Raw genomic sequence first — 57,671 nt, forward strand, 5'->3', positions numbered from 1 at the left:
CCGCACCCTGCCGGGGCGTGAGGCTCTCAAACACACTGTGGCGGTTATCGACCTCATACGCCTGGGCCATCCCCACCTCCTGCCACAGCGGCCAGTTGACCGTGATCCCCTTCCTCCCCTGCTTCCTCATCCAGTCGGCGTACAGATCCAGATAGCTGTTCGCTGCTACATAGTCGCTCTGCCCGATTCCCCCGGTCACCGTGTTCATACTGGAGAACATCATGAAGAAATCCAGCTCATCCTCCCGTGTAAGCTGATCCAGCACCCACGTTCCGGCTACCTTGGCTGACAGGACCTCCCGGATTTGCCCGGCGGTCTTCCGGACCAGCAGCCCTTCTCCGGCCACTCCCGCTGCGTGAACGACGCCGCGGATGGCTCCCGATCCGCTGCGTATCCGCTCCAGCAGGCTGCGCATTGGCCCTTCCTCCGCGACATCTGCGGCATGGATCTGCACCTCGGCTCCATTTCGCTCCATCTCTTGAATCGCTGCGATTTGCCGGATGCGCTGCTCCCCGGCTCCTGCCGCGACGATCTTTGCCCAATCTTCACGCCCAGGCAGCTCCCGGCGGCCGATGAGGTGAAGCTTGACCCGGTTCGTCCGGCTCATCTGCTTCCCGATTTCCAGCCCCAGGCCCCCGGTCCCGCCGGTGATGACATACACCCCGCCCTCTTGGATGGGCGAATGCCCTTCATCCGGCTCAAGCACTGCCTCCCGCAGCCGCTCCACATAACGCTGCCCGTTCCGGTACGCTACCTGATAGGGCGCTTCCCGGAGGCTGAATTCGTTCACAATCCTGCCCGGAGGGGTGAGTCCGTCGACATCCACAAGGCGGATGTGCACCCGGGGAAATTCCTCCCGCGCCACCTTGCCCAGTCCAAGCAAGCATCCGTGATGCGGACGCAGGACCGCTTCCTCTCCCGTGACCTGATTCGCCCCGTCGCAGACGAGAACAAGCTTCAGGTCCCCGGAAGAAGGCTGCACAAAAAGGCTGTCCAGCAGGGAATACAAACTGTAAAATCCCCGCTCTCCAGCCTCATGCAGCTCCGCCTCCGTTGTAATCTCCCGTTCCGTGAGGCTCAGCAGATGAATAAGGGTTCCCACATTCCCGGCTTGCAGACGATCCCATAACCGCTGATAGTCTTCCCGGCTTTGCACTTCCCCGCCGGAAACTTCTATCACCTGTCCATACTGTGCACGAATCTGCTCCAGGAGCCGGTCTGCAATTTCTCCCTCTCCTGTGAAGACTGCGACCGTCTCCCGGGAAACGTTGCTGTCAGCATCGGGGGAGGGGGTACCGTCTTGCACCACCCAATCCTTTTCGTAATACATCCCTGCCGGTCCTTGGGCCTGCACTTGCTTGATCGTATAGCCCTCAATTTCGGCAAGCACCTCCCCCGCCGGATTCAGGATGTCAATATCAAAGGTTGCCGTCTGATGGCCCTGCCCCCGGTCCTGCCTTCTCACTACGCTGTAAATGTCGGCGGGAATCCGGCCATAGACCCGGATTTCCTGATAATAAAAAGGCAGATACAGCTGGTCATCGATGCTGCGGATGGCGATATTGACCGCATTGTCAAGCATTGCCGGATGATAATGGTACTGATCGGCCTCTTCCCGAAACGCATCGCCAAGTCCGACGGCAACCAGACATTCCTCTGCCCCCGCCCTCAGCTCTTTGATATTGTTCCATCTGGCTCCGGTGGTAATATAACCTCCGCTGGTTTCGACGCCCGTTATCTTCGGATAAGTGTGGAAGGCTTCCAGTAGCGCAGGGAGGTCGTACGGCTTGCGGTCCTGGGAAGGGCAGCATAATTTCCCCTCCGCGTGCCTGCGCCAGCTCCCGTCCGCGTGATCCTTGCTGGTGATAAAAAACTCATTCTCGCCGCTCCCTTTATTCAGGGTGATCTGCAGCTCCTCAGTCTCTCCTTCTTGCACAGAGAACGGCTGCAAAAAGGCCAGATCCTTGATGACGGACCGCCCGCCCTGCTGCCTCCCGATCTCCAGCAGCAGCTCGATGTACGCTGTACCGGGCAGCACATACTCGCTCCCTACTTTATGCTCATTCAGTACCCAAGCTTCCTTAACCGACATGCGGACTGCATAAGTGACTTGCTCCGGTGTTTCCCCGGCAATGTCTGCACGCAAAGGATGGACATTGCTGACCGAAGCGGAGCGCTTGGATTCAGCCTGCGCTTCCGGTTTGAGCCAGCAGCGCGTTTTCTGAAAAGGATAGACCGGCAGGCTCAGACGATTACAAGCTTTTCCCTTGTACATATCCGCCCAATCGATTGTCCCCCCGGAGACATACAGTTCCGCTATAGCACGATAGGAGTTCTCTTTCTCTGAGTGCTCCATTCCTTTCAACTGTTGGGCCGCGTGAAGCGTCAGTGCCTGTTTGTCCAGTTCCGTCAGCCGCTCCAGTTGGTTAAGCAGATCTTGGTACCCCGTGAAGATTACCGCTAAACGATGTTTGTAATGCCCGCGCCCCGTACTGGCGGTATAACAGAGATCTTCCAGATCAATCTGACAATCTCCATATAAATATTGGATATACTCTGCAACCATCTCCCCCAGCGCCCCGTCGTCTTTAGCGGACAGCGGGAGGAAGTACATCTTCTCTCCCTGTTGCTGCTTTTGCAGCGGCGGCGGCGCTTCCTCCAATACCATATGACAGTTGGTTCCGCTTAGTCCAAACGAGCTGATACCGGCAAGCCGCGGCATTCCCGGGGTTCTCCATTCCTGAAGCTGATCATTTACGTACACAGCCGATTCGCTGAAATTAATCGTTTGATTCGGTTTCAGGAAATGAAGAGACGGAAACAGCTTTTTGCTCTTAAGCGAATATATCACCTTTATAAGTCCGGCAATCCCTGCGGCATGGTCCAGATGGCCGATATTGGTTTTCATTGATCCAATGGCACAAAACTGTTTTTTCTTGGTATAACGGGAAAAGGCCCGGTCGATTCCTTCGATTTCGATAGGGTCGCCAAGTCTGGTCCCCGTGCCATGCGCCTCGATATACGAGAGGTCTTCCGGATTGATCCCGGCCTCTTCCCACGCCCGGCAGAGCACTTCTTCCTGCGCTTGGGAATTCGGGGCCGTGATGCCAATGGAATTGCCGTCCTGATTGATCGCGCTGCCTTTGATAACGGCATGGATATGATCCCTGTCCTGCAAAGCTTTTTTCAAAGGCTTCAACAGAACGGCTCCGGCTCCTTCACCTTTTCCGGTTCCATTGGAGCTGTCATCGAAGGTTTTGGTTTTCTCATCGGATGACTCAATGCCGATTTTCAAATGGGCATGGCTCTTCAACGGGAACAGCTGCAGCTTGATCCCTCCCGCCAATGCCAGATCGCAGGAGCCTTCGAGGAGTTGTCTGCACGCGAAGTGAATGGCAACAAGCGACGACGAGCAAGCTGTATCAAATACAACCGCCGGTCCCTTTAAATCCAGGTAGTGGGAAATCCGGCTGGCAATAACTGATTTAATATTCCCGGGAATGGCTACGCCCATAGCTTCCGGCATGAGCATCTGAATGCCTTTCTTATACTCCTCGCCAAAGTCCGAGCTGTAGCCGATAAACACGCCTGTTTTACTGCCCGTCAGTTGGGTTCCCCCATAACCGGATTCCTCAATGGCTTCCCAGGCCAGCTGTAAAAACAAGCGTTGGTTCGGGTCCATGAGGCTTGCTTCCCTGGGGGAAATATTAAAAAAGGCAAAATCAAATGCATCAATCCCGGATAGATATCCGGCTTTGTCATACTGCGCGCGATCCTTCTCTACCTGAAACAAGGGGAGAAACAGGTCGGCCTGTTCTTTCCTGCTGACAGGGAGCTCCTGAATGCAATCCACACCCAGGGTGAGAAGCTGTTCTACTTCTGCTGTGCTGCCAATATTGCTGAAGCGGGAAGCAACCCCGATGACCGCAATGTCTGTATCCGCCTCTTTTCCCTGATCCTGCCGGAGGTATTGAATCAGGTGCGCGGCAATGCTTTTATCCAGATGTCCGGAACCGACTTCTTGTAAGATATAGGAATAGATTTCGTCCTTTTTTTCCACGACCTCACCCTCCCAGTTTTTTCAGGATTTCCTCTACGGAGGTTTCGCCTTCACTGTATTCATCCAGAAGCTGCAGGATATCGCTGATTTCATCCTTTGTTTTTCCGGTTTTGGTTTTTGCGTCAGACGGTTCGGGCTCCTGTGTACTCCCCTGGATATGATCGGCCATGGCGCGGATCGTTTTGCACCGGAACAGATCAATGACCTTGATCCGCTTCATGTATTTCTGTTCGATTCTGGCTTGAAGCTGGACGATCAGATGCGAATTTCCGCCGATATCGAAGAAATTTTGATCCGTCCCGATGGTCTCCATTCCCAATAGCTCTTGCCACAGATGCAGCAAAAATTCCTCCGCATCATTCTCCGGCAAATGCATCTCCGCTGTTTCCGTAGCTTCCTTCAGAAGAGGCAGTGCCTGCAGTGCTTTTCTGTCGATTTTACCATTAGATGTAGCGGGCAGGGCTTCCAAACGGATAAACCGGGAAGGGATCATATACAAAGGCAAGGTTTGTTGTAAGGTATCTTGAATTTCCCGGACCGGGATGTCGCGTGCCGATGTATAGTAGCAGATCAGTTTGTTCGACTCCCCTTCGTTTACCGCTACAACAGCAACCGACTTTAACCCTTCCAGTCTGTAGAGGGTATGTTCAATTTCACCTGTTTCAATCCGGTAACCTCTTACCTTGACCATTCCATCTTTCCGGGCTATATATTCTAGCTGGCCATCCGTACCGTATTTCCCTATATCTCCGGTGTGGTATACGATCTGATCGGTAAATGGATGGGTGCGGTACACACCGCCTGTGGTCTCCCCGTCCCTAAAATAGCCCGGAGTGACACCGGCTCCACTGATGCAGATTTCACCGGAAATCCCTTGCCCGCACAAGTTCCCGTCCTTATCCAGAATGTAAATCCGGTTGTTGGAAATCGGTTTGCCGAGCGGCACTATCGTTTTGCCGGCCAAATCGCTTGCGTATTCATAACACGTTGCCCAGATCGTTGCTTCCGTAGGGCCGTACAAATTGTATAGTTTTGCATGGGGAAAGCTTCTCCGGATATCGCCTGCCAGCTTAGGGCTCCAAGCCTCGCCGCCGACGGCAACGGCAGCAAATTGCTGCAGGCACGCTAACTCCCGCTCATCCTGAGAAGAGAGTCCGAACAGAAATTGATTCATAAGTGCAGGTACCGAGTGCCAGAAATTAATCTTGTTGTGATGAATATAAGCTAACAATAGTGCGGGGTCTCTGAGCCTGTCTGACGATACAACATGCAGGGTTGCCCCGCTGGACAGACAACCAAAGATTTCGAAGACTGAAATATCAAAGCTGATCGAGGTAACCAGCATCATGTTGTGCTGCGGACCTAATTTGAATTGTTCCTGGCTCCACAAAAGATAGTTGATCACATTTTGCTGGCTGACCATGACCCCTTTGGGCGTTCCGGTAGAACCTGAAGTATAAATGATGTACATCAGTTCCGAAGCGGCCATGGACCGGATTTGGGCCACGGGTTGCTTGCGGATGTCAGAGTACTTATAGCAGGATAGATGCTCCGCTGTTCCCCCTGGGGTTGAATCGCCTGTAACATCGATGACTGCCTTCAGAACATCACCGGCTAATTCCAGCAGCCTGGGAATAGACGTACCGTCCGAGACCACGGTTCTAAGCCCGCTGTGTCTGATCATATACGCGATCCGCTCAGGCGGGAAATCCACATCAAGCGGAACATACGGACGGCCAGACTTAAGAATGCCAAGAAGCACAGCAATCATATGGATGCCGCGTCCCAGATAGACGCCAACCGGATCGGCCGGTTCCTGTTCAAGCTGCACCAGAAAAGCGGCCAGTTGATTGGACAGCTCGTCCAGCTCCCTGTAGCTAACCCGTTCTCCCTCAAAGACCACAGCCGTTTGGTCAGGGTTCTGCTCCACTTGTGCTTCAAATAAACGGCAGACCTGATCCGGCGGATTCATGGGAACCGGAAGGGGATGGAATGCATTCATAATCTCCGCTTTGTGACGGGCATCCAACAATTCATAACCGCTAAGCCGTCCTTCAGGGTCCGCGATGACCTGATTAATCAGGTGTGTTAAATAGCCAGCATAGTTTTGTATTGTCCGTTCCGTGAACAGTGAGGTCTTGTATTCCAGCCTGACTTCAATTTGTCCGCCATCCATTTTGCAAATACAGCTCAAATCGTAGAGGCTCATTCTGTCATTGTCCTGGGGAACATTATCATATAGCTGAAAAATGGTAGAAAACACAGGGGTTCTGCTTGGGTCTCTTTCCGGATTCAGCTTCTCTACCAGTGTATTGAACGGATATCTGCCGTTGGCATAGGCTTTTAGGCATTTCCGTTTGACCTCCTCCAATACCCCGCCAAAGCTGCTAAGCTCCCGGAAATCCACACGAATGCATACCATATTCATAAATAATCCGATGATATTCTCCCATTCCTGTTGTTCTCTTCCGGAAACCGGGAACCCGACGATTATGTCCTCTTCCTGGCTCAGTTTCTTCAAAAAAAGAAAATAGATAGCCAGAACGGTCATGTACAGGGTCGCTGAACGTTTTCTTGCGAGCAGCCGCAATTGCCCGGTTACCTCTTCTGAAACCGTGAATTTTATATAATTTCCGTCATAGGCGATGGATTGCGGGCGGTCATAATCGGTTGGCAGTTCAAGAACCGGGAGCGGCTGGGCCAGCTCTTTCATCCAGTATTTTTCCATGTTATAAAAATCCTCGGACCCGGTCCAGAGCTTCTCCTGCTCTACCCAATCCACAGGCTGCAAGGTAACCGGCGCTAATTGGATGGGGCGCTTGGACTGAATTTGGTCATACAGCTCCATCCATTCGCGGAAAAACACCCCCATGCTCCATCCATCCGAAATCATATGATGCATATTGATATATAAGAGATAATCGCTTTCCTCATACCGGTGCAGCTCCGCACGGAACAAAGTTTGCTCCAGCTCAAAAGCGGTTGTATTCAGTTCCTCCAGCCGTTTTGACGAGAGCTGTTTCTTGTGTGGTTCCTGTGAATAATCCCTAAAATGAATCACATGAACTCTGTCCGGCACAACAAACTGCTTCGGAACCCCGTTCACATTCCTGATTACGGTCCGCAGCGAAGAGTGGCGCCGGGTCAGGATGTCGAGCCCCTGCTGGAGGACCGCCAGATCAACCGCCACGCGGAGCTGCTTGATAACCGGCAAATGGTAGGCCGTCGTCTGGGGATCATAGTTCTGCAAAAACCAAATCCGGTGCTGTGCCCTGGAAAGATCATAACCGGCGTTTGGAGCCTCTGAGTTTGCCGCCTTTACGGGAGCCTCATTTCGTGAAGGCAGAGATTGCTCCAGGTAAACCGCAAGCTCGGAGACCGTTGGATATTCAAAAATTTCGGCAATACTCAGCTTCTGGTGCAGATGTGTATTCAGGAGATTAGCCATCTGCGTAGCCAGGATGGAATCTCCGCCCAGCTCATAGAAGTTCTTCGATATATCCATTTCCGTCAAACCAAATGTCTTCGCCCACAATTGCGCTACTGCTTGTTCCATTTCGCTTATCGCGGCCCCGCTTTTGCCTATAATTGCAATGTTGCCGGCCGCCGCTGCAACGGGACGGGGCTTGGCAAACCGATTGCCGGTCCTCCTGAGATCAGGCGATAGCTGTAATGGTAACTTTTGAATAACCGATTCATCCAGCTGATCCAAACGTATGTCTGCAATCATCACGCGGGGCTGCTCCAACTGGAGGGCCCGGCTGAACGCACGGACGGCTACAGCGGTTTTCAACGGTCTGAATATTCCGCTGCCCTCCAATGCGCCGTATTCCAGCGCCATGCCCGTCTCTTCCCAGGCAGTCCAGTTAAGGGTAAGCCCGCGGACCCCTTTTCTGCGCAGAAAGTGGGCAAACCCGTCAAGATAGCCGTTCCCCGCTGCGTAATCCCCTTGGCCGGGACTGCCTTCCAGGGTCGCTATTGAGGAGAACAGCACAAAAAAGTCCGGCTGCTCCTGCAGCAAGCTGTACAGCAGGTAAGTGCCCTCGATCTTGGGCGCTGTCACCCTGGTAAAATCAGACCAGTCTTTGGTAAACAGATAACCGCTGCCGGCGATTCCTGCCGCATGGATGATCCCTTTGACCGGTCCATACGCTTCTCTCAGCTGCATCAGGCAGTGTTCAAGTTCCTGCCCATCAGTGATATCGCACGGACATATCATGACCTGGCTGCCTGAGCGTTCGATCTCTTCCAGAATTTTAATTTTCCGGCTTGTTCCCGTCTCTGCTCCGCTTTGACTGATGTCCACCCATGTCTCACGGGGCGGCAGGCCGCTGCGGCTTAAGAGTCCCAGCTTCACCTTGTTCTTGGAAGACAGGTACCTGGCAAGCTCCAGCCCGATCCCGCCGGTTCCGCCGGTGATTACATATAAGCCGCCTTCCTGCAGTGCAAGCGGCTCTTCCGGCTCTTCTTCTGCATAGCGGGCAAGCTCCTCGACAAACCGCTCATTCCCGCGGTAGGCCACCTGATACGCCATGCGCTCCCCGAAGATTTCCTCCATTACCGCTTCCCATCCGGTCTCATCGCCCAGGTCGATACTGCGGCACTTCAGATTCGGATACTCCGTATTCACGACCTTCCCCAGATTGAAATAGGCCGCATAGCAGGGCTCAAGCTCTTTTTCGCCTCCGGTGACCTCATAGCCGTGCTTGCCGAGCAGCACCAAATCGATCTGCTCTTTGTATTTCGCCTGAACCAACGCTTTGACGATAAAAAACAGGCTTTGGACACTCTTTTTCTGGACCTCCTGCAAACTGGAGAGACTGTCTGCCCCGTAGTTTTCGTCAAGGGCATAACCATGAATCATCCGGCTTACGTTTCGGCCCTGCAAATCGGCAAACAACTGAACATAATCCGTTGCCTCATTGCCGACTGCATACCGGCTGTCGTTCTCTTTGCGATACGCCTCCCCTTGGACGACCTGAATCAGCTCAACGTCTTCTGCCTCCATGTGCCTGATGAATTCCCGGGTTGCTCTGCACTCGTTTCCGAACAGGAGTACAGTCCCCCCTCTTGTGCTTCCTCCGTCCGGCCGTGGAGACTTCACCCAATTTAACCCGTAGAAAAGGTCTTTTGAAATCAGCGCCGGAGAGACTTTCTTTAAGGTATAATTCTCCACTTCCACGAAAACGTTGCCTGCCTCATCGATCAGGCTGATATCGTAGGAGACCGTCTCCCGGTTATCTCCGTGAGTCTCCCTTTTCCGCACATAGCTGAAAAAGGAAGCCGGCATCCCCCCAAAGATGCGGATGGATTCATAATAGAAGGGAAACGCCGGCATATCAGCGGCTTCTTCCCTTTGCCGCAGCAGATGCCAGAAACTGAGCGCCGTGTCCATAAGTGCAGGATGAAGTGAACATTCTTCACGCGCTGAAGCATCATCCGTTGATCCGATATGGAGCACAGCAGAACTGTCGTTCTGGTAAAACCTGCGGATACACTTCCATCTTGGACCATACTGGATTCCCGCTGTAAAAATCGGTGTAAACACCTCAACGCTCTCCTCGTTCATCTCCTGAATCAGTGGTTCCAGCGCAAGCACAGTCTTCTTGTGCTCAGCCAGCGGATGAATTTCCCCTTGTGCATGAATGATCCAGTTCTCCGTATGCCCGCTTTCCTTCATACTGGCTATCGTAAAGGCAGCATGATCATGCTCCTCATGAATAATCGTATGAACAACCCTGGTCTCATCCGGCGGACAGATCAGCATATTCGGCAAGGTGACCTGCCTCAGCTCTACATTCTTTCCGGCAAAGAAATACCCGCTTGCGGCCTTGGCCATTTCGAGATAGGCCACTCCCGGCCATACCCCATTATCGTGAATGCGGTGCTCTTGCAGAAGCCAATGCTCTTTGCCGGACAGCTTCGCAGCGTATATCCGCATTCCCGCTGTCTTGACGGTACACTCGCCCGGAAGATGACCCGGAACACCCTGGAATGCTCCTTCATTTGGCTCCGGTGCCGGCCAGTGTCTTGTTTTGGCAAAAGGATAAACCGGGAGCCGGACCGTCTGCACGGCTTGTCCGGTCCATAGTGCTGTCCAGTTCACGCGCGTACCCTGGACATATGATTGAGCCAGCTCATCAAGAGAGCCGTCAGCAGCCTGTGCAGAATTCTCAGCGATATGTTGGACCAGCTGATGGGCTTTTTCGTAAGCAGCCCGCGTTTTGGCCTCCGACAGATCCTGCTGAGCCATATTATTTTTCGCCTTTTGCCGGATGGGGAAATACCCGTAATACCCAATGGATTCAGGGAGCTGGTCCACACCGTTCAACAGGATCGAAGCGATTTTCCGCCATAGCTCAGAGGCATTACTGGCGATAATAGCCAGCCGGTGGGCGAAATGCTCCCGGCCAAGCTGAGCCGTGTAGACGAGATTCTGAAAATCCGCGTGTTGATTGGTTTGCAGAAATTGAGAGTACCTTTGCAGTAACTCCAGCAAACCGGACTTCGTTTTGGCAGACACGGGAAAAATCCGCGGCACCTCCGGTTCCTCCCCCACCGCCTGCTGATCTTCCTGCTGCTGCCACTCCTCCAGAAGCACATGACAGTTCATGCCGCTAAAGCCAAAAGAACTGATGCCCGCGCGCCGCGGCCCTTGGGCTGCTTCCCAGGCAAGCGGCCTGTCCACCATATAGAATGGCGACTGGGAGAATGGAATATAGGGATTCGGCTCTTCAAAATGGATCGTGGGAACCAGCTGCTGGTGCTTCATTGACAGGATGACTTTGAGGAGGGAGGCCATCCCGGAAGCCCCTACGAGATGACCGATATTGGACTTTACAGAGCCAAGGCCGCAAAACTGTTTTTTAGCCGTATATTGATCAAAGGCCTGCTTCATCGCCTTCACTTCGATGGGGTCTCCAACCACCGTTCCTGTCCCGTGGGTTTCGATGTAAGAAATGGTTTCCGGATGTATTCCGGCCTTAGTCCATACATCAATCAGCAGCCGCTCCTGAGCCTCCGGATTGGGAGCTGTAATATAGTTGGAGGCTCCATCGCTGTTCACGCCGCTGCCTTTGACCACCGAATAAATCCGGTCCTTGTCTTTGAGCGCTTCCCGCAACGGTTTTATCATGATGGCAGACAGCCCTTCTCCCCAAGTCGTCCCCTGGGCATTCTTATCGAAGGGGCGCACCTTGCCGTCATTGTTTTCCACAATTTTGAACGAAGAGTTGGCCAGCGGCAGCAGGTTGAGACTGATTCCGCCGACAATGGCCATTTTACATTCTTTATGCCTAAGCGATTCACAGCCCTGGTGCAGGGCAACTAATCCGGAGGAGCATGCGGTATCAATGACCTGGTTGGGGCCGGTCAAATTAAAGAAAAAGGCAATCCTTCCCGAAATAAAACTGGGAAGATTGCCGGTCATGGCCAACTCGTTGGAGGAGTCGATGAATTGTTGATACAGTCCGGAAGAGTGGTGGTCCCTTCCAATGAACACTCCTGTTTGTGTCCCGTATATTTTTTCACCCATATAGCCGGCATCTTCAATCGCTTCAGCGGCAACTTCCAGCATCAAGCGCTGATGGGGGTCCATGAACTCGGCTTCCTTGGGGGACAGGCGAAAATATTCAGCATCGAATGAATCAACTTCTTCCAGATAGCTTCCTTTGCCGTATACGGGCGTCCCCATTATTTTTTGCAATAAAGGATCAACATCCTTACGTCTCTTCAGGGGAAAATCAGTGATGCCATTGATCCCGTTAAGCAGGTTGTCCCAGTATTGCTCAAGCGTATCGGCAAAAGGAAAGCGGCAGGCGAGGCCAATGATGGCGATATCATCGGTTGTACGGTTCTCCGCTGCCGCCGGGCTGCTGTTTAATTGGTGCAGAATTTTCAGCGCGAGCTTTTGGTCCAGACGGTTGGCCTTGACGCTCTCCAGAATTTCGGCATTCAACAGATCGATGTTACTCATCAATACGATTCCTCCGTTGTGATAAAAGCTCCACCAAATCTTCTACGGTTTGTTCATCGGAAGTAAGCTGGTTCATAATCGATTGCAGCTGCACGTCAAGGGAATCCCCGGAAGCGGGACTACGATCTGCCGCTGCGGATTCGGCAGGCTTTACTTGCTGCCGGTCGCGCTGCTGCATAATATAGCCGGAAAGCTCAGCCACCGAAGAATAAGTGAACAAATCCGGCAAGTCGAGGATGCCTGGAAACTCAATTTCCAACTTTCTGAGCAGTTGGGTTGCGATCAATGAGTCGCCGCCAATATCCAGAAAACTGCTGTAGATATTCACAGACGGCAAATGCATCGTTTCTGCCCAGATTCGCGATAGGGCTTGTTCGATTTCATTATAGTTGCCGTCGGCGCGCCCCGTGATGGTAAACGGGAAGGTATCATGGACAGCCGTTTTGGGGACACCCGGCCTGCGGATAAGTCCATCCTCTATCCTTAAGAAGGAGCCTTCTTGCACGGCCTCAAGCATATCCAGGTTAAGTGAACCGATCATCACCTGGCTGCAGTCCATGGCTATCGCTTGTCCCACAGCGGCTAACGCCTCATGCGTTTTCAATGGCTTGCAGATGCCGCTGCCCGTTACCGCACCGTAGTCCACAGCCATGCCAACCTCTTCCCAGGCTGCCCAGTTCAGCGTGGTTCCACGAACCCCTTGTCTGCGCAAATAGTGGGCAAACCCATCCAAATAGCCGTTCGCCACAATGTAGTCGCCCTGGCCCGGACTTCCTTCCAGTGTTGCAACCGAAGAGAACATCATGAAAAAGTCGAGAGGCTCCTCTATCAGGTTATGCAGCAGATAAGTACCTTCTATTTTTGGTTTTGTGACCCTGCTGAAATCCGGCCAGGATTTGGTGAACAAAAATCCGCTGCCGGCAATTCCAGCCGCGTGGATGACTCCCTTGACCGGACCGAAGGTTTCCCTCAGCTTTGCCAGACTGGCAGCAAGCTTCTGCTCATCTGTGACATCGCATGGACACACCATCACCCGGCTTCCCGAGCGTTCGATCTCTTTCAGAATCTCCATTCTCCGGCTTTGCTTTCCGTCAGTTTCGTTCAGCCCGCCACGGCTTAACAGGCCCAGGCAAATCTTGTTACGTGAGGACAAATACCTGGCGGTTTCGAGCCCGATCCCGCCTGTTCCGCCAGTGATCAGATACAAGCCGTCTTCTTGAAGCTCCGGCGGCTGCCCGGACTGTACCCATTCCCCTGTATAACGGCCAAACTCCTGAACATACCGTTCATTTCCCCTATAGGCGACCTGATAGACATCCTGCCCATCCTCTATTTCTTCCAGTATGGCTGTCCATTCTGTCTGCCCGTCCAGGTCAATACTGCGGCAGCTCACATTCGGGTACTCTGCCGCCACGGCCTTTCCGAGATTGAAGAAGGCGGTCTGGCAAGGTTCAAGCGCTTCCTCATGCCCGGTAATCTCAAAGCCATACTGCCCTAACAGCACCAGATCAATCTCCTGCTTGTATTTGGCTTGGACCAGCGACTTCACTGTATAGAACAGACTTTGGATGCTCTTCGCCTGAAATGCCTGAAGTGCTTGCAGATTGCCGGGTCCGGCGGCTTCACCTCCCGCATCCAGAGCGTAGCTATGAATGATTCTGCTGACGTTCCGGCCTTGCAGATCAGCGAACAAGCGTTGATAATCACCTTCCTCATTGCCTACCGTGTAGCTGGAGTCCTGTTCTTGCCTATACTTCCCACCGTGATGGACCCGAATCACCTCTGCACCTCTTGCCGCAAGCAGCCGGATCAATTCGCCGGCTCGTCCTCTTTCGTCTCCAAACAGCAGGACAGCGCCGTCCGTCATGTTTCTTCCCGCTGCCTGCCGGGGCTCCTTCACCCAATGGAGCTGATGGAACAGGTCCTTGGTGACCATTGCTGCGGACACTTTTTTTAAGGTGTAGTTCTCTACTTCCGCGAACACATTCCCTTGCTCATCGAACAGGCTGATGTCGTAGGAAATAGTCTCCTTGTTATCTCCCCCGGCTTCTCTTCTGCACAAATAGCTGTAAAAGGAATCTGGCATGCTGTCATAGAAAGTGAATTTCTTGAAGGAAAACGGCAGATACAAATCGCGTAAAATAAACATCGTGACCGCATTCAATCCAGTATCGAGCAGAGCCGGGTGATAACCGTATGCCGAAAAATCCTCTGCATAGCGTTCTCCCAATTTCACGTGAACCAGCACACGGTCATTGCTTTGGGACAATTGCTGGATGTTGTTCCAGCGTGGACCAAAAGCAGTGTCACCCGCAATACTGTCAAAATCCGGTTCAAATTGCTCCCACTCGTTATCTTCCAGGAGCTGTTGAATATCTACTCTGGCAGCCCCGGCGTGCTTGAAAGGTATAATTTTCCCTTCGGCATTCAGGCTCCACTCATTATTGCTCCCCGCATTGCCGGGGATGGCGCGGCTGGCGATTTGCAGCCGGAGCTGGCTGTCCTGCTGTTCTACCAGCGTATGGACTTGATGCCCTTCGCGCTCACCGACAATCAGGGGGTTAATAAAACGAAAATCCTGCAGGCCGAACGCAACGTTCCCAACATGGCTGCGGCCTATCTGACGGGCCCACTCAATCAGCCCCGTTGCCGGAACGATAGAGTACCCCATCATCCGATGTTCCCGCAGCAGCCATTGTTCTTCTACACGCAGTTCAACTTCATAAACCGATTGCTGATAGGTTTCCAATACTTTGCGGCCGGGTAAACCTTCGCTTGAAGAAGACAGGAGCGTGCGGCTTCGCGGCGAATGGTCTGCCTGCGGCCAAAAGCTTGTCCTTTGGAACGGATACACAGGAAGTGGAATCCGCCGGTACCCGCCGGGCTGGTACCAAACCTCCCAATCAATCTCGGCTCCTTGAACGTACAGGCGGCAAATGTCCGAAACCGCCTGAATATTCTGACCGGAATAGGCCGCAAGCGCCGCACGTGCCTGTTCATGCAATAGATTCAAGCCGGACTCAGTTGTCTCCCCGGTGCTTTTATCCTTCTTGCTTTCGGGAACGATTTTGAATTCACCGTAATAGATCCCGTCGCCTGACTGTCCCATTATGGGAGGCTCGTTGGCGAGGCGATGCAATTTTTCTTGTAACTCCTGTATATCCCGGACGATTAGAGCAAGCCGGTACGCATAATGCCCTCTTCCTGTCGCAGCGGTGTAACACAGGTCAGCCAACTGTACATCACCGGTGTGCTGAATATGATGGAGATAACGGGATACCCACTCAAGAAGAACCGTTTTCTCTTTAGCTGAAACCGTAAAAACATGATACGGACGGCTTGCCTGATCCTGTTTGTTGCTGACTGGCGCTTCCTCAAGCACGAGATGGAGATTCGTCCCGCTAAAGCCGAAAGAGCTGATGCCTGCCCGCAGCGGGATATCCTCCTGCACCCGCTTCCACTCTTGCAGCTTATTGACCATGTAGATTGGGGAGCCTACAAAGTCGATAAACGGATTGGGATCATCAAAGTGCAGGGTGCTGACGAGTTTCTGATGCTTGAGTGACAGAATGGCTTTCATCACCGAGGCAATTCCCGAAGCCGCCGCCAAATGGCCAATATTCGATTTCACAGAGCCGATGCCGCAGAACTGTTTTTTAGAGGTGTATTTTCGAAAAGCATTGCTGAGCGACTGGACCTCAATCGGGTCTCCAAGAACGGTACCGGTCCCATGCGCTTCGTAAAAACCGATGGTTTCAGGCGCAATCTCCGCATTTATCCAAGCTTGTGTGAATAGCTCTTCTTGTGCAAGCGCATTGGGTGCCGTAAGCCCGTTGGATCTGCCGTCGTTATTCACAGCGCTCCCTTTGATCACCGCATGGATAGGATCGCGGTCCTCAATCGCTTTATCCAGCGGCTTCAGCAGCAATGATCCGATTCCTTCTCCCCACAAGGTTCCATCTGCCTGTTTATCGAACGGCTTCAACAACTGCAGCTTGGATTCCACCAAACCAAACGCCGGATTTTTCATAGGAAAAAAAACCAGACAGACTCCGCCTGCAATCGCCATATCGCACTCGTTGTTCCGGATCGCCTGGCAGGCATCGTGTATGGCCAACAGTCCGGATGAACAAGCCGAATCCAAGACGATGCTCGGACCCTTCAGATCCAGGAAATAAGAGATGCGGCTGGACAAAATCCCCGTATACGACCCGGTTAGAGCAAGCTCATCCGTCTGATCCAGCAAGTGTGTGTACATGTTTCCCACCGTATGATCTCTTCCGATAAACACTCCCGTTCTGGAGGATACCATCCGGCTGCCGCCATACCCGGCATCTTCAATGCTCTCCATAACTGTGGTCAGCAGCAGCCTCTGGATGGGGTCCATCATTTCCGATTCTTTATTGGAAATTTTGAAGTACCCGGAATCGAACTGATCAATCTGCTCCAAATATCCCCCTTTTTCATACGTTATCTTCTGGAGCGGGTCTGGCACACCCTTCTGGATGAAACCTTCGACGCCCTTTTGTCTGCCCTCGGGGAAATCGCCGATGCAATCAACCTCATTCAACAGATTATTCCAGTATTCATCTAAATTGGAGGCCCCCGGAAAGCGCCCGGCCATCCCGATGACCGCGATATCCTTATGCTTTTTTACAGATGCCTGTTTGATTTCTTTTAAAATAACCTTGGACTTGTCGACGGATAACTGCTGATCTTTGATCTGTTGATAGATGTATTTTTTGGTTTCCTTCATTCGTCTTCTCCCAGCAATCGCTCAACCTCATCTATATCCAATTCGCCATTGGCTAAGCGATGTAATATCTGATCGAGGTCGTGATCCTCATCCTCCTGGCTAGGATTCGCTTTAGCGGAGGAGGAAGGTTGATCTTGTTCCATTCGGGAATATACATATTCAGCCATCTTGTTAATCGTGGGATACGTAAAAATATCCGAGATTCCCAGCATGCCTGGAAAAGCTTTTTCGAGTTCCTGCAGCAAATACACAGCAAAGATCGAATTGCCGCCAATAGAGGTAAAAGCATCGTCCAGCCCTATGGATTCTGATTCCAGCAGAGTCACCCACAACTGGCGAATCAGCTCTTTTATGGCCTGCGGCGAGCCGTTATAGGTCCTTCCTTCCGCTAGAGCGGCGGATGCTTGGGCAGGAGGGTTAGCTTGAACAACAAGCTGCGGCTTCACGTAATTCATCAGCAGGTTATTGCCCTCATAAAAGAAGCTGCTGCGGAAATTCTTCGCCGCATTTTCTTTGTTGATGGTTCCGATCACCACCTGTTTCTCGCCTGAAGCCAAGGCAGCGTCAAATGCGGACATCGCCACGCGAGTAGGCAGCAAATTGAAGATCAGCTCTTGCTTGAACGTTCCATAATCATAGGCCATGCCAATCTCTGCCCAAGGTGCCCAGTTGAGCGTGATGCCGTTTTGATTGGCGGGCAGAGTGTAAACAAAGCTATCCAGAAAACCGTTGGCCGCCACATAATCTCCTTGTCCGGGCGTGCCCTCCAGGGAGGACACGGAAGAATAGCAAACAAAAAATTCCAGAGGCTCGGTAATCAATTCCGCCAGATAGATGCTGCCTGCGATTTTGGACTCAACAACCTCACGGAAGCGCTGTTCTTCCCTATTGAACAGGAATTGATCTCCGGCTACTCCAGCGGCGTGCACTATGCCATTAATGCTGCCAAACCTGCTTCTTACATCCTGCAGCACATTTTCCAGATCGGTTCTGCGTGAAATGTCTGCTCTATAGAACGTATATGTACTGCCGTTCTCTTTGATCTGCTGCAGGATTTTGATCCGCCGTATGACCTCATGCTCTTCTCCTTTTTGGAGAATCTCCTCCCATTCCGCTTCACCCGGGAACCCGGAGCGGCTGACCAGCACCAGATTGACCGGTTTCTTATGCGCGAGATGAGCCGCGGTAGTCAGCCCCAGGCCGCCTGTCCCGCCCGTGATCAGATAACAGCCCGAGCTTGACAGAATCAGCTCTTGGGGCACCGGATTGGACAGCGGAAGCTCCATCATCCTTTGACCGTACCGTTCGCCTTTTCTATACGCGGTTACGTAATGGTCTGGCAGGTTGTCCAGCTCAGCCAGAAGCGCAGTGACCTCCGTTTCCGGGTCCAGATCAATGCAGCGGCAACGCAGGTTGGCGTATTCACTGCTGACCACCTTGCCGAGATGGTAGAAGGCGCTGTGCATCGGGTTCAGCCAAGGCTCGTTCAGTGTAACCTGATACGCCAAATCAGCCATAAGGACGAGTTCGATCTTCTCCCGGATGTTATGGGCAACCAAGCTTTTGGTGAGATAAAAAAGACTGAACAGCCCCTTGTTCATCTCCTGCTCTACATCGCTGCCTGGAAGAGAGGAGGCATGGTTCCAAGAGAAGCAGTGGAGAATCCGCTGCACACCTCTTGTCTGGATCTCCCCGCATAACCGGTCAAAATCTTGTTGGTTCCCGCTGATCCGGTAATGATGATCATCCTTTTTGTTGAAGCATTCACCCATAACTACCGAAATAAATGGCATGTCTCTCTCTTGCAAAGCAGCAAGAAGCCTATGTGAAAGCGGATCTTGTCCGGCAAAGACAAGCGTAAGCGGTATGTTGCCCTCAGCTTGCTCCAGTTCACGAAGCGGCTGCCGCTCCCACTGCAGCCGATGGAACAATCCTCCAGGCAATACCGGAGCGGAAGAGGATGACTCGATATGCACCCGTTTCAACGAGTACTCTTCAATTTCTGCAAAGACTTCCCCGGCTTCATCGAACAGCACGATATCGAATGAAGCCGTTTCTTGCAGCTCTGCTGTCTGGTTATTTTTCATCTGCAGCATGCTGTAAAATCTGTTCGGCATGTTGCCATAAAACCTGATCCTTTTATAAGTAAACGGCAAAAATAACCCGTCACGAATCTGGCTGATGGGAATATTAACCGCACAATCCAGCATGGACGGATGCATGGTATAGGCGTGAACCTCTGCCGCAAAAGGAGCAGGCAGTTCAAAATAGGCAACGATTCTGTCAGGCTCCACATAAATCTCTTTCATGCACTCCCAGTGCGGACCGGTCTGGACGGGAGCCTCTGCTCCGGGTTTATAGCCGGCAACGGATTGTCTTTTCGATTCCTGCAGAATATCCGGGAGGGCAACCCGCCGATTTGGCTTCTCCCCGTGCAGGATGCTCACTTTTCCTTTACAGTGAATCACCCATTCATCCGGCAGCTCCCCGGAGAGGGAGGTGATCATGACATCAATCCCTGACTTTTGCCTGGTCAGCACAATGTGGACACTCTTTTCTTCATGCTCCTTCATCTGCAGCGGCTGCAGGAACATGAAATTTTCCATCATCAGCCCGCCCTGTTCAGAAACAGTTTGCTTCAGGATTTGAGCGACGATCTCCAGATAAGCCGTTCCGGGCAGCACATAATAGTCCACAATTTTGTGTTCAGCCACAACCCAGTGGGTATCGCAGGAGAACCGGGCTTCATAAACTTCAACCCCGTTGCTGCGGACCAGACATTGATCGACAAGCGGTCCCGTCTTTGTCATATACGCTTTGGGTTCGATCCAGCAGCGGGTTTCCTGAAACGGATAGGCAGGCAAGCTGATTAACTGATAACGTCCGTGCGCATACAAGCTTTGCCAAGGAATAGCTTCCCCCTGTACATACAACTGTGCCAATTGCTGCAGAAGGGGTACACGATGCTGATCAGCTGCAGCCCTCATCTCTTGGACGATCCCCTGTACATCAGGACAGGAAACGGGGATATTGGCGTTAGCATGTTCATGCCCCGGCCGCACATAGACTTGTTCCATGGAGCTCTTCTCTATTCCCGCCTGCTTAAGCGACTGGAGCTTCTCAAGCAAATCCATCCGGTTTCTGAACACGATTGCCGCCTTATGCGCATAATGGTCCCGGCCGGTATTCGCCGTATAGCACAAGTTGTCCAGATCAATTGCCTCTGACTGATTGATGAATTGGTGATACTCAGAGACGAGCCTGCGCAGCACATCACTGTTCTTGGCCGATAACGCCATTATGTTCCAGCGGTCTGCGCTGCGCTTCCCTGCACGCTCAAGCGCCGCTGGCTCTTTGTACTGCTCCAGGATCATATGGCAATTGGTTCCACTTAATCCGAAGGAATTGATCCCGCATCTTCGGGGATGGTCGCCGCTCTCCCAGGAACGCACCGCATCATTCACGTAAACCGGGGAATCATGGAAACTGATATTCGGGTTCGGGGACTGGAAATGTATCGTCGGCGGCAATGTCTCATGCTGCAATGCCAGAATACATTTCAGCAAGCCGGAAATCCCTGCCGCATGGTCCAAATGCCCGATATTCGTTTTAATGGAGCCAATCGCGCAAAACTGTTTTTTTCTCGTGTATCTGTCAAAAGCCCTTGTAATTCCGTCAATCTCAACAGGGTCGCCCAAGCGGGTTGCCGTCCCATGGGCCTCAATCAAAGAAATGGTCTCCGGATGAACATCCGCATCCTTCCATGCCCGGATAATCAGCTCCTCCTGTGCTTTGGAGTTAGGCGCGGTAATGCCAATCGATTGTCCATCCTGATTGATGGCACTTCCTTTGATGAGGGCATAAATATGGTCCCCATCCTGTATCGCCTGCTTGGCATCCTTCAGCAGAACGACTCCCGCACCCTCCCCAAGGCCGGTTCCATCGGCATCCTGATCAAAGGTTCTCGTTCTGAACCCGGAGGAGACGATGCCAATACCGGTGCTGGATTTGTCAAAAGGCTGCAATTGTACCTTTACTCCCCCGGCAAATGCCATCCCGCACTCTCCGCGGCGAATGGACTGGCAGGCGAGATGAACGGCGACCAGCGAAGAGGAGCATGCCGTATCGACCAGCAGGCTGGGTCCGTGCACATCCAGCCAATAGGCCAAGCGTGCCGGGATAATCGATTTGATGTTGCCCGTCATCGCCAGATCAGCCAGCTCTGCGCTCTCCCCGCTGAGCAAATGCTTGTATTCTCCCCCGAAATCGCTGCTGTACCCTAAAAAAACACCGGTTGGGCTTCCACCCAGTCTGCCTTTCCCGTACCCGGCATCTTCCATTGCCTCCACACAGCATTGCAAAAAGAGGCGCTGATTGGGGTCCATCAGCTTCGCCTCCTTCGGTGAAATGGAGAAGTATTCGCAATCGAACCCGTCAACCCGGTCCAAATAACCGCTTTCCGCATACTCCGCCTGGTCCTTTTGACAATCCTTTTTCAGCAATGCGGACATGACCTCTTCATAGTCCTGTTTGCGGGACACGGGGATCTGGCGGATTGAATCCCTGCCAAGCGTAATATTGGTCCAGTACTCCCTGGCGTTCCGAGCATCAGGCAGCTTCCCTGCCAGCCCAATGACCGCAATGTCTTTGCGGAGAGCTTCCTCTGATTCAGCAGATTCACAGGAAAGGGGGAGCTCCTCTTCCAAATCGAGTTGAATCTGATTGAACAGAGGTTTATTTTTCATACACAGTTTCCTTTTCGTCAAACATGAGCGCGGCAAAGTCATCAAAGAGATGTCTTTTTTTGGTTTCATCAAAAATTTGCGTGAAGCGTTCCCTCTGCTCTTCCAGCGGCACCTTTTTGGTAACAAAAACAGAACGGAGCATCTCGATTGCCTGTTTCATATCCTCGATAGACTCTTCGCTGCCTTCTTCCTCCAGCCGGTTGCTCAGTGCCTGCACCTTCCGGTAAGGCTCAATCACGCCCCGCTGGTACTCCGCCTCATCCCAGTTCTGATTTCGTGTACACACCGCGATAGCTAAAGAGCGCGACACCAGAGTAGGGCGTTTTTCGGCGATTTGCTCATCGATGATTGCCATAATCTCCTGGTAATGCTCCTCATAAGAAAAGGCGCGCACATGCGAGAAATCACGTTTGATCAGATTGGTCAAAGCCGATTTCGGACCCAGCTCGATAAAGGTGTTCACGCCTTGGCGCAGCAAATAATCAATCGTTTCCTTCCATCTCACTGCGCTGACCATTTGCATGCTGAGCCGGGTACGAATTCCTTCGGTATCGGAATAGGGCTTCGCATCCACATTGGACAGAACCGGCCAATTGATGGCGGACATATCCGTAGCGGCCAGGACACGCTGGAATATTTGATTGCTGATTTCAAGATAAGGCGTATGGAAAGGAGCGGAAACCTGGAGCGGAATGCTGATTGCCCCGATCTTCGCCAGATTTTCCGCTGCCTGCGTGACCAGCGCCTTGGACCCGGAAATCACCACTTGATTCGAGGAATTGTAATTAGCCACCACGATTTTATCATCGTCATTCGAAAGCCTTGCACACTCCTCCTCCACCAGGAGCGGATGCAGGCCGTTAATGGCAGCCATCCCCCCCTGCCCGTCTGTTGTAGCCTGCTGCATCAGGGACGCTCTCTCCATTACCAGGCGCAGGGCATCTTCATACGTAAACACACCTGCGCAGGTAAGTGCCGTAATCTCCCCTAAGCTGTGGCCGGCCATAAAGGACGGGAAAAACTTTTTTTCTTTCCAGATCGATTGAAAAATCGCATAGCTGTAGGCAAAGATCGCCGGTTGGGCAAATTCAGTCCGCGTTAATTTATCCAGATTCCCCTCATTGATGACAGCAAGCAGATCATAGCCCAGGATATCGTTGGTTCTGCTAAAAATCTCCCTTGCCTCAGCAGAGCTTTCATACAGAGATTTGCCCATCATATTGTACTGGCTTCCTTGACCCGGAAACAGCAAAGCAATTTTTATCATATGTGTATCCTCCCTTTATTTACCTTCGTGCGGTCTATCGTCAGGCTGGAAACTCCGCGGATAGCCCGGCCTCATGGAATGTAGAGCCGACTCGCTAACTGATTGGCTAATTGTGTGAAGCCTTGAACCATTTTGCTTAACGCTGCCGCTTTCCATAACAGTCCGTCATAATCAAGCTGAACGATAATTTTCTCCCGTCGGCTGATCTCCCATGTCCAGAGCGCATTAAACGGGAAGGACAAGCCGGCGGCCGCAGAAGAGGTCAGCGGGAACAGCAGGAACAGGTTTTTCTCGTCCTTTTCCTCAATCCGGGTACCCTCTGCCGGGGAACGTTGACTCTGAATATCACTGACCATGTCCTTGATCTTTATAAAAAGCGAATCAAAGTCTTCCAGCTCGGAAAAATCAATGCACGCCTGGTGTACTCCGTTGTTACCATCCAGAAGAGTGATTTCGATCATTTCTTCGCGGGAGATCTGATTCAGTACATAAAACAGAAGCGACAGGATGACCTCTTCCGTCCTCATCCCGTGGGAATCGGCGATATGGACAAGACTCTGTGCCGCAGCCGGTTCTAATTCCAGCCTCAGCTTCATCTGCTCATTCCTGTCGATCGCCGTCAGATAGTATCCGGAAGGCATTGTTACTCCCTTTATCCATAAGGAAGCCTCTGGAGTAATCTTCTTTTCAATGAAGCCTGCCAAGCGTTCAACAGTAGGATGTGAAAAAATATCAGCTACTTGGAGCGGTACGCCAAAGGCTTCCCTCAATTGTTCCTGCAGCAAAACCACGGTGATGGAGGTACCGCCAAGGTCGAAATAAGAATCTGTGATACTGATGGTTTCTTTGTGCAGCAGCTTCATCCAAATGGAGCTGATCTGCTTCTCTACCTCCGACACCGGCTCCTTATACGCCTTCTCGGACACCAGGAGTTTTTGCTGCATCGTCCGCAGTTTTTTCTTATCGGTTTTCTGATTGGCACTCAGCGGGATTTGATCAATGATGAAAAATTGCACCGGGATCATGTAGGACGGCAGTCTTTCCAGCAAATAACTTTTCAGCTCATCGATATTGACCGCTTCCGGTCCTGAGAGAACCATGTAGCTGGTTATAGATTTCTTATCGCCAGACTCCGGTTCTTCCTCATTCGGCAAGCTGGATTCGACCACCACCACATTGTCTTTGATCCCCGGATAAGTCGCAATGACTGCTTGGATCTCGGACAGTTCAATGCGAAAACCTCTGATCTTCACTTGGTCATCCATTCTGCCTTCGCATTGGAGTGTGCCATCCGGCAAAAAGCGTGCGATGTCGCCTGTCCTGTACATCTTGGGGTACAACGTGCTGAAAGGATTGTCGACAAAGTTCTGCTCCGTCAACTGCTGATGGTTGACATACCCGTCTGCAACCCCGGCCCCGCCGATATACATCTCTCCGTAGACTCCCAATGGCACCGGGTTATGGTTCTGATCCAGGATGTAAATTTGTGTATTATCAATCGGCTTTCCGATCAGGATCTGCCCGGCATTGGTGATCTCGGCTACGGTTGACCAGATCGTTGTTTCGGTAGGCCCGTACATGTTCCACAGCGAGCCTACTTTGGGAAGCAGCTCCCGGGCTACATCCAGCGGCAGGCTTTCCCCTCCGCATAACGCCTTCAGCCGGCTGCTGCCGGAATACCCGGACAGCAGCAGCATCTTCCACGTGGCCGGTGTTGCCTGCATCACCGTAATTCCGTGTGCTTCGAGCAGCTGCCCCAAGACTCTGCCATCTGCCGCTTCCCGGTTTGTCGCAAGGACAACGAGTGCTCCTGTGACCAGCGGCAGGAATAATTCCAGACCGAAAATATCAAACGAGAGAGTGGTCACAGATAGAAGCTTATCCTCCGCCGTCATCCCAGGCTTTTTGGCCATGGAGAGCAGGAAGTTCGTCAATGCACGGTGCGGGATCTTCACCCCCTTCGGTTTGCCGGTGGAACCGGAAGTAAAGATCATATAGGCCGTTTGTGAAGCCTCCACCCCGTTGCCCGGATTGGCTGATGACTCCTGTGAAATGGCCTCCCGCTCCCGGTCCAGCAGGATCATTCTCCGGCATTCCAGCTTCGCCTGCCCTGTTAAGCCGCTGCTGGACAGCATGACCGCCAGCCCGGCCTCCTCTTGGATTTGGAGAATCCGCCGGATTGGGATGCTTGGGTCAACCGGCACGTAGCAGCCCCCCGCCTTCAGCACAGCGAGGATGGCGACAGCCGCATCCGGAGAGCGCTCCAGGTATATTCCCACCGGCGTTCCCCGGGTTACGCCGTTCTTTTGCAAATAATGAGCCAACTGATTTACAGCATGATTAAATTCCGCATAGCTCACTCTGGTTAACCCTGCGGCAACGGCAACCTTCTCCGGATGCTCCTCTGCCTGCCGCTCGAATAACGAAACGATATTTTGCCCAGGCTCCACGATGCTGTGTGTCTGATTGAAGCCAAACAGGATCTGCTGCTTCTCCATATCTGTTATCATCGCAATTTCGGTCAACGGTCTGGCAGGCCCGTTCAGAACCTGCTGCATAAGCTGTTCAAAAAAACCGGCAAACCGCTGCATCGTTTCCCGGGACAGCCGTGTGGTGCTGTACTCAATTTCGCAGCCGATTTGCGGTCCTTCTTCCCAAGCAGTAAATCTTATCGTGAACATCGCTGTCTTGTGTTTGTACAAAGAGGTGATCTCCCGTACGCCGCCGATTTGATTGGTCTTGTCGTATACCTCCCGGTAGCTGAACATCGTTTCAAACAAAGGATTACGGCTCAAGTCCCGTTCCATGTCCAGGCTGCCTATCAGCTCTTCGAATGGATACTCCTGATGATCCAGAGCGGAGGATAGCGTCTGCTTGACCTCTTGCAGGAATTCTGCAAAAGAAGCCTGGGCTCCCATGGACAGCTTCAACGCAACCGTGTCTACAAACGGGCCGATGACATGTTCCAGATCCGTATGCTTTCTGCCGGATACCGGGGTACCGATGATGACCGTCTCCTGCTGGCAGATCTTAAAAAGAACCACTGCATAAAGCGCCAGCAGCCCCATATTTAAGGTCACGCCCTCTGTTTTCAACATTTGCTTAAACCCTCTGCTTGTGTAGGCATCCACATCAAACCGGATAAAGTCGCCTTCATAGCTTTGTATGAGAGGCGGCTTGAAATCGAGCGGCAGCTGCAGCTTCGTTTCGTAGGCCCCATCCGCAAATTGATCCAGCCAATATTGCTGCTGGCTTACGAACGCCGGACTGTCTTTCATTCCGGATTGCCATGCTGCGTAGTCCTTATATTGCAAAGGCAATACGGCCAATTCCCGGCCCTCATACAAAGCAAGGAAATCCTGGATCAGCAACCGGTATGACATCTCATCCGATACGAGATGATGCATGTCGATCAGCAAAATACGCTTGTCCCGCAAATAGCCTACACGCAGCAGCGGAGCCTTCTCCAATTCAAACGGACGAATAAACCCTGCGATTACCTCATCCATGCCGGCTTCGCGAGCGTCCAGCTCTTCGATGGAGAACTCAACACTCTGATGAACCGTTTGAACCACTTCTTCTCCGGCAAAGCCGAAGGAGGTGCGAAGGATTTCATGCCGCTGCAGGATCTTCTGGAAGATTTGCCGGAGCAGGCCAATATCGATTTCGCTTTCCAGCTGATAGATTCCCGGATTGTTGTATACCGTCGTCATAGAATGCATCTTTTGCAAAAAATACACACGTTTCTGTACGGAGGTCAGCGGATAATAATCTTTAGGCGCAGCAGGCCTGACTCCGTTCGGCACAATTGGCGTTATTTGCTCCATATAGCTGCTGAGGCCAGCCACCGTGGGGTGGTTGATAAAATATGCCATAGGGATACGCTCATTCCATTGCTTTTGGACCCTCGCCAGAATCGAGAGGGCCATGAGCGAATCTCCTCCCAATTCAAACAGGCTGTCATCCATCCCGACCGGCTGCACCCCGAACTGCGCTTCCCACAGCTGGGCGATCTCCCGCTCCCGCTCATTTCGCGGAGGGACATACTCCGTTGTCAAGCTGGGCCGTCCAAATTTCCCCGTATCAGGCTGCTGATGAGGAATGTTCTCCGCTCCCTCAAAATCAAGAGGAGAACCGGCCTGCTCATGTAACTGGACCCTCTCGTTCATCTCAAAGGCAGAAATGATTACCTGAGGCACAGCAAGATTCCCAATCCGTGAAAAAATCTGCACGCCTTCTCCTTCCGTGATCGTACCCTCAAGTTCCAACCCGGTCAGTTCCTTATGCAAGGCTTCAATCCTTCTCGACATCCCGGTCCCTCTCCAACGCTCCCAATTGACTGACAAGACAGGAAAAGCGGAATTTTGCACATGGGCATAGAAGGCAAAAGAGTCAAGGAATGCATTGGCCGCACAATATCCCGCTTGCCCAATTGCCGGAAGATATGAGCTCAGGGAGGAGCATAAAATGAAAAAGTCGAGCGGTTTCCCCCGCAGAGCCTCATACAACCAAAGCGTTCCGTCTACCTTAGCCGCCAGCATATTTTTGGAGCTCTCCCGTGTGGAGCGTTGTATGAGTTCACCATCTGCAACGCCGGCAGCATGGATAACCCCTGTCAGCCCTCCCACCGTATGCTCAACCTGTGTGAGCAATGCCTGAACTTCAGCCGGATTACTAATATCAGCCTGCAGAATATGAATAGTGCCTCCTGAGTTTTCTATTTCCGTTAGCCGGTGAATCTCTTCTGCAAAATGGGGGGCGCTCCATTCTGCCCACTCTTCTTTTGGAGGAAATGGCGTTCGTCCTACTAAAATCAATTCCACCCCGGCTTGCCGTGCCAAAAATCCGGCAACAGCAAGGCCAATACCGCCAAGCCCGCCTGTAATGAGGTACTTTCCGTCAGGCTGTATCTTCATGGCATGCTGAGTATCCAATGTGACGGCATTACAGGTTGGCACCCAAAAACTGTTGTTTCTGACAGCCACAACTCCCTCCCACTTCGCCGCTGCAAGCTGAGGGACCAATGAATCGATGATGTTGTCCAAACGGGAGTCATCCGGCAGCAGATCCATGTCAAAAAAGCTGCAGCGCAGCGTTGGATACTCAAGCGGAATGACCTTCACAGGTCCCAGCATGGTTGCCTTATGCGGAAATGTTCCGTCACCCCCCATCACTTCACAGACACCGTTGGAGATCACTTTCAGTTCAAGCGGATGCCCGCTGAGCTGCTGTCCGCACGCTTTGGCAATCGCAAGCAAGCTATAGTAGCCATCGTCCAGACCCGCATCCGGGACCAGAGCATGAACTTCCTTCTGATCAAACGATAAACTCCATAAATGAATCATTTCATCCGGGATAAACGAAGCGGCGTGCAGTTCCTGAAACAGCCATTCGTAATCCTCATCCCGGGCGGGATTGATCACAAGCTCGTCCGCACTACATTTGGCACGCTGCTCCCCCTTGTATACCGTAACGCATCCTTTGCTGACAGCTTTCCACTTATCGGTAAGCTTATGACCTGCCGAACTGTGGTCACCAAAAATAAGCCTGCGCCTCTCAGGCTTGGCTTGAGATGGGGTGGCTTGATTGACCGGCGTGAGCCGTTTCCAGGAAGGTACATAGTACCATTCCTCTATGTTTTTCCGGGTCATGCGATAGGACTGACTGCCTGCCCGGCCTGGAAAAGAGGGCTCCTCCAGCCAGAATTTCTTCCGCATGAACGCATATGTGGGCAACGGTATGCGTCTGCCCTGCGGGCTGAATGTGTTCCAATCCGCGGAATAGCCATATTGCCACAGCTTGCCGATCCGGTCATACAAATGCTGCTGCTCTGAAACCTTGCTGGAGCCAATCGGAATGAGATTGAGTACCTGCACCTTGGGATCCTGACCAAACGTTCGTTTGACCAAGGCGCTTAGATCATGCCCCGGGCCAATCTCAATAAAGAGGGTGCGTTTGTCAGCCAAATGCTGGATTGCTTTCACAAATGAAACCTTTTCCTTCAACTGATTGATCCAATATTGGCTTGTGGCAAGTTCTTCTGTCCCGGCCCAGTCTCCGGTCACACTAGACATAAACCGCAGCTTCACCGGTTGGAACTGCACCGCCTGTAGAGCTGCCCGATATTCATCCAGGATGGATTCCACTCTCGACGTATGAATCACCTTCGCCATGGGGAGCGGTGTGCAGACACATTTGCTCTGCTTCAGCTTCTCTTCCAGCTCAAGCACCTCATTTGCGGGACCGCCCACCACGCAAGATACCTGATTATCAATGGCAATTTCAAGGGAGCCGCCTAACAGAGGCAGAACCTTATCGGGCGGGAGCGGAATACTGAGCATGATTCCATCCGGAAGCTGCTGAAAGAGCTGGCCCCGTTTGAGAACCAAAGGAATAGCCTGCTCCAGGGTGAATAACCCGGAAATCGTACCAGCGATATATTCTCCGAGACTGTATCCAATTACAACATCCGGCTTGATGCCCCATTCCATGAGCAAGCCTGCCAACGCGTATCCGAAAATAAAGAGGATGACCAGGTTATAGTCCGGCCGGGCCATGAATTCCCGCGCCTGCTCTGTTTCTTCATCGCTCGGAAACAGGATGGCCTGATAGTCAGTTTCCGAATGTATCCGCAGGATCGCAAAGCACTGATCCAGATATTTGCGGAATATCGGTTCGTTGTGATACAGCTCCCTTCCCATGTTGACATATTGGGCACCCTGTCCCGAGAACATGAACACAATTTGCTCAGGCGCTTCCCCCGCACGGTACACCTGTGGCTGCCTGGCATCCTTCTTGCGTAATCCTTCGATCAGTTGTTTATTGTCCCGGCAGATGATTTGCTTACGGAATTCGAAGGGCTTTCTGCCTGCTTGCAAGGTATAGGCAACATCCCGGATACGGATGTCCGGATGCTCTTCCAAATGGTTCGCCAGATTCTCTGTCATGTTCTCCAGCGATTCCATGCTCTGCGCGGACAGCAGGATCAGCTGCGGCTGTAAATCCTCTTCCAGTTCCTCCACGGGCAGGGGAGCTTGCTCCAGTATTAGATGTGCATTCATCCCCCCCACACCGAATGAACTGACGCCCGCCCGCAATGGATGGGAGGACAGCGGCCAATCCATCAGACCGGTATTGATCGCAAACGGATATTTTTCCATTTCCAGAAGCGGATTACTTTTCGAAAAGTTAACCATTGGCGGAAGCTGCCGGTGCTTCAGCGCCAGCACGGCTTTTATGAATCCCGCTACCCCGGAAGCTGCATCCAGATGGCCAATATTGTTCTTGACGGAACCTAATATGCATGGGGACTGCCTGGTGTGAAAAATTTGCTGAAGCGCCGTAAATTCAATGGTATCCCCAAGCTGAGTTCCGGTGCCATGCGTTTCGATGTAAGAAATGCTGTCAGGATCGACTTCAGAGACCTGCAGAGCGCTCTCAATGACTTCCCGCTGTCCCTCTACACTTGGTGCCATATAACCCGCTTTACGGTTCCCGTCGTTGTTGACCGCGCTGCCCTTGATGACCGCCCAGATGTGATCCTTATCCGCAAGTGCAGTTTCCAAAGGCTTCAGCACAACGGCGCCGGTTCCGTTCCCAAACAGAATGCCCGAGGCTTGCTCATCAAAGGCCCGGATATGCCCGTCTTTGGAAAGAAAATGACCCTCTTGATATAAATATCCGCTTCGATGCGGAATTAAGATAGAGCTTCCGCCTGCAATCGCCATGTCACATTCGCCGCTCAGCAGACTTCGGCAAGCCGCATGAATGGCAGTAAGCGATGTGGAGCAGGCTGTCGTGAGCGTCATGCTCGGCCCTTTCAGATTGAACTTGTAGGAGATCCGGGAAGCAAGAAAATCCTTATTGCTTAACTGAATTTCGGAAAATGCGTCCCGGTGCTCCCCTTCATAGGAATAGACTCTCGCATTCCAGTTGTAGTTGCTGGATGCCCCGGCAAACACGCCAATCAAACCGGGATAAGTATCGGGAACATACCCTGCATCCTCCAGCGATTCCCAGGCCACCTCATGAAACAGCCGCACCTGCGGGTCCATCACCAGCGCATCTTTGGGGCTGTAGCCAAAAAACCTTTCATCAAAATACTCAAACCGGTCAAGAACCGCGCCCGCTTTTACATAGTTTTCATTATTCAGGAACTCAGCCGTAACGCCTTCGCGTCTCAGCTCTTCATCCGTAAAATCGGTAACCGATTCCAGCCCGTCCTTTAGATTGTTCCAAAATTGTTCGCGGTTGTTTGCTCCCGGAAACCGGCATGCCAAGCCGATAACGGCTATCTCTAATCCGTTGTAATTTGATGGATCAGCCATTTTGCAGCTCCCTTCCTTTGTTCCGCAGCATTTTTAGTTTATCCATCCCTCTATTGACGGTCTCGGTACGGTCAAACGCCTGAGCATTGCGTGTTTCCTTTTCTCCGCCCTTCAAATAACCCGCCAGCTTCTTAATCGTCGGATATTCATACCAGGAGGAAATCAGGATGGGCCTGTTGACATGCTGCTGGATGGAGTCATTCATGCCCACAATGTCGATAGAGGTAATCCCTGCATCAAAGAAGTTCTCGTCTGCCCCCATGCCGGAAAGGCCTGTTGCTTCCCTGATCCTCTCCTGCAACAGCTGTTCGATGGACAGCTCTTTGTGGTTCTCCCGTTGGCTGCCCGGTCCATTATTCCGCGAATGGTTCACCCACAAGGCTAACCTGGGTTCAAGCTCTGTAGTCGAAACCACAATATGTTCCGTCTTGTTCATAACCTCGAACAAAGCTTTCATAATCGCTTCGCCTTCCGCCGGATGAATAAACTGATCTAAGCGTTCATTGGCGGCTGTGCTGCCCGCCTTGTCAGAAGCTGAAAAGTTCCAGGCATCCCAATCCACAGCCATCCACCTGGTCCGGTTCTGCTGTTGGTTCATCATCTGCACAAAGCTATTCATAAATTGGTTGGCAGCCGTATAGGCGACTAATCCGATCCCCCCAAGAATCGTAGAAATCGATGAATTGACCATACAGTATTCGATTGCTTTCCCGCGGAGCATCTGCTCAAGAATCATCAATCCCCGCATCTTCACCTCAAACTCTGCTTCGCACATTTCCCGGGTAATGTTGGATATGGAATTATGAAAGAAATCGCTTACAACAGTACCTGCCGAATAGATGACTCCCTGTAATCTGCCGTGTGTACGCTCTATGGTTGTGAACAGCTCGTTCATTTGCTTCTCATCACTTACCTGCACCTGATAAAGATATACCTGGGCTCCCTGTTCCTGAAGTTCTATTATTTTACGGATTTTTTGATTGATGACGTCATTCTCGGGATACAGGGCAAGCCTTTCTTGCCATTCCTCTTCTGGGGGAAAGGCTGCTCTTCCAGTCAGGATAAGGGTTCCCGCACCTTGTTCGGCCAAAGCCTTTGCCGCAGTCAGGCCAATACCGCCTAATCCTCCAAGAATCAAATGTCCCCCGTTCCGCTTCTGCTTCAAATCTACTGGATGATCAATCTGCATGGGCTCAAAAGTGCGGACCCATTTCCGTCTGCCCCGCACCGCCAAGAATCTTTCCGGGCCGGGCTTAATGAATTCTCCAACCAGAAGCTCCACGGCATCTTGATTATGCTTGCCGGTATCTTCACCGGCTATCTCTATTAATGCGGTGCGGACGTTTTGTAATTCCTGCTGAATCACATGTACGGCACCGGTTGCCGCTGCACTTGACGGGGTCAAGACTTCATTCCCCATAATGGATTGAAAAGCGGGAGTCACGACCGTCAGCTGGATCTGCTGGTGAATCCCGATCATGCCAAAGGACTTGCCCATATGCAGCAGGCTGTAAAAACCGCCGGGGTCCGGCATGTATTCCCCGTTGCTCCACATATGAACGATTTTCCATACGGGGTAGGCCGTCTGAAATACATGCCGAAACACCTGGAGGTAATGCTCTGCATTGCCCGGATCCATTACGTATTGATCCCGGTGGATCTGGCTAAAGCCGGCCCCCATCTTTACCGTACACACTCTATTCCCTTTTGCTGTCAGGGATGCTTGTATCCCTTCCCCCAATCCGCTGTCATCTATAAACAACAGGAATGTGTCCGCTTGGCTATCCTCCAGCCTGGAGTCAGATGAGTCATAATACTGCTTCCAGACCGGGCGGTACAACCACTTTCCGGTCGGTTTTTTTCGCGGAACGGTTTGCGGGACTTGCTCTTTCCTTTCATGCCAATACCGCTGCCTGTCAAAAGCATAAGCAGGGAGTGTTACGCGTTTTCTGCTCTCCTTGAAATAGAACGGCTGCCAGTCTACTGCTCCGCCATTCATCCATATTTCCCCTAATTTACTGTAAAAGATAAAATCAGCAGGTTCATCGTGAACTTGCTGACGCAGTAAAGAAACCACGCCCAGACACTTCAACGCCCCGTCTGTTTCGTTTTCCATACCTATCTTAATCAGCAGCCGGTTCTCTTGCTCCGGCAGACTGGCCGCTTGAGACCTGCTAACAGCTTGACCGCAGGACATCCAAAATCCCTTATGGCGGAGCATTTCTTCGCTTACCCGAATTCCATCGGCGATCATTTCCGCTTCCGAAGCCTGGACAGGCAGGGTCTGCAGCAAGGAAACCAGCTCTATTTCAAGCAGGGATTGTTGTACCTCTGCCGCATTACGCCATTTCTCCCCGATAAGGATAATTCGGATCAGGTCATTCATGCTAACCGTTCTGGAGGCATATACCGCCGGGTACACTCCATTTCCCTCTGCAATAAGTACTTCCTTCCGGATGCCCAATGAAACCAGATAATCGGCAAGCGCACATTGATAGATAAACTGGCCCAGCTCCGTATACAGGCGTTCCTGATTTCCATGGCGGGGAGCCGCCAAGATTTGCTGCAAATCCAGCCCGCCCAGCGTGTGGAGGACAAGCTCATCACTGAAATACGTATCTATGATAGACGCAAAACGTGTTTCCTTTTGATATAATTCATAACCAACTATTAACATCTCCCGCTGCTCTGCCGAAAAGAACAAGGCGACAGGCACCTCTTCCCTCCCTTGGCATTCCGCTTGGCTTGAGCCTGTCCTTAGCCATTGTGCTGCCTCTTCGAGCGAGGAACTGACAACCAATTTCCGGTAAGGAAAATGCTTGCGGCCGGTTTGCAGCGTATAGGCAACATCGGCAGGAGGAAGAGTGGAGTGACTGCTGAAAAAATCAGCCATTTCCCTGCAGATATGCTCCAAAGACTTCAGCGTTTTGGCGGAAAACAAAAAGACATGGTGCTGTTTGGCGGAAACATCTGAAGATATGGACGGCGCCTCCTCCAGAATAATATGGGCATTGGTTCCTCCAATGCCAAAGGAGCTTACTCCTGCCTTAGGTGCAGCACTTACCTCTTTCCAGGGCCGCGATGCGGTATTCACATAAAAAGGACTTTCCTCTAGGGATAGTTTCGGATTGGGTGTTTCATGGTTGATGCAGGCAGGGATCACCTGATTCTTCATAGCCAGCGTAGTTTTTATCAGCCCGATGATGCCTGCAGCCGTATCGAGATGGCCTATATTCGGTTTGACAGAACCAATCGCACAAAACTGCGCCGGGCCCATTTCGGCCTGATACACTTCCTTAAGCGCCTTGATCTCAATGGCATCCCCCAGTTCCGTCCCGGTCCCGTGGGTTTCAATGTAGCTGATCTCTCCGGGAGCAACGCCGGCAACACTCAGTGCCTCATGAATCACTTGAGCCTGTCCCACCGGACTTGGTGCAGTAAAACCAATCTTGTGATCACCGTCGTTGTTGACAGCCGTGCCGCAGATCACAGCCTGAATATTGTCCCGGTCCCGGACTGCATCCGCCAATCGCTTTAACACCACGATTCCGAGGCCATTCCCGAATACAGTCCCCTTGGAATCCTTATCAAATACACGGCAATGCCCGTCCGGCGAAACCATGCCTTCCTTTTGATACAGGTAACCGGCCCTTTGCTCGCCCCGTATGGTGACCCCGCCGGCCAAGGCGAGGTCACATTCCCCGTTCAGCAGGCTTTGGCTGGCCAGATGGACCGCTACCAAAGAGGACGAGCAGGCGGTTTGGACATTGACGGAAGGGCCGCGAAGTCCCAGCTTATACGAAACTTTTGACGCTAAGAAGTCTTTTTCATTGCCGATTCCAATCTGCACATGCCCAAGCCTGCCCATCAATTCGAGATCTGAATACAGATTCAGAACGTAGGAGCTGATAGATGAACTGGCATATACACCGACCAAATATTTCTCCAGGTCCTGCACACATCCGGCATCCTCAAGCGCCTCCCAGGCACATTCCAGAAACGCCCGGTGCTGGGGATCGGTAATTTCCGCATCCTTTGCCGTGTAGCGGAAGAAGTCCGCATCAAAGCAGTCGGCATTCTCGATAACCGCGCCCCGCTTCACATACTGGGGATGATTCAAAATATCTGCTGAAATGCCGCTTGCGGTCAGCTCTTCATCCTTGAATGTCCTGATGGATTCAACCCCGTGTACAATCTGGTGCCAAAAGGCTGCGGGAGTATCGGCTCCGGGAACACGGCAGGCCAGGCCTATGATTGCAATTTTTGACTGCATCGCATCATCATCCAACAATTCAATCCCTCCCGCTGCTTATAATGAAACTTCGGTGTGCAGAAAAAGAGCCTGCAGCTCATGGCGCAGCTCCTCCACGTTATACGCGACATAACTGGGGGCTTCCTGCTGGAGGACTTCTACCGGATTGTGTCCCCAGGCGACGGCTATGCTTCTCATCCTCGCCTCACGCGCACAAATGATATCGTTCTTGCCATCGCCCACAAAAACCGAATGATCCACCGTCGTATGCAATTGGCCGATGGTACAGAGCAGGCTTTCCGGGTGCGGTTTGGGATGGGTGACATCGTCGGAACAAACCACGGCATCAAAATAGCTGATTAACCCATGTTGTTCCAGCGTGAGGAGAGTCCGGGGGCGGTCCTTTCCCGTGCAAAGGCCGCAGAGCCATCCCGCATCCTTAATGTACTGGAGCAGCTCCTCCATGCCGTCTATCATTTGAATGAGATGAATATTTTCTCTGGCAATCCTCCGGTAGTGCTCTGTCATGTCAAGCGACAGGCCCATCTTGGTAAAAATGTTGGGTATGGAGTCCCCGCTGTGCCCAAGGAATTCCTCGAAAGAAGGGAGCGGGCCATCGGAAACCAGCCGAAAGCTCTCAAAAAAGGCTTTACGCTGTACTTCCAGGGAATCAATAATTACTCCGTCGAAGTCAAATACTACTGCGTTATTCATTATTCAGCTCCCCTTTTCTGCGGTTTCCCATCAGGCTTCTTCTCAATTCTCCGCGTTGCTTGCTTTGGTTCAGGTATTCATTGTGGCTCTGCTTGTCTTTTAAGAACGAGGCTAACGAGCTTATAGTAGGATATTTAAAAAGATCAGCCATCTCAATGGTTATCTTAAGCTCCTTCTCCAGATTGTTCTGGACCTGCATGAGCAGCAAGGAATGGCCGCCGATGTCAAAAAAGCCGTCATCTATCCCTATGTGCTGGATGCCCAGTACTTCTCCCCACAGTCTCGCCAGCATGTTCTCCACCTCATTGCGGGGAGGCACATATTCATGCCTGAGGTCCTTGGACGGAATGACATCGGGCGCCGGCAAGGCATTGCGGTCCACTTTATTCGGACCAATCATGGGGAAGGACTTCAGCTCTGTCCAATAACGCGGAATCAGATACACAGGCAATTGTTCCCGCAGCATCCGGATAATTTCCTTCTTTGCAGCCGGTTCCTTCAGAACATAATAAGCGGCAATTGCCTGCTCCCCTTCTTGATCCATGATCGCTGTGACAATACTCTGCTGGATAAAAGGAATGTGATCGAGCGTGCTTTCGATTTCGTTCAGATCCACTCTGTAGCCCCTAATCTTCAGTTGAGCATCATTTCTCCCCTGATATTCCAGGCAGCCATTTGGCAGCAGCCGGCCATAATCTCCGCTTCGATACAGTCTTTTTGCTCCGCTGTCTGGACCGCAGGCAAACACCTTCTCCGTAGCTTCGGTCTGATTCCAATACCCCGGGGAAAGATATTCGCTGTGATAGACGAGCTGCCCGACTTCAAAAATTCCAGCCTCCCGGCCATTCTCATCGACAATTTGTACGTCAATGCCATCGACTGCATACCCGGCCGGAAGCTTGGCATGATTCACTTCACTTTCCTGATCCAGCATGTAAAAGGAAATCACCATCAATTCCGAACATCCCAGAAAGTTAACAAACAAGCAGTGTTCGGCGCAGTTTTTCTTGTACAGCTCAAAATCCGCTCTGGTAACCACTTCTCCGCCCAATAAAATCATGCGAAGCGAAGGCAGCTGGACATCTCCGGGCAGATTCTTCATTAAAAACCGGAAGACAGATGGAACGGAGTGATAGATGGTAATTCCTTCGTAGTTCAACCAGCTGCTTAATCTCTGTATACTCGCGTCCAGTTTAAGATCACATAAATGCAGCGTTGCCCCGTTCAGCAGGCTTGCCAATATATCCAGAATGCCGATGGCATGGCTGTAGGTTGTTAACAGGGCCATCCGGTCTTGATGATTGACAGCCAAGGAACGCGTAAACTGGGCAATGTAATAGGTGATGTTTCTGTACGATTGGACTACCCCCTTCGGTGTTCCCGAGGAGCCTGACGTATACAGGATAAAGGCGGTTTGATCACCGTCCGGGTAAATGGAGGGATTCTCCGTAGAGATACCTCTCAATCCCTCCGCTGTATTGACAATCGTTACTTTGGTATTGATTTTTTCCGCCAGTTCACGGGCAGCGGACTCATTCTCAGAATCAGTGAGAATGAGAGTTGCCTGCGCATCATTGATCATATGGGTCAGACGTTGCACCGGAGCGCTGCGGTCGAGCGGCACAAAAGGAATCCCCGCTTTTATAGCCCCTGCCAGCGCCGCAACCATTTCAATCGTATTCCCGAACAACAAGGCTACCGGCTGCTTTACACTCTCCTGTCCTTTCAGTTCCCATATGCGGCGGGCGATCCGGTTGGCTTGTTCATTAAGCTGCCGGTAATTCAATGATTCTTCACGGTATTTGACAGCAGGATGGGCGGGATATGCTGCGGCCTGCTTTTCGAACCGTTGTACCAGATGGTCTACCGGATCGTTGTAATGGAAGGCTTGGAACCGGACGGGTGGTGAAACACTGTCTACTGCTCGCGGGATGTCTTTCTGCCGGAATACCGGCAACTCCCCTATTGTCATACCGGCCTGCTCTGGAATGGCTTCAATCATTCTGCGGTATTCCTCAAAGATGTATTGGACTGTTTCCTGCTTGAACAAATCCGTCCGATAGAAGCACTCCAAATAAATTCCGGAAGGAACTTCATATAAATGAATATTCAGATCGGCTTTCGTCGTTTTGGATATCATTGGATACGGCGACAGCTTAAGATCATGCAGATAGCTTACTTCCGTCTCCGTCTGATTTTTCATGCTCTGATAATTGAAAATCGTGTCATAGAGAAGGGTCCGGCCCGGGTCCCGTTTATAATCCAGCTGGTCCACAATCATTTCAATCTGAAAATCCTGATTTTCCAAGGCTTCCAGCAAGCTTGCCTTAACTTCCTGTAAAAAGACGAGGAACGGCTTATCCCTCTCCGGCTGATTCCGCAGCACCAGCGAATTGACAAACATGCCTACCATTTCTTGTACATCTTCGTGATTGCGCCCGGCCTGTGGAATGCCTATCAGAATATCGGACTCTCCACTGAGCCGTGCAAGCAATGCATAGTACGCAGCCAGCATAGTCATAAACCAGGTCACCTGCTGCTCCTGGGAAAACTTTTTGATGCGCTCACTGGACGGGCGGCCAAGCTCCAGCGTGATCCTGCCGCCTTGAAAGCTCAGTGCAGCCGGACGAGGATAGTCTGACGGCAGAGTCAAGACAGGCAGCGGCCCCGCCAGTTTCTCCAGCCAGTAGGCCTCTTTCCTCCGATAGGCTTCGGAAGTAATGAATCCTTGCTGCCACTCGGCATAATCCTTATATTGAATGGCTAATGGCGGCAGGCTCTTCCCCATGTACAGATCAGCAAAATCTTTGACCAGCAGATTGACCGACGTGCCGTCTGAAATGATATGGTGCATATCGACGGCCAGGATACTTTGCTGCTCTCCCGTTTGGAGTAAACCGACGCGGATGAGCGGTGCCCGGGCAAGGTCAAACGGCTGAATAAACCTTTCCACAGCGTCTTCAATCCCATGCTCATTCACCACCGTCACGATCAGCTTAAAGTCAACATGAGGGTGGATGATTTGAACGATCTCGCCATCTTCAACCCGGAACGACGTCCGCAAACTTTCATGGCGGTTGATAATTTGGGCAAAAATCTTCTCAATTTGCCCGGCATTGATGTTCCCTTCCAGCAAGACGGAAGTGGATTCATTGTATCCCACCGTATCCGGCATAAGTCCCTGCAGGAAAAAAATCCTTTTTTGCGCCAATGAGGCCGGGTAGTGGCTTTTGAGGTTCACTGGAGCAATCTGCCGTTCATGGGCGCGGCTGGCATTCAGGATGAATTGGGCGACACTTTTAATCGTTTTATTCTGAAAAAAGTCTGTCAGGGTCAGACTGCAGTCAAATTGCTTTCTAATGCTGGAGATCACATGAATGGCTTTGAGCGAATCTCCGCTCAATTCAAAAAAATCATCCTCGATGCCAATCGGCTGAAATCCAAGATGATTTTCATAGATCGCACATAATTTTTTCTCGGTATCCGTTCCGGCAGGAACATAAGCCACCGGCAGCTCAGGCCGTTTCCCCTGGGACTTTCGGGTCACCGGCTCTTGTCCGTTCTTGCCCGGCTGACCGGTACTCTTATCTCCGCGCAGCCGTGGTTCCAGCGGTGTCGCGGAAACGATGATCGTGGCAGCTTCCGCCGCAAGTGCCCGGCCGAAGATTTCCCGCCCTTCCTCCGGCAGGATTCCCGTTGTGGCGCCTGCATTCCCGGCCGGGTACGGGGCCAGCAAATGGTCTATATCGATGGCAGCATGCTGCGTCTTCCCGTGATTGGTGCTGATCCGGTTGGTCAGCGCATCGGATACGGCTACCATGGTGTAATTCCTGATATCTATTATGACGTTGCCTTGTTCATCCATGATCTGAATATCAAAGCTGGCCAACTCTTCCTGATTCAAGGAGCTGTCAAGGTACTTGCTGTAGCTGTATACCCTGTCCGTCAACTTCCCATAGACGGCGATAGATTCATAGGATAACGGAATGTATAGATTGGTTTGGTTAATGAAGCCAAGCAAAAAGCTTGTTGCAGAATCCAGCAGTCCAGGATGCAGATGATAGTCTTCCAGGTCACCCTGATATTCCTCCGGAAGCTCAATGATGGCCAGGCCTTCCTTGTCTCCAGCCATGACCTGGCGGATATTGCGCCATCTTTTTCCAAAGATCAGATGGCCCGCATGCTTGTGATTATCAGCTTCGGTATATATGACGTTCTGCTGAATGCAGCGGTCCTTCAACCGTTCAATATCTACGATGCTGCCCTGCGGCTCTGCAGAACCAATCCTGCCCGTAACATGCGGCACCCATGAAGCCTCTTCCGGAAGACGGCCATACACTGTAAACTTATTGTTTTGGGTGAGGATGAGCACGATTTGTTTCTCTTCTTCCGCATGAACCAGGATGGGCGTGTGGAACTGTACATTGCGGAGAAGGAAAGGTTTCTTCCGCCTGGTGCCTTCAACAGCCTCCCGAACCATTTCCAGTACAGCAGTACCTGATAATACGCCGTATTCCTCCGTGCGGTGATCCTGCAGCACCCAATGCTTACGCAGGCTCAGCTTCGAGTGAAAGATATCCTGCTCTCTCAAATGAAGACAGGAGTCGAACAACGGATGGGCAAGCTCTTTTCGGGGAGCCGGAGCCATCCCTGTATTTACCGCCATTCCGACATTCTTCCACACATCCCATTTGATGCTGGTTATCCGGTGCTTTCCAAGGCGGTTCCAATATTCTGCGTATGCGTCAACAAAAGCATTGGCCGCGTTATAATCAGACTGCCCGATAATGGGAAACAGTGTACTGACCGAAGAGCATACCACAAAGAAATCCAATGAATTTTCCTGAAGAATTTGATTCAAATAAACGCATCCCAGCGCTTTGGTCAAGATGACCGGGTCTGCTGTCTCCTTGCTCTGCTGCTGGATAAACCCGCCGCCAGGAAGCCCTGCCGCATGGATGACGCCTTGGATTCGCCCAATTTCCTGCTGGACTTGCTGAATGGTATGGGCAAGGCGGTTGAAGTCAGAAACATCTGATTGATAAACGTAAACCTGTGTACCCCTTTGTTCCATGGCCTTAATTCTTCTGATTTTTTCTGAAACAAGATCATGTTTGGCATGTTCACGAAGCCAGCTTGCCCACTGGCCTTTCGCCGGAAACGCTGAACGGACCATGAGGACGAGGCTGGCATTGCAGTGGCGGGATAGATACTCGGCCAGCTCCATTCCGATGCCGCCGCTTCCTCCTGTGATTAAATAAACTCCCTCATTGGAAAGCACAGGCAGAGTGTCCGGGCCCGGGGCAAGGGGTTCGTACATGGGCAGCCATTTGGAGTTTCCGCGTATAGCGACAATCCCGTCCCGGCTGCTCTCCGCTTCCCGAAAAAGGATATCCGCGACTGTGGACAAGCGGAGCTGCTCCTGATCCGCAATCTCAATGAGCTGGCACTGCAGGCCCGGAAACTCCAGGGGAATTCCGCGAACCAATCCCAAAAGGGTCGCATTCCACGGGTTTATTTCTTCATTGCCCAGCACATCAAAGAGATGATTCGTGACCACGCCCAGTTGAACCATTCCGTTCGCATTGCACTCATCTATAGCTTGAACTAGAGGCAATAATCCATAATAAGTTTCTTGCAGCATCAGATCTTCCTGCCAGTGATCCCTTGACTCCATGCCATGATTCCTTAGCGCAAAATAGAGGATATTCTGGGGGAACGCCTTTGTTTGCTTCTGATACGCTTGAAGCATTTGGCAGTAGCCGCTTTTACTGTTATTCTCCAGTTGGATTGCGGTGCCGCCAACCGTAACAGGTTTACAAGCTTTTGCCACAAAAACCGGATGGTCAAAGTAACGGTTGCATATTTCGATTGTGCCCTCTTCCAATGCGACATCGTGAACAATAATCGCTGAGGGCTTGCTCCCCTGCCGGCTTCTCACGCTGGAAAGCGCCGCTTTCTTCCAGGTAGGCGTATAGCAGCAATCCGCTGCAGAGTTCTGTTGTCCCGTCTGTCCTTTGACCTGCTGCAGCAAGGATTCTCCCAGCTGTACCGGGTCTTCGTTAAGGAAATAGCGGTTTCGCTCAAACGGATAGGCGGGCAGCGGAATCCGGCCCTTATTCCCGGCCTTCTCAAGGGCTTCCCAGCGAATGCCCAGCCCTGCGCTCCATAGTCTCCCTATCCATTGGAGAAAGCACCCGTCTCCACTAATACCGCCCGCACCTGAAATGAATGAAATCAGCTTAGAGCGGGGTTCATCCATTGTTGTCATTAGTTCGTGTACTTCCGTTCCTATAGAGGCAACAAGGGTCTTGGGTGTGTTCACAAGGTTCACAATCCCTGGCGTTAATGAAAAAGAAGGTTGCCAGGCGTTACTCCAAAAATCCGGTTCTTTCAACTCCTCCCGCAACAGCTTGTCGCCGCTTGCAGGCGAAAACATCGGGACACGGGGGTTATGGATCGGATGATCTGTGATAGCCGTACTCTCTCCGTCCATGAATGCAGTGAATGAGTGTTGAAGTGCCACAGCTTCTGTCACAGCGGCAGCTGCCAGGCTGCCCCGTTTGATGCCAAGCAGCCCCAAAGGTTTATGGTTACATTGCAGCATGATGCTTGTCACGGCATAGCTGAATAGAAAATGAATAGCTTCACGCTGCAGCTGATTTTTTTCACCCCGGAGGAAAAGTGTGCGGAAGTCTATCCCGCTGTGAGCTCCCAGTTTGCCCATAGCCGTGTCTGCCGCCTGGCGGAATACGAAATGGCTCTCATATAAGGAGATTGCCTGTTGAACAGCTTGGGCGCCACCATCGATATCCGGCAAGACGTAAAGAACAGCAGATTCGCTTTTGTCCACTGACTGGATGGCAAATGCCTTTTCCTCAAGCTTGCTTGCCAGTTCCTGATGACTCCCCGCTACAATGTAAGCACGGTTTGACAGAGCCCTTCTCCCGGCTTGCAGCGTATAGGCAGCATCGGACAGGCTCAGATTAGGACAGCTTTTCAAGTGCTGCTTGAAGCGGCTGATTTGCTCCTGCACGGCGGTTGGGGTCTTGGCAGAGAATACAAACAACCGGGAAGTCTTCCCCTCAGTTGTTTGTTCTAATGACGGAGGTTCTTCAAGAATGACATGGGCATTGGTCCCGCCGATGCCAAAAGAGCTTACGGCGGCCCGGAGCTCCGTGCCTGCGGTTGTCCAATCGGCCAACGCATTGTTCACATAGAAGGGGGTATCCTCAAACTCAATTTTGGGATTCGGGTTGTTAAAGTTAATCGTGGGAGGAATCTGCCTGTGCTCAATCGATAGAATCGTTTTGATCAAGCCTGCAATCCCTGCTGCTTCATTCAGATGGCCGATATTCGACTTTACAGAGCCGATTGCGCAATACGCTTTGTGATTCGTGCTATATGCCCGTTTCAGCGCTTCAATCTCGATGGAATCCCCAATCTTCGTGGCCGTGCCGTGGGCTTCCACCATAGTAATGGATTCGGCCTCCACTTCAGCCATTTGGAGGGCCGCTTCAATCACTTCTTTTTGGCCGTTGATGCTCGGCGCGGAGAACCCCGCTTTCCGGTTGCCGTCATTATTGATGGCCGACCCTTTAATCACGGCATAGATATGATCGCGGTCCTGAATGGCATCCTGTAAGGTCTTCAGGACGACAACCCCTGCACCATCGCTGATAAGCGTTCCCTGTGAAGCGGCATCAAACGTGCGGCAATGGCCATCCGCTGAATAGATCAGATCATCGACGTAGTAATACCCCTTCTTGGAAGGGAGCGACAGGTGCACACCGCCCGCCAATGCGATGTTGCATTCACCGTTCAGCAAGGCCTGGCTCGCCAGATGGACAGCAACCAGCGAAGTGGAGCACGCCGACAGAACGGTTACGCTTGGCCCCCTCAGTCTTAATTTATAGGAGACCGACGTACATAAATATTCACGGAAGCTCATGTTAAACGTAGGGTGCTCACCAGCCAGAAGCTGCCGAAGCTGCCAGTTGGCATTTTCGGTGCTGCCCGCGTACAGCCCGATTTGTCCCTTGTATGTATCGGGATTATACCCGGCATTGTCTAATGCATTCATTACACATTCATGAAAGATTCTGACTTGAGGGTCCAGCACCGTCGCTTCAAGCGGCGTATAATCAAAAAAGGACGCATCAAAATATTCAATATCCTCCAGAATTCCTCTTGCCTTCACATAATTCGGATCATTGCATAGAGCTGGATCGATGCCGGATTGAATCATTTCCTCATCGGAAAAAAACTGAATTCCTTCGACTCCGTACTTGAGGTTATTCCAGAATTGTTCAGCGTCAGCGGCCTGCGGAAATTTACAATCCAGGCCGATGACGGCAATTTCCAATCCGGTATACATTTGCCCACTGTTTTGATGACTCATAGTAACCCCCAGTTCCTTTCCGATTCTTCACTGAAACAGATGTCTGTGCAGAAGAATAACTCTGCGGAAGAGGTGCCCCAAGGCTCAGAGCTAACCTATTGTTAGCACTGTCAGCAGCACAGCATAAATAACCCTTCACCATATACTGGTGAGGGTTATTTATGCTGGCACATTCTATGCAATTAGTGTTCTGTTAATGAGGTCGATGACCTTCTTCTCATCCTCGTTGATGAAGAAGTGCCCTCCCTGAAACGTAACGATCGAGCAGGATTGGGTCGTGTACTCTTTCCACTGCCGGATCTCACCCATGCTTGTGATCTCATCCTCATCGCCGACAAGAACAGTAATATCTATGTCCCATTTTTCTTGGGGGGCTTCAGTGAAATAGCTCTCTACATTCTTGTAGTCAGACCTTAGGACTGGTGTGAAAATCCCCATCAGTTCTTTGTTCTCCGAAACTTGCTTCGGAGTTCCGCCAAGTCTGATGACTTCCTGCCAGAATTCATCATCCGGCAAATGATGAATCTTCTTCTTATCATGAATATGGGGCGGGTACATACCGGACAGAAAAAGATGCCGCGGTTTTTCCCAGCCGTTGGCCTGGATTTGTTTCATCAGTTCACATATATACAACGTCCCCATGCTGTGTCCAAATAACGAATAGCCCTTGTCGCCTATTTGATCCATAATAGCAGTAGAGATATCTTTCACCCCGTCACACAGCGAAGGATAGAATGGTTCTACAAACCTTCTTCCCCTCCCGGCCAGCTCTACGGGTATCAACTCAATTCTTGAGTCCAGCTCTCGTTTCCACTTTGTAAATACAGTAGCAGACCCGCCTGCGTACGGCAAACAAAACAACTTCATTCCATTTAAAGAACCGTTGCTGGTACCCACTGCATATTCTCCTTTTTGGCGTCCCATCGCATCTTTTAGAACGTCCTCAGAGGCATAGCTTCGCCATTTCGTGTATCTTGCTGCATACACTACTACTCTACCATTTATGGCCCCTGCGTCATTCTAAAGTGCCTAAGCTTCAATAGAACAGTCTGGTTATTTTTGTGAGAATAAAGCAAAAACCTCCCCTATAACTCTGCAGTTGTCAGGACAGGTTTTACCACTATGAGTATCTTTATCTATCCAAAAAATTGTCGACTTGGAACCCTTAACCAACATATTATCGTACGCCTATACCCTTGTCAAGAAATTACAGGTTAGGACGCTTTATTCACTTCCCTCTCAATATAAGCAACCAGATCCTGCATGGAATGAAATAATTCAATGTTCAGCATGTCGTCCTCAAATTGAATCTGAAACGCATTTTCGATCTCAACCACTAACCGGATGAACCCGAGTGAGTTAATCCCTGCATCCTGCAAGCTGATGTGATCCCCGGAGAAATCAATTCCGTTGCCCTGTACAGCTGCATTTCCAGTTGTTGCATTGCCAGTTGTATCGCCAGTTGCATCGCCAGCTGCCGCCACTTGCATCTGCTTGAGATAAATTTGCACCAATTGGGCTTCAATCTCATTTTTGGTTATCACGCTTAGAATCACTCCCCTTGTGGATTTTACCTATAGCCCTTGAGCGGGATGGATCATGACAATGGCTTAGAAGGAGTACGCTTTGTTTTGAGACAGGTGATCCAATAGTTTTTCCATGAACAGCTTTTCCTTGGACGCTATTTCTTCCAGATACCTCATGATTCTAGTAAGCGATTCCGGAGTGTTGTGCAAATAATATCTCAGCATCAGATTTCGGGCGTTTAATGCCAGCCGTTCCAATTCGATGGAAGAAGCAAGCACATCATCAGAAGTAATAAGCCGCTGTGAAGGCCCTTCCATGTATCTAATGCGGGCGGACATCAGGCTCTTATGCTCCCACAAGCTGTGAATATGCCTGACGTCGAAGCCGGTTTGCCCATTCAGCAACTGCTCGAAATATTGCAGCAGTGCGTTATAGGTCTTCAACCCGTAATCACAATGATTCCAAGGGGAGGCAACCATCCGGAATCTGGCAGATGTATTTCTGGAGAGCAGGTAATCTTCCAGGGTTTCCTGAGCCAGGGTCAGATCAAAATCATATTGTCCTGATTCATTCCATTTATACAGAAAGATCCGGTCGCACACCGCTTGATGATCGATAACATCAATGTTGTGATACGCCTGCTCAAAGTCGGTAAACCGTACGCTGGTGGAAGCAAAGGTATGTTTATCTGTAAAGCCCATAAGCTGAAACGTTTGCTCCTGCAAATCATATCCGTGGATCAATATATCATGGGAAAGATGGCTTTTGCGGTAAACTTCCCGTTCCGGGATGAAAAACTCGTCTACGTTCAGATTACAGTACATGCCGTCATCCAGACAGTCCCGGATAAAGTCGACAATATTGCGCTTGATAATGCCCATTGTGCTTCTTTGCAGGCGTTCGACATGCAGCCATGGATTTAAAGTATGGTCATGAATGTAAAAAGTAAAGGGGATGGGCGGATCAGGTCTTTTGTCATAACATACTTGTATATAGTTGCTGTAGAACCAAGGCAGACTCTTATCGTGTGCCAGCACGATACAAAGCGGAAAAGCAAAAAACTGGTATCCCCAAATAGGCGGCTGTACCACCGGTAAAAGCACTTTCTTCATTCCATACTTCCCCTTTCAGTTTCGAATGAGAATGGCAAGCTTTGGGATCTGTTTGGGCTATTCCAAAAACGGGCCTATCATCGAGACGGCATTCTTTTTCACCTCTTCAGGTGTTCCGGTGGCGACAATCTCCCCTCCCTTGTATCCTGCGCCCGGCCCCAGCTCGATGAGATGATCACAATAGGAAAGGACATACGGGTCGTGTTCGATGAGTATGACAGAATGCTTGCCGGCTACCAGTTTGCTTAAGATCATCAGCAATTTTTCGGCATCGTAGTAGCTGAGTCCGACAGTAGGTTCATCCAGAATATACAGATAGTTAACTTTTCCGCTTTTACCCAGCTCTCTGGCAAGCTTTAAGCGCTGCACTTCTCCTCCGCTCAGCGTGGTGAGACTTTGACCCAGATGAATGTAACCCATGCCCATCTCTTCTATTGCAGTCAGCAGGCTGCTGATTTTGGGCTGGTCCTGAAAAAAGGCCTGTGCTTCCGAAACAGACATCGCAAGAATGTCAGCAATACTGCGCTGCTTATACTTCACCCGCAGCACTTCATTCTTAAAACGTTTGCCTTGGCAGGACGGGCATTCCTCGCTAAACACAAGCTGGCTCAGCCATCTCTTGATGTGCCCGTAGCCATTGCACGCCGGGCATGAGCCTATAGAGTTAAAGGAAAAGTGTCCTTTCGTAAATTGCTGCGCCACCGCCTCTTCCTGTATGGAGAAAATATGGCGGATTGGCTCCCAGACCCCCAGAAAGGTAGCCACAATCGAATTTTCATGCCTCCGGGCCAACTGCTGGGTGACGACGACAAATCCGTCTATATTCCCGGTACCTTCCAGTTCCGCCTCTGCTCTGGCCTGAACGGTATCATTTTCGGTTTCCGCTTCGTCCAGACGCTTGGTTCCCGGTGCCCGTGCCTTCAATGCGGCCTGCAGCAAAGGGATCAATGTATCGATCATCAAGGAGCTTTTACCGCTGCCGGACAAACCGCATATGCCTACGATAGACTGCAGCGGGATATCCACGTTAATATTCTTCAGGTTATTGGTTCTGGCATTCTTGATGGAAAGCCTGGGCGTGGAGCTATCTACTGCACCCGCGTATTCTTTGGGCGGCATCGGTTTGTGAAGCAGATACTTGGCCGTTATAGATTCAGCGGAACCCAGAAAGTTGGCATAGTCCCCTTGATAGACAATAGTCCCGCCTCCCTGGCCCGCTTTGGGACCAAAATCAATAATGTATTCAGCCTGCCGGATCACACTTTCGTCATGCTCTACGACAATCACCGTATTTCCTTGTTCCTTCAAGCTTTGAAAGCTCCCGATAATCTTGGCCTTCTCCACTTCGTGCAGGCCGGCCGTCGGCTCATCAAAGATATAAATGATCGAATCCACTTTGGCTGACAGATGGGACATAATATGCAGTCTCTGAATTTCCCCGCCGCTAAGAGACGGAATTTCCCGGTACAGATTAAGGTAAGATAATCCAACGGTCTCCATACAGGTTAGCTTGCTGAGAATCTCCTTGATCAAATGCATCACAAAAGCAGAATGGGGCCTTACGGTCAGATAATGCTGAAAAAACGCTGTAAGCCCCAGCACATCCATCTGGCAAAGCTGGCCAATATGGTTATTCTCCAAGGTGATGGACAGCGCCCTTTCCCCAAGCCGGTACCCGTGGCATCTTGTACATGGCCGGGTGATGTGGAGATCAGGAAACTGCTGCAGATTCACTTTTTTCAGCTTCTCCTCAATAACTACATTCACTCCATAAAAGATAAGGTTCCCTTTGCTCTGCGTCCGTTTGGGCCGGTAATGCAAAAAAACGTCTCTGGCCTCTCCGGATAACTCAGAAACCGGCGTCTCCGGCGCGAGATTATAGGTTTGGATAAAGTTATCAAACCTTTTGGTGACATATTCCTTTTCCTCTTTTTTGTGCTGCGGAAACTCATAGGCGAACTGGTGCCATACTTCTATCGGTTCGCTGCTTGGCGGCAGAATCTTCGCAATATTCACCTCAGTAATCGTTCCTCTGCCGCTGCAGGCCGGGCAGGAGCCGTGAGGAGAGTTGAACATAAACATTCCGGGGACATAACCGCGCAAGGAAGCCTCTGGCTCTTCGTTCTCCTTCTCTACCCCTTCGTTCACATAGATCAGCGCCATCAGGTTCAGGAGCCGGGTGGCCGTCCCTACAACCGACCTTGGATTCAGGTTGCTCACGGTTCTCTGCTGTACGGCAATCGTCGGACTAAGCCCCTGAATCATATCAAACGCGTCATAGTGCAGGACGTCATGGGAAATGCCCAAGGCCTCCAGATAAAGCCGCTGCCCTTCATGATGGAGCGTATCAAAGATAAAACTGGATTTCCCCGATCCGCTAATGCCCGTTACGACAATAAGCTGCTGCTTCGGAATTTTTGTTGTGATGTTTTTGAGATTATGCAATTTGGCATTATAGACCTCGATATGTTTCATTACACAAGTCCTTTCTGCGCTCCCTCTTGATGGACTAACTCTCCAAGCGTTGATGCACGGTGAATATTGGCTGCCTGCTGACAGATATCCAGCAGCAGGTTAGCAATATGGTCATGATCATATACGCTGCGGTTGTATTCGATCCGGAGCGTAAACCGCTCTTCACCCGGGTTGACAAACAGACGCAGGGGAAGATGCAATTGTCCGATGCTCTCTGCTTGAAGCAAGTTCTGCCCGCTTCCGCTCTGTGTCTGGTTCAAGTGGAACGGAAAATTGGTGTATACCAGGCTCCGAGTGTTGGTCACCCTCTGTAAATAGTCGGCGGGAAGCCCGGACCACTGGCTTATCTGCTGTAAGGTAACATGCTCGTGGCGTCTGAGCTTCAGTAATTTTTTTTGCAGCGCTTGAAACCAGTCCTGGACACGCTCCGCAGGATCGTACATCAGGCGGACAGGCAGGCTGTTCGTAAACAAACCTACCATGGTGTCCATATGCTCCACCTCGGGGACTCTTCCCGATGTAATCATTCCGAGCATGATGTCACGCTTCTTGAGCAACCGGGCAAGCACCAGACCCCATACGCCAAGAAACAGCGTATTCATAGTGATCTGGCCTTTTCTGGTAAACTCTCTTGCCGCCTGCATAACATCGGGCGGAATATCTGCACTCTGAAAAGCGCCTTCGTAGTTCAGAGAGGTGATGTCGTTCGTAGGCTCCGGCTGCGTTTCTATGCTAAAACCCTTCATTTCCTCTGTCCAGCACGCCTTCGCTTCCCCGATATCCTTTGTTTTTTGCCATTGCATATAAGCCAGATAAGGCGTAGGCGCGGTTTCGGGCAGAGGCTTCAGGGATTCGCTCTGTTCATAGCTGTCCCATACTTCCCGCAGAATTATATTCATGCTCCAGCCGTCAAACAAAGAGTTCTGGTAAGACCAGACAAATTGATAGCAGGCCTCCCGGAGCTTCATAAGGTGGAAACGCATTTGTGGAACCTCATCCACTTTAAAGCTTTTTTTTCTTTCCAGGGACAGGAACTCATCCAGTGCGCGCTGCTGTCCTTCCTCCGAGAGTCCGGTCCAATCCAGCTCGTGGATGGTGATTTCAGCCTGTTTTTTGACAAACTGAACCGGATTGGAAATTCTTCTCCAGACAAAGCCTGTCCGCAGCAGGGTATGACGGTTCACTACCTTGTTCCAGGCTGACTGAAAGCGGCCGCGGTGCAGCTCCCCGGAAATTTGAAACGAAAGCAGATTTACCGTGCCCAGACGGGCATTGATAATATTGTGGTTCAACACCAGAAGCTGCATAAATGACAGCGGATACACACTTTCCACTTCTTCGGCAGATAAGACCTCCGCCAACAGGTTCTGATCGGAGGTATCGACATCAAAATAATGAATGCCCGCCCGTTGTTCCGGCATAGGCTCTTCTTCTTGCAGGGAGGCCGCCGGGTGCTCAAGGAGCTTATCGGATAATTGCGCTATCGTCGGGTAGTCGAAGAGCAGCTCCGAAGAAAACACGATGTCAAAATCCTTTGCACGGGAAGCAAACTGGATAGCTGTTACAGAATCGCCCCCGTGTTCGAAAAAGTCGTCCTGGCTGCTGACCGGCTTTTTCCCTAGTAGCTCCTCTAAGATGCTGCACAGTCTGGAGACGATGTACTCCTTCCGCTTCTCCGGTACATCCGGGAATGCTCCGGCCGAATTTGGGGAGAAGCTGGCCAGCAGCTCCTGAACTTGCTGCAGCTGGGACGAATCCAGTGTATAGCTTGTGCTGCCAACCTGAACGAAATGGTCTCCCCGGCTCACTGCCTTTAATGGTTCTTCGGGAAGTTCACCTGCCTCAAGGCTTCCCTGTTCTCCAGCAGCAGCTCTGTCAATCCAGTAAGTCTCTCTATCAAAAGCATAGGTTGGCAGCGGAATTCTTCTTGTCTGCCCGCCGGATTGAACGTTCTTCCAACAGACGTCAACGTTGGCCAACCACAACCTCCCCAAGGATTCGAGAAGGACCCTGTCAGCCGATTCGTTGTCTGTTTCCCTTGGCAGGGAATTCAGCAATAGAGCGGTTTGATTCTTTTCTTGAATGGTTAGATCCAGCATATCCAGGCGATTGTATTCCCAGCCGATCTTGATATATATCGGATTTTGGAGTGCGGCAAGCTCTGACACACAAGCCAACAGATTGCTTGGCTGGTTCAGGACCTCTTTCCAGTAGGCCAGGGAGGTTGCCTGCCCTTCTTCCATCCAGGTCTGCGATCGATTGGACAGAACCGGGAGGGTTGGCTGTCCCAGCACCATTCCTTCCGGAACCTCCCCCTCGAAAAACAATAATTTCAAGGCATCCTCGCGTGAAAAAACATTCGCCAGACAAGCGCCGACATATTCACCGATCCAGTCCCCGGCCACCGCGTGCGGGAAAACGCCCCAGTGCTGCCATAGCTGTACCAGGGAATAACCAAATATGAAAGAGAGAAGCGGTCCATTGGGCTCCTGGCTGGAGGGCAGCTCCGCTTGTCCTTGAACGTTATCAGCTTCAGGGAATATCCGCTTTGTGAGATCAAGTTGAAACATCCGTTCCACCATGTGAAAGCTTTCATCCATTGTTTTTCGGAAGTAAGGCTCTTGCCTATACAATTCCCGAACCATGGCTACGGGGGGTGCCTGTTCCAAGGAGAAAAAGAAAACAACGGATTTCTCCTGTTTAACCGCCCGCTGGTCCGGGCAGATGTTCCGCTGCTCTCCATGGTTGCCGCAAAGAAGAAATCCCCGGTAGTCAAAATGCTCCCTTCCCGTCTGAAGGGTATAAGACACCCGTGACAGGTCGGCCTCTGGATTGGCGTTGAGGTACGCCAGCAGATTGTCAAGGTTACGCTGCCGGGCCTGCTCTGTTTTCCCCGAGAACGGCAGCAGATGCCAATCTTGTCTGCTTGGTTCCAGACGGAGGTCTGGGGCTTGTTCGACAATGACATGGACGTTCGTGCCTCCGATGCCAAAAGAACTGACACCTGCCACCCTTTTCTGTTCACCCGCGGCCCAGGTCACCGGACTCTGATTCAGCCGGAACGGGCTGTCCTCTAACTCCAGCTGCTGATTCGGGTTCCGGAGGTGCAGGAGCGGCGGGATGAGCTGCTGCTGGATGATCAGAACCGTTTTGATCAAGCCGGCGATGCCTGAGGCGGTGTTCAAATGCCCGATGTTGGCCTTGACGGAACCAATGTAACACGACTCTTCCTGGTCCCGGTTTTTGAACACTTCCTTAAGGGCCGCAATCTCTACCTGATCGCCCAATTTGGTGCCGGTGCCGTGCGCCTCGATGTATCCTATATCATTGGGCGTCACTCCGGCCACTTCCATAGCTTCCGAAATCACTTGTACCTGTCCGTCCAATCCCGGAGCCGTGAACCCGATCTTGCCTGCCCCGTCATTGCCGATGGCTGACCCGCTAATCACCGCATAGATATGATCCTTGTCCGCAATGGCTTCCTCCAGCCGTTTGAGCACAATCACACCAACCCCATCACCGAACACGGTTCCTTCTGCCTTTTCATCGAAGCAGCGGCAGTGTCCGTCAGGCGATTCGATGCCGCCCGCTTTATAGAGGTATCCGCTTTTTTCAAGAAATTGAATGGAAACGCCTCCAGCCAGCGCCATATCGCACTCGCCATTCAATAAGCTTTGGCAGGCGATATGCACACTCACGAGGGAGGAAGAGCAAGCGGTCTGTACGGCAAAACTGGGACCGGTCGCATTCAATTTGTAGGAAACCCGTGTTGTGAGAAAGTCCTTGTCATTGGCCACCTCGATTTGCCGGTGGTCCAGGATATGCAGCAGCTCAGGATGGCTCATAATATGGGTGATATATTTATTTGCACCTACCCCTGCGAATACGCCGACCGCTCCATCGTATTGGGACAGGCTGTGCCCGGCATCCTCGATTGCCTTCCAAGCGCATTCCAGAAACAGCCGCTGCTGCGGGTCCATGATTTCCGCTTCTCTTGGTGTGTATTGAAAGAAGGCCGCATCAAACTGCCCGATGTCTTGCAAACGGCCGGAAGCCGGTACATACTCGGGTTTCTCAAGCAGAGCCGGATTCACTCCCGCCTGCCGCAATTCCTCTTTGGAGAAGAATTGAATCCCTTCCGCACCTTGAACCAGGTTATGCCAGAATTCCCCGATATCCCCCGCCTGCGGGAACCTTCCAGCCATTCCGATGACAGCAACCTTCGAGTTAAGATTAAGATCATTTTCCATGGTCATGTTCCTTTCACAGGAGCGGATGTCAACCTCTCATGTTCCGCAGTCTTTTTCTCATGTCCGCTCTTTTTTGGCCTGTTTCCACACCCGATGCTTTTACCGTATGCTCCTGCAGGTAATCGGATATCTTTTCAATCGACGTATATTTGAACAAATCCATAATCGGAATGTCCTGAAAAAATTCCTGTTGGATCATCCCTTGCATCTGTACAATCAATAAAGAGTTCCCGCCGATATCAAAAAAGTTCTCCCGAATGCCGACTGCCTGGATGCCCAGCAGTTTTGTCCACATCCCGGACAGCTTCTTGTCCAGCTCGTTCCGGATTCCCGCTGCATCCATGCCGCCCGCAGTTTCCCTGACAAGACTCTCCATCGACCTCCAGTCCATTTTTCCGTTTGGCGTGAGCAGGAATTGATCCACATGGAAAAATTGGGCCGGGATCATATATTCGGGAAGCCTCTTCCTTACCGCATCCTTCAGCTGGTTCTGTGGAACCGGCTCAGCTCCGGTATAGAAACAGACAATTTTGTTGGTTTCCCCATCCTTCACAGCCGTTACAGCAATCTGCTGCAGACTGGTCAACTCTTGTAATGCCTGCTCAATCTCTCCGAGCTCAATACGGTATCCTCTTACTTTGACCAATTGGTCTCTTCTGCCGGTGAACTCCACATTCCCTTCCGGCAAATATCTTCCCAAATCTCCTGTCTTGTAATAGATTTGCCCATTGCTCTGAGGGATAAAGGCCATTCCCGTCTTCTCTTCATCGTTGTAATATCCTTGGGTCACATTGTTCCCGGCGATATAAATTTCCCCGGCGACTCCCGGCGGACAAACATTTCCGTACTGGTCAAGGAGGATTAGCTGATTGTTGGCAATCGGCCTGCCGATAAGCATGACCGGATGCGACTCGTCAATCTCCGGACCCGGTTTGTAGCTGGAAATCCATATTGTCGCCTCCGTCGGGCCGTACATGCTGCGGATTTCCGCTTGAGGAAAGGTCTCGCGCAGGCTTGCTGCCAATGAAGTACTCCAGGCCTCCCCTCCAAGCATTAAGTGCCTAAGCTGATGTAATACCGGCGAGTGACGATACCGGTCTTGATTATGCCTGATCAATGTTATGAGCTGAACCATCAGGCTGGGAACCGAATGCCAGATGGTGATGTGCCGGGCTTCCATATAGGCCAGTAAGCGTCCGGTGTCCTTCAGATGCTCCATAGATACAATGCAGAGCCGTGCCCCGCTTAACAATGCAGCGAATATCTCGAACACCGAAATGTCAAAGCTGATTGAGGTTACCAGCAGTAGTGCATCCTTAGGCTGCAGCTGCAATTCCCCAATGCTCCAGGCCATGAAGTTCAAGACATTGGAATGGGTAACCAATACGCCTTTGGGCTTGCCTGTAGAGCCTGAAGTGTACATGATATACATCCAATCCGATCCGTGACTCCCGGTGCGCGGATTCTCACAGGAAAGCTCATCCTCGTAATCCGCAAGGTACTTCTGGCTTACAGCGGTCTGTTCCTTAACCGGACTCAGATTGATGATCTGAACCCCTTCAGCATGCGCGAATGCTGCAACGCTCTGGAGATAACGGTTTTCGGTCAGCAGCCATTTGGCGCCGCTGTGCGCAAGAATATAAGCGATCCTGTCTTCAGGATAACCCGGATCAAGCGGCACATAGGCTCCGCCCGCCTTCAGAACTGCTAATATTCCGATGACGGTGCAGCAGCTCCTGTCCACGAATATCCCGACAGGGGTATTCCGCTGAACCCCGCTGCTCATCAGCATCCAGGCCAGCTGATTGGCCTTCCCGTTCACTTCCTGGAAGGTCATCTCCTGTTCCTCATACACTAGAGCGATGGCATCCGGAGTTTTTTGCACCTGTGCTTCAAAACGTCCGTGGATCGTCTGACCGTCTTCCAGCTCCACTTGCTCCCCTTGAAAGCGGCTTAATAGCGCAGTCTGTTCCTGACGGGTCAACAAGGTAATTTCCTGAAGGGGACTTTCCGGCTTGTCCACAACCTGCCCGATGATATTCAGAAAGTATCCCGCAAACCGGGAGATGGTGCTGTCTGTATACATGTCAGAATTGTACTCGAACGAAATCTCTATTTGCTGGCCGGTTTCTTGGGCCAGACAGCTTAGTTCGAACGGGCTGATTCCTTCATTTTCCAAATATAATTTATCATAGAACTGGAAGAGAACATTGTAAATGGGATTTCTGGACAAATCCCGGTCGGGATTTACTTTTTCCACCAATAAATCAAAAGGATATTGGGCTTTATCCATGGCGGACCATACCTTGTGCTTCACGGTATCCTGTAATTCCATAAACGTGGTGATTCCCTGAAAGTGAACGCGGATGCATAGGGTATTAATAAATATGCCAGCGACACTCTCCCATTTCTGTTCATTCCTTCCTGAAGTAGGCACGCCAATAATAATATCCTGCTCCTGCGACAGGTTGTGCAATAACAGAAAATAGGCGCTTAAGAGAAAGTTGTTGGCCGTAATCTGCTGAGTTTCAAGATACGCCTTCAGCTTTCTGTACAGCTCCCCGCGAATCGTAAATTTGTGAAAGCTGCCTCTGTACGTCTGGACAGCAGGCGCCTTGTGGTCTGAAGGCAAGCTCAACACCGGCAAAGGCTTGGAAAGCTCCTTCAGCCAAAATTGTTCGTGCTCCACAAACGCTTCGCTTTGCTCCCACGCTTGTTGTTCCAGAATCCAATCAAAGTAATCATACCTCACCTCCGGCAGTCTGGGCGGCTGCTGATGCAGGAAGGCTTGGTACAGGCTGAACAATTCTCTGTAGTAAATATCAATGCTCCAGCCGTCTGTGAGGATGTGGTGAAAATTGATGTAGAGGCAAGCCCGCTCCTCACTGATGGTGTACACATAGATTCTATAAGGCGGCACTTCGAGATTGAACGGTTTCATTTTTTGCTGATGGATATTCATTTTCACAAAAAGCTCCGGATCACTTTGCCCGGCGGCATCGATAATTTGAACGGCCGGCACATACGCCGGCAGCACCTCCTGCACCGGATTTCCGTCCTTTAATCCATATTTCGTGCGCATCAATAGATGTCTTCCGGCCAGGAAGGAGGCAGCCTGCTCAAGCAGCTCCGCGTCAATGGCCATGTCAAAGAAACGGATAAAGGGCAGGTTGTACGCCACCAGGTCCGGATTCATTTTTTGCAAAAACCAAATACGCCTTTGCGCATGTGACAAGGGCATGCTTGTTTTTGCATATTCGACTTCCTGCTTGTTCACCGCTGCTGCTTCAGTTTTTGTGCCCAGCTTGTGCTCAACCAGATTCCCCAGGGATGCTACCGTCAGATGGGTAAATACATCCTGAATGGTCATAGCTACACGGTACTGCTCATTGATCCGGTTGGCCATTTTGATGCCCATGATGGACGTGCCGCCAAGCTCATAGAAATTATCTTGAATATCGATGTTTGGCGTCTGGAACAGGTTGCCCCAGATCCGGGCAATCTGCTGCTCAATCTCAGTATAGGACTGATCTGCCCTTCCGGTTAACCGGACATCGATTTCAGCTTCCGGATACTTGATCTGCGCTCTAATCGCAGGAGCCAGTTCAACCGGCAAGGGACGGTTCCAGAACAGGTCATTATTAAATTGGATGCTGCCGACCACAATGTTATTTATTTTTTTGCCTAGAATCTGATCGAAGGCATGGAGCGCGTGGCGGGGCAAAATCGAGCGAAAGGCAACATCCAGGCTACCGCCTGTATTCTTCGCCATACCGGTATTCGTCCATGTCGTCCAGTTGATGGAAATGA

General features: G+C 51.4%; 15 protein-coding genes (1 of these 15 running past the window's edge). All 15 read right to left on the minus strand.

Features of this window, described 5'->3' with window-relative positions; all coding sequences use genetic code 11:
* A partial coding sequence (locus BLQ82_RS27480) for a beta-ketoacyl synthase N-terminal-like domain-containing protein (protein WP_074648710.1) occupies positions 1 to 4,060 on the minus strand: 4,060 nt, incomplete at its 3' end.
* Between the two features lie 4 nt (positions 4,061 to 4,064).
* Complete coding sequence (locus BLQ82_RS27485; protein ID WP_062525431.1) at positions 4,065 to 12,035, minus strand: hybrid non-ribosomal peptide synthetase/type I polyketide synthase; 7,971 nt, start codon at positions 12,033 to 12,035, stop codon at positions 4,065 to 4,067.
* A complete protein-coding gene (locus tag BLQ82_RS27490) occupies positions 12,028 to 16,791 on the minus strand; it encodes an SDR family NAD(P)-dependent oxidoreductase (RefSeq protein ID WP_062525433.1) in 4,764 nt (1,587 codons plus the stop codon). The genes BLQ82_RS27485 and BLQ82_RS27490 overlap by 8 nt, the downstream gene beginning before the upstream one ends.
* A complete protein-coding gene (locus tag BLQ82_RS27495; RefSeq protein ID WP_074648713.1) occupies positions 16,788 to 21,536 on the minus strand; it encodes a type I polyketide synthase in 4,749 nt (1,582 codons plus the stop codon). Before BLQ82_RS27495 ends, BLQ82_RS27490 begins: the two co-directional genes overlap by 4 nt.
* On the minus strand, positions 21,526 to 22,803 hold the full coding sequence (fabD, locus tag BLQ82_RS27500) for an ACP S-malonyltransferase (protein ID WP_062525437.1): 1,278 nt from the start codon (positions 22,801 to 22,803) through the stop codon (positions 21,526 to 21,528). The genes BLQ82_RS27495 and fabD overlap by 11 nt, the downstream gene beginning before the upstream one ends.
* Positions 22,804 to 22,874: 71 nt before the next feature.
* Entirely contained in the window at positions 22,875 to 31,130 is an 8,256-nt protein-coding gene (locus tag BLQ82_RS27505; protein ID WP_062525438.1) for a hybrid non-ribosomal peptide synthetase/type I polyketide synthase, read from the minus strand.
* A complete protein-coding gene (locus BLQ82_RS27510) occupies positions 31,123 to 35,421 on the minus strand; it encodes an SDR family NAD(P)-dependent oxidoreductase (protein WP_062525440.1) in 4,299 nt (1,432 codons plus the stop codon). The genes BLQ82_RS27505 and BLQ82_RS27510 overlap by 8 nt, the downstream gene beginning before the upstream one ends.
* Positions 35,422 to 35,439: 18 nt before the next feature.
* Positions 35,440 to 36,096, minus strand: a complete 657-nt coding sequence (locus tag BLQ82_RS27515; RefSeq protein WP_062525442.1) for an HAD family hydrolase — start codon at positions 36,094 to 36,096, stop codon at positions 35,440 to 35,442.
* Positions 36,089 to 44,497 carry a type I polyketide synthase gene (locus BLQ82_RS27520; protein ID WP_062525444.1) on the minus strand — a complete coding sequence of 2,803 codons (8,409 nt, stop codon included), beginning with the start codon at positions 44,495 to 44,497 and terminating at the stop codon, positions 36,089 to 36,091. The genes BLQ82_RS27515 and BLQ82_RS27520 overlap by 8 nt, the downstream gene beginning before the upstream one ends.
* 174 nt (positions 44,498 to 44,671) lie before the next feature.
* Positions 44,672 to 45,394 (minus strand): thioesterase II family protein, encoded by a 723-nt coding sequence (locus tag BLQ82_RS27525; RefSeq protein WP_062525446.1) that lies wholly within the window; start codon positions 45,392 to 45,394, stop codon positions 44,672 to 44,674.
* A 317-nt stretch (positions 45,395 to 45,711) separates the two neighbouring features.
* Complete coding sequence (locus BLQ82_RS27530; RefSeq protein WP_062525448.1) at positions 45,712 to 46,041, minus strand: phosphopantetheine-binding protein; 330 nt, start codon at positions 46,039 to 46,041, stop codon at positions 45,712 to 45,714.
* 66 nt (positions 46,042 to 46,107) lie between these two features.
* Positions 46,108 to 47,136, minus strand: coding sequence for a cysteine peptidase family C39 domain-containing protein (locus BLQ82_RS27535; protein ID WP_062525450.1), 1,029 nt, complete (start codon positions 47,134 to 47,136; stop codon positions 46,108 to 46,110).
* Between the two features lie 57 nt (positions 47,137 to 47,193).
* On the minus strand, positions 47,194 to 49,611 hold the full coding sequence (locus BLQ82_RS27540) for an excinuclease ABC subunit UvrA (protein WP_062525451.1): 2,418 nt from the start codon (positions 49,609 to 49,611) through the stop codon (positions 47,194 to 47,196).
* Complete coding sequence (locus BLQ82_RS27545; RefSeq protein WP_062525453.1) at positions 49,611 to 53,861, minus strand: beta-ketoacyl synthase N-terminal-like domain-containing protein; 4,251 nt, start codon at positions 53,859 to 53,861, stop codon at positions 49,611 to 49,613. Before BLQ82_RS27545 ends, BLQ82_RS27540 begins: the two co-directional genes overlap by 1 nt.
* A 28-nt stretch (positions 53,862 to 53,889) precedes the next feature.
* Positions 53,890 to 57,671, minus strand: partial view of a non-ribosomal peptide synthetase gene (locus BLQ82_RS27550; RefSeq protein WP_062525455.1) — the 3' portion only. Its footprint extends 3,217 nt past the window's final position; 3,782 of the gene's 6,999 nt are visible here — the last part of the coding sequence; its start codon lies beyond the right edge, outside the window — the gene reads right to left on this strand; the stop codon is at positions 53,890 to 53,892.

Origin of the sequence: Paenibacillus jilunlii, assembly GCF_900102965.1 — a bacterium.
Classification (GTDB): domain Bacteria; phylum Bacillota; class Bacilli; order Paenibacillales; family Paenibacillaceae; genus Paenibacillus_AQ; species Paenibacillus_AQ jilunlii.

Bases quoted from the DNA above. Each gene is read 5' to 3' on its own strand.
- BLQ82_RS27520 (WP_062525444.1), bottom strand. From the start codon at position 44,497: ATGAGTCATCAAAACAGTGGGCAAATGTATACCGGATTGGAAATTGCC.
- BLQ82_RS27535 (WP_062525450.1), bottom strand. From the start codon at position 47,136: ATGAAGAAAGTGCTTTTACCGGTGGTACAGCCGCCTATTTGGGGATAC.
- fabD (WP_062525437.1), bottom strand. From the start codon at position 22,803: ATGATAAAAATTGCTTTGCTGTTTCCGGGTCAAGGAAGCCAGTACAAT.
- BLQ82_RS27540 (WP_062525451.1), bottom strand. From the start codon at position 49,611: ATGAAACATATCGAGGTCTATAATGCCAAATTGCATAATCTCAAAAAC.
- BLQ82_RS27505 (WP_062525438.1), bottom strand. From the start codon at position 31,130: ATGGCTGATCCATCAAATTACAACGGATTAGAGATAGCCGTTATCGGC.
- BLQ82_RS27490 (WP_062525433.1), bottom strand. From the start codon at position 16,791: ATGAAGGAAACCAAAAAATACATCTATCAACAGATCAAAGATCAGCAG.
- BLQ82_RS27485 (WP_062525431.1), bottom strand. From the start codon at position 12,035: ATGAGTAACATCGATCTGTTGAATGCCGAAATTCTGGAGAGCGTCAAG.
- BLQ82_RS27495 (WP_074648713.1), bottom strand. From the start codon at position 21,536: ATGAAAAATAAACCTCTGTTCAATCAGATTCAACTCGATTTGGAAGAG.
- BLQ82_RS27515 (WP_062525442.1), bottom strand. From the start codon at position 36,096: ATGAATAACGCAGTAGTATTTGACTTCGACGGAGTAATTATTGATTCC.
- BLQ82_RS27545 (WP_062525453.1), bottom strand. From the start codon at position 53,861: ATGGAAAATGATCTTAATCTTAACTCGAAGGTTGCTGTCATCGGAATG.